The 57,671-nt window shown below is 50.7% G+C and carries 48 protein-coding genes, 1 pseudogene and 1 other annotated feature (1 of these 50 running past the window's edge); of the genes and pseudogenes, 29 read left to right on the top strand and 20 right to left on the bottom strand.

Annotated elements, in window-relative coordinates:
• Positions 1–406 precede the first annotated feature (406 nt).
• The 3 genes from LLG09_02795 to LLG09_02805 all read left to right on the top strand — a co-directional run bounded on the left by LLG09_02795 (position 407) and on the right by LLG09_02805 (position 3,276).
• Entirely contained in the window at positions 407–1,417 is a 1,011-nt protein-coding gene (locus LLG09_02795; GenBank protein MCE5196043.1) for a macro domain-containing protein, read from the top strand.
• Positions 1,418–1,786: 369 nt separating this feature from the next.
• The gene (locus LLG09_02800; GenBank protein ID MCE5196044.1) at positions 1,787–2,440 is read left to right on the top strand and encodes a hypothetical protein; all 654 of its coding nucleotides are present in this window, start codon (positions 1,787–1,789) and stop codon (positions 2,438–2,440) included.
• Complete coding sequence (locus LLG09_02805) at positions 2,440–3,276, top strand: ADP-ribosylglycohydrolase family protein (protein MCE5196045.1); 837 nt, start codon at positions 2,440–2,442, stop codon at positions 3,274–3,276. The genes LLG09_02800 and LLG09_02805 overlap by 1 nt, the downstream gene beginning before the upstream one ends.
• Positions 3,277–3,468: 192 nt before the next feature.
• On the opposite strand, the gene LLG09_02810 is transcribed toward LLG09_02805, so the two are convergent.
• Positions 3,469–3,777 (bottom strand): hypothetical protein, encoded by a 309-nt coding sequence (locus LLG09_02810; protein ID MCE5196046.1) that lies wholly within the window; start codon positions 3,775–3,777, stop codon positions 3,469–3,471.
• A 661-nt stretch (positions 3,778–4,438) separates the two neighbouring features.
• Here LLG09_02810 and LLG09_02815 point away from each other — a divergent pair.
• Together LLG09_02815 and abc-f are read left to right on the top strand one after the other, a co-directional pair.
• Positions 4,439–4,660 carry a hypothetical protein gene (locus LLG09_02815; GenBank protein MCE5196047.1) on the top strand — a complete coding sequence of 74 codons (222 nt, stop codon included), beginning with the start codon at positions 4,439–4,441 and terminating at the stop codon, positions 4,658–4,660.
• An 89-nt stretch (positions 4,661–4,749) separates the two neighbouring features.
• Positions 4,750–6,645 (top strand): ABC-F type ribosomal protection protein, encoded by a 1,896-nt coding sequence (gene abc-f, locus LLG09_02820; GenBank protein MCE5196048.1) that lies wholly within the window; start codon positions 4,750–4,752, stop codon positions 6,643–6,645.
• Between the two features lie 390 nt (positions 6,646–7,035).
• Here the strand turns inward: abc-f and LLG09_02825 are convergent, their stop codons facing one another.
• On the bottom strand, positions 7,036–7,545 hold the full coding sequence (locus LLG09_02825) for an L-2-amino-thiazoline-4-carboxylic acid hydrolase (GenBank protein ID MCE5196049.1): 510 nt from the start codon (positions 7,543–7,545) through the stop codon (positions 7,036–7,038).
• Between the two features lie 312 nt (positions 7,546–7,857).
• Here LLG09_02825 and LLG09_02830 point away from each other — a divergent pair, with 312 nt between their 5' ends.
• The 5 genes and pseudogenes from LLG09_02830 to LLG09_02850 all read left to right on the top strand — a co-directional run bounded on the left by LLG09_02830 (position 7,858) and on the right by LLG09_02850 (position 14,821).
• Positions 7,858–9,129 carry an amidohydrolase gene (locus tag LLG09_02830; protein MCE5196050.1) on the top strand — a complete coding sequence of 424 codons (1,272 nt, stop codon included), beginning with the start codon at positions 7,858–7,860 and terminating at the stop codon, positions 9,127–9,129.
• A gap of 67 nt (positions 9,130–9,196) precedes the next feature.
• Positions 9,197–10,297 (top strand): DUF362 domain-containing protein, encoded by a 1,101-nt coding sequence (locus LLG09_02835; protein ID MCE5196051.1) that lies wholly within the window; start codon positions 9,197–9,199, stop codon positions 10,295–10,297.
• Positions 10,298–10,355: 58 nt separating this feature from the next.
• Positions 10,356–11,573, top strand: coding sequence for an MFS transporter (locus LLG09_02840; GenBank protein ID MCE5196052.1), 1,218 nt, complete (start codon positions 10,356–10,358; stop codon positions 11,571–11,573).
• Positions 11,574–11,896: 323 nt separating this feature from the next.
• On the top strand, positions 11,897–14,233 hold the full coding sequence (locus LLG09_02845) for an EAL domain-containing protein (protein MCE5196053.1): 2,337 nt from the start codon (positions 11,897–11,899) through the stop codon (positions 14,231–14,233).
• Between the two features lie 103 nt (positions 14,234–14,336).
• Positions 14,337–14,821: pseudogene (locus tag LLG09_02850) on the top strand (8-oxo-dGTP diphosphatase).
• A 107-nt stretch (positions 14,822–14,928) separates the two neighbouring features.
• On the opposite strand, the gene LLG09_02855 reads toward LLG09_02850, so the two are convergent.
• Positions 14,929–17,715 (bottom strand): UPF0182 family protein, encoded by a 2,787-nt coding sequence (locus LLG09_02855; protein ID MCE5196054.1) that lies wholly within the window; start codon positions 17,713–17,715, stop codon positions 14,929–14,931.
• Positions 17,716–17,858: 143 nt separating this feature from the next.
• Between LLG09_02855 and LLG09_02860 the strand changes: the two genes are divergently transcribed.
• Entirely contained in the window at positions 17,859–19,016 is a 1,158-nt protein-coding gene (locus LLG09_02860) for an amidohydrolase (GenBank protein ID MCE5196055.1), read from the top strand.
• 72 nt (positions 19,017–19,088) lie between these two features.
• Here LLG09_02860 and LLG09_02865 read toward each other — a convergent pair whose 3' ends face one another.
• From LLG09_02865 to LLG09_02885, 5 genes are all read right to left on the bottom strand, one after another.
• Positions 19,089–19,280 carry a hypothetical protein gene (locus LLG09_02865; protein ID MCE5196056.1) on the bottom strand — a complete coding sequence of 64 codons (192 nt, stop codon included), beginning with the start codon at positions 19,278–19,280 and terminating at the stop codon, positions 19,089–19,091.
• 11 nt (positions 19,281–19,291) lie between these two features.
• Positions 19,292–21,430 (bottom strand): carbohydrate-binding domain-containing protein, encoded by a 2,139-nt coding sequence (locus LLG09_02870; GenBank protein ID MCE5196057.1) that lies wholly within the window; start codon positions 21,428–21,430, stop codon positions 19,292–19,294.
• Positions 21,431–21,670: 240 nt separating this feature from the next.
• Entirely contained in the window at positions 21,671–22,690 is a 1,020-nt protein-coding gene (locus tag LLG09_02875) for a PTS sugar transporter subunit IIC (protein MCE5196058.1), read from the bottom strand.
• A gap of 107 nt (positions 22,691–22,797) precedes the next feature.
• The gene (locus LLG09_02880) at positions 22,798–23,628 is read right to left on the bottom strand and encodes an AAA family ATPase (protein ID MCE5196059.1); all 831 of its coding nucleotides are present in this window, start codon (positions 23,626–23,628) and stop codon (positions 22,798–22,800) included.
• A 6-nt stretch (positions 23,629–23,634) separates the two neighbouring features.
• Positions 23,635–25,017 (bottom strand): MATE family efflux transporter, encoded by a 1,383-nt coding sequence (locus LLG09_02885; protein MCE5196060.1) that lies wholly within the window; start codon positions 25,015–25,017, stop codon positions 23,635–23,637.
• A 135-nt stretch (positions 25,018–25,152) separates the two neighbouring features.
• Between LLG09_02885 and LLG09_02890 the strand changes: the two genes are divergently transcribed.
• The 3 genes from LLG09_02890 to LLG09_02900 all read left to right on the top strand — a co-directional run bounded on the left by LLG09_02890 (position 25,153) and on the right by LLG09_02900 (position 29,889).
• Positions 25,153–26,592 carry an MATE family efflux transporter gene (locus LLG09_02890; GenBank protein MCE5196061.1) on the top strand — a complete coding sequence of 480 codons (1,440 nt, stop codon included), beginning with the start codon at positions 25,153–25,155 and terminating at the stop codon, positions 26,590–26,592.
• Between the two features lie 296 nt (positions 26,593–26,888).
• Positions 26,889–28,262, top strand: a complete 1,374-nt coding sequence (locus LLG09_02895; GenBank protein ID MCE5196062.1) for an MATE family efflux transporter — start codon at positions 26,889–26,891, stop codon at positions 28,260–28,262.
• A gap of 208 nt (positions 28,263–28,470) precedes the next feature.
• Positions 28,471–29,889, top strand: a complete 1,419-nt coding sequence (locus LLG09_02900; GenBank protein ID MCE5196063.1) for an MATE family efflux transporter — start codon at positions 28,471–28,473, stop codon at positions 29,887–29,889.
• 255 nt (positions 29,890–30,144) lie between these two features.
• On the opposite strand, the gene LLG09_02905 is transcribed toward LLG09_02900, so the two are convergent.
• A complete protein-coding gene (locus LLG09_02905; protein MCE5196064.1) occupies positions 30,145–31,596 on the bottom strand; it encodes a helix-turn-helix transcriptional regulator in 1,452 nt (483 codons plus the stop codon).
• Positions 31,597–31,608: 12 nt separating this feature from the next.
• On the opposite strand from LLG09_02905, the gene LLG09_02910 reads away from it, so the two are divergent.
• The 6 genes from LLG09_02910 to LLG09_02935 all read left to right on the top strand — a co-directional run bounded on the left by LLG09_02910 (position 31,609) and on the right by LLG09_02935 (position 36,667).
• Positions 31,609–31,770 (top strand): hypothetical protein, encoded by a 162-nt coding sequence (locus LLG09_02910; GenBank protein MCE5196065.1) that lies wholly within the window; start codon positions 31,609–31,611, stop codon positions 31,768–31,770.
• On the top strand, positions 31,767–32,645 hold the full coding sequence (locus LLG09_02915; protein ID MCE5196066.1) for a hypothetical protein: 879 nt from the start codon (positions 31,767–31,769) through the stop codon (positions 32,643–32,645). Before LLG09_02910 ends, LLG09_02915 begins: the two co-directional genes overlap by 4 nt.
• A 26-nt stretch (positions 32,646–32,671) precedes the next feature.
• Complete coding sequence (locus LLG09_02920) at positions 32,672–33,316, top strand: hypothetical protein (protein ID MCE5196067.1); 645 nt, start codon at positions 32,672–32,674, stop codon at positions 33,314–33,316.
• A 12-nt stretch (positions 33,317–33,328) separates the two neighbouring features.
• Positions 33,329–34,135, top strand: a complete 807-nt coding sequence (locus LLG09_02925; protein MCE5196068.1) for a hypothetical protein — start codon at positions 33,329–33,331, stop codon at positions 34,133–34,135.
• 18 nt (positions 34,136–34,153) lie between these two features.
• The gene (locus LLG09_02930; protein MCE5196069.1) at positions 34,154–34,780 is read left to right on the top strand and encodes a hypothetical protein; all 627 of its coding nucleotides are present in this window, start codon (positions 34,154–34,156) and stop codon (positions 34,778–34,780) included.
• Positions 34,781–35,206: 426 nt separating this feature from the next.
• Positions 35,207–36,667: an amidase gene (locus tag LLG09_02935; GenBank protein MCE5196070.1), complete on the top strand. Its 1,461-nt coding sequence runs from the start codon at positions 35,207–35,209 to the stop codon at positions 36,665–36,667.
• A 372-nt stretch (positions 36,668–37,039) separates the two neighbouring features.
• Here LLG09_02935 and LLG09_02940 read toward each other — a convergent pair whose 3' ends face one another.
• The 3 genes from LLG09_02940 to LLG09_02950 form a co-directional block, all read right to left on the bottom strand.
• Positions 37,040–37,555 carry a DUF4352 domain-containing protein gene (locus LLG09_02940; protein ID MCE5196071.1) on the bottom strand — a complete coding sequence of 172 codons (516 nt, stop codon included), beginning with the start codon at positions 37,553–37,555 and terminating at the stop codon, positions 37,040–37,042.
• 29 nt (positions 37,556–37,584) lie between these two features.
• Positions 37,585–38,520 carry a hypothetical protein gene (locus LLG09_02945; protein MCE5196072.1) on the bottom strand — a complete coding sequence of 312 codons (936 nt, stop codon included), beginning with the start codon at positions 38,518–38,520 and terminating at the stop codon, positions 37,585–37,587.
• A 209-nt stretch (positions 38,521–38,729) separates the two neighbouring features.
• The gene (locus LLG09_02950; protein MCE5196073.1) at positions 38,730–39,707 is read right to left on the bottom strand and encodes a hypothetical protein; all 978 of its coding nucleotides are present in this window, start codon (positions 39,705–39,707) and stop codon (positions 38,730–38,732) included.
• A gap of 81 nt (positions 39,708–39,788) precedes the next feature.
• On the opposite strand from LLG09_02950, the gene LLG09_02955 reads away from it, so the two are divergent.
• Entirely contained in the window at positions 39,789–39,947 is a 159-nt protein-coding gene (locus LLG09_02955; protein MCE5196074.1) for a hypothetical protein, read from the top strand.
• A gap of 193 nt (positions 39,948–40,140) precedes the next feature.
• Here LLG09_02955 and LLG09_02960 read toward each other — a convergent pair whose 3' ends face one another.
• The 7 genes from LLG09_02960 to LLG09_02990 form a co-directional block, all read right to left on the bottom strand.
• On the bottom strand, positions 40,141–41,532 hold the full coding sequence (locus LLG09_02960) for an MATE family efflux transporter (protein MCE5196075.1): 1,392 nt from the start codon (positions 41,530–41,532) through the stop codon (positions 40,141–40,143).
• 242 nt (positions 41,533–41,774) lie between these two features.
• On the bottom strand, positions 41,775–42,038 hold the full coding sequence (locus LLG09_02965) for a metal-sensing transcriptional repressor (GenBank protein MCE5196076.1): 264 nt from the start codon (positions 42,036–42,038) through the stop codon (positions 41,775–41,777).
• Between the two features lie 18 nt (positions 42,039–42,056).
• Complete coding sequence (locus tag LLG09_02970; GenBank protein ID MCE5196077.1) at positions 42,057–44,651, bottom strand: heavy metal translocating P-type ATPase; 2,595 nt, start codon at positions 44,649–44,651, stop codon at positions 42,057–42,059.
• 224 nt (positions 44,652–44,875) lie between these two features.
• Positions 44,876–45,895 (bottom strand): Na+-transporting methylmalonyl-CoA/oxaloacetate decarboxylase subunit beta, encoded by a 1,020-nt coding sequence (locus LLG09_02975; protein MCE5196078.1) that lies wholly within the window; start codon positions 45,893–45,895, stop codon positions 44,876–44,878.
• Between the two features lie 160 nt (positions 45,896–46,055).
• A complete protein-coding gene (locus LLG09_02980; protein MCE5196079.1) occupies positions 46,056–47,831 on the bottom strand; it encodes a DUF4127 family protein in 1,776 nt (591 codons plus the stop codon).
• Positions 47,832–48,013: 182 nt separating this feature from the next.
• Positions 48,014–48,907, bottom strand: a complete 894-nt coding sequence (locus LLG09_02985; protein MCE5196080.1) for a DUF4392 domain-containing protein — start codon at positions 48,905–48,907, stop codon at positions 48,014–48,016.
• A gap of 27 nt (positions 48,908–48,934) precedes the next feature.
• Complete coding sequence (locus tag LLG09_02990) at positions 48,935–49,726, bottom strand: putative hydro-lyase (GenBank protein ID MCE5196081.1); 792 nt, start codon at positions 49,724–49,726, stop codon at positions 48,935–48,937.
• Positions 49,727–49,923: 197 nt separating this feature from the next.
• Positions 49,924–50,188: a binding site (T-box leader), on the top strand.
• A gap of 98 nt (positions 50,189–50,286) precedes the next feature.
• Here LLG09_02990 and LLG09_02995 point away from each other — a divergent pair.
• The 7 genes from LLG09_02995 (at position 50,287) to LLG09_03025 (ending at position 56,553) form a co-directional block, all read left to right on the top strand.
• Positions 50,287–52,701, top strand: a complete 2,415-nt coding sequence (locus LLG09_02995; GenBank protein MCE5196082.1) for a valine--tRNA ligase — start codon at positions 50,287–50,289, stop codon at positions 52,699–52,701.
• A 171-nt stretch (positions 52,702–52,872) separates the two neighbouring features.
• Complete coding sequence (locus tag LLG09_03000; GenBank protein ID MCE5196083.1) at positions 52,873–53,193, top strand: hypothetical protein; 321 nt, start codon at positions 52,873–52,875, stop codon at positions 53,191–53,193.
• A gap of 16 nt (positions 53,194–53,209) precedes the next feature.
• The gene (locus tag LLG09_03005; protein ID MCE5196084.1) at positions 53,210–53,530 is read left to right on the top strand and encodes a (2Fe-2S)-binding protein; all 321 of its coding nucleotides are present in this window, start codon (positions 53,210–53,212) and stop codon (positions 53,528–53,530) included.
• A complete protein-coding gene (locus LLG09_03010; GenBank protein ID MCE5196085.1) occupies positions 53,512–54,591 on the top strand; it encodes an NAD(P)/FAD-dependent oxidoreductase in 1,080 nt (359 codons plus the stop codon). The genes LLG09_03005 and LLG09_03010 overlap by 19 nt, the downstream gene beginning before the upstream one ends.
• 15 nt (positions 54,592–54,606) lie before the next feature.
• The gene (locus LLG09_03015; protein ID MCE5196086.1) at positions 54,607–55,104 is read left to right on the top strand and encodes a 4Fe-4S binding protein; all 498 of its coding nucleotides are present in this window, start codon (positions 54,607–54,609) and stop codon (positions 55,102–55,104) included.
• A complete protein-coding gene (locus LLG09_03020) occupies positions 55,101–55,409 on the top strand; it encodes a (2Fe-2S)-binding protein (GenBank protein MCE5196087.1) in 309 nt (102 codons plus the stop codon). The genes LLG09_03015 and LLG09_03020 overlap by 4 nt, the downstream gene beginning before the upstream one ends.
• Positions 55,399–56,553 (top strand): FAD-binding oxidoreductase, encoded by a 1,155-nt coding sequence (locus tag LLG09_03025; protein MCE5196088.1) that lies wholly within the window; start codon positions 55,399–55,401, stop codon positions 56,551–56,553. Before LLG09_03020 ends, LLG09_03025 begins: the two co-directional genes overlap by 11 nt.
• Before the next feature lie 79 nt (positions 56,554–56,632).
• On the opposite strand, the gene LLG09_03030 is transcribed toward LLG09_03025, so the two are convergent.
• Positions 56,633–57,286 (bottom strand): hypothetical protein, encoded by a 654-nt coding sequence (locus tag LLG09_03030; GenBank protein MCE5196089.1) that lies wholly within the window; start codon positions 57,284–57,286, stop codon positions 56,633–56,635.
• Positions 57,287–57,487: 201 nt separating this feature from the next.
• On the opposite strand from LLG09_03030, the gene LLG09_03035 reads away from it, so the two are divergent.
• Positions 57,488–57,671, top strand: partial view of a Xaa-Pro peptidase family protein gene (locus tag LLG09_03035; GenBank protein ID MCE5196090.1) — the 5' portion only. The gene runs 914 nt beyond the window's last position; the window shows 184 of its 1,098 coding nt (coding positions 1–184); its start codon is at positions 57,488–57,490; its stop codon lies beyond the right edge, outside the window.

Genomic DNA, 57,671 nt, shown 5'->3' on the forward strand with positions numbered 1-57,671 from the left:
TATTTCTTCTGCTAATTTCAGGGCTTCCTGCCGCACTTCTTTACTGTATGTTTGATTCATCTTCTATCGCTCTCCTTATACTTATACTTTTAGTATAGCATATCCTCGCGATTCAGACTCTACTTTTATCGTAGCACTCCACCGTAAGATTTCGCGGTAATTGGTCATTCCTTTGACCTCCTTCATGTTTTCACACTGATTGTGTGTAACATGATTTTACCACGATTTATTGACTGCACTGGGTTCCGTTTTGACTGCACTCGTTTTCCGTCGCTGCTGCACTAACTTTCCGATCTAACTGCACGGTTTCAACCGACGTAATCATTTTGAATGCCTGTTACCACAGAATAAAAGAGTTGTTTGGCTGAGATCATAGCGTAATCTTTCACTCTCGAGGAGGTGCAATATGCCCTTTAGCATAGTCCGGCAGGACATCACAAAAATGAAGGTTGATGCAATCGTCAACGCCGCAAACACCGAGCTTCGGATGGGCGGCGGCGTTTGTGCAGCGATATTCAATACGGCGGGCGTGTCCGAATTACAGGCAGTCTGCAACAAACGCGCACCTATTCAGACGGGCGATGCGGTCATAACGCCGGGGTTCAAGCTTCCCGCCAAGTTTATTATCCAGACAGCGGGACCGGTTTACCGTGGCGGCAAGCGCGGCGAAGAAGAACAGCTCCGCTCCTGCTATCTCAACAGCCTGAAACGAGCGGTGGAGAATAAGTGCGGGAGCATTGCGTTTCCACTGATTTCAAGCGGCAGCTATGGCTATCCGAAAGACAAAGCTCTGCGCGTTGCAGCCGGAGCAATTCGGGACTTCCTCGGCGAACACGACTTGCAAGTCTACCTCGTCGTATTCGACAAGGCGGCGTTTGCTGTCAGCAAAGAGTTGCTTGGTGAAGTTGAAAGCTATATTGACGAGCATTATGTCACAGAACACCAAACCCAGCGTCGGGAGTTGCTTGAGACTGAGCTTCAAGTCCTGAAACAAGCCGACCTGTTCCGCTATGAAGCGCCGGCGCCTGTGCGGACCAGGACGGTTCAGGCAGGCCTTGACGATTTGATAGGTAACCTCGACGAGTCGTTCTCGGCGGCGCTCCTGCGGCTGATTGACGCCAAAGGCAAGACGGATGTGGAAGTATATAAACGTGCCAACCTTGACCGAAAGTTGTTCTCCAAAATCAGAAGCGGCAAGGGCTACATGCCAGGCAAGCGCACCGCCGTTGCCCTCGCCGTTGCCCTGGAGTTGTCGCTTGCACAAACAGAAGACCTTTTGGAGCGAGCCGGCTATGCACTGTCACACAGCCAAAAGTTTGATGTGATTGTCGAATACTTTATCGTCAACAAAAAATACGATATTTTCGAGATTAATGAGGTGCTGTTTCAATACGATCAGCCACTGTTGGGAGGGTGAGAAGGCGGAACGGATAGGACGGAAGCGTCGGGGGATTTTGAAAATTATTTTTACTTAGGCAATTCAGAAGTTCACAGCTTGACAATGGTGTAAACCGGTATCCGGCTCCCGCTGCGAGCCATCATGCAGACGGTAAACATATCGGGCAGCAAACAGACACAGGATCAGATGGGTGGGATGACTCGCTGAGAAATAGCCGGTCCACGCGGCAAGGATCAAGGGAAGCCTGGCTCATCGGTTGCAAAGTTCCCGGGGAGAGCGCTTCGCAAAACCCGATTTATGCCGTTGATTTGTCGCTTGCCAAGCGACCGGCTGCCCTGCCGAAATTGTTATCCTTAAGTCATCATAAAACTTGAGGAGGGCATGGCAATGAAAAAAGGATTGACGGAACTAGTATTCATACTCGACAAGAGCGGCTCGATGAGCGGACTGGAAACCGATACGATAGGCGGCTACAATGCTATGCTTAAAAAGCAGCAGACAGTCGCCGGCGAATGCCATATCACAACGGTGCTTTTTGATAACAACTATGAGCTGCTCCACGACCGTATAGACATCAAGGCGGTCAGCCCGATCACCGAAAAGGAGTACCAAGCCGGCGGATCGACTGCGCTTCTGGATGCCATAGGCAGGACGATACATAAAATCGGCAGCGCCCGGCAGCACACCGCCGACGATTACCGTGCCGAAAAGGTCTTGTTCGTCATCGTCACCGACGGCGAGGAGAACAGCAGCCGCACGTATAGCGCGGACAAAGTCAAGGCGCAGATCGAGCGGCAGAAGGCAAAATACGGTTGGGAATTTCTCTTTCTCGGCGCGAATATCGACGCTGTGCAGACAGCTTCGCGCTTCGGCATCGCACCCGACCGCGCTCAGAATTATCACGCTGACAGCGAGGGTGTGGAGCTCAGCTTCTGCGTGATGAGCGAAGCTGTTGCCAAATTCCGGGAAAGCGCCGCCATGCCGGAGGACTGGAAGGAAGAGATACAGAAAGATTTTAAATGCAGAGGGGGTCGAAAATAATGCTGGGTGCTATAATCGGCGATATCGCAGGTTCCATCTACGAGTGGCATAATATCAAGACGAAAGATTTTCCTTTGTTCAGCGACGACTGCTTTTTTACGGACGATACCGTTATGACCGTTGCCACTGCCGACGCGCTGATGAACGGCGGTAAAAAGGACGATTTTATTGATGCTTATAAGAAATGGGGACGCCTGTATCCCAACGCCGGTTACGGCGGCAGATTTGGCAGTTGGTTGAACTCGGAGGATCGCGAGCCGTATCACAGCTGGGGCAACGGCTCGGCGATGCGCGTATCACCCTGTGCATGGGTCATGAACTGCGGATTCTACGGCAGAACCGGCTGCCGACCGTCAAACGGTTGGGCTACGGTTACTTGCTCCGCCGAGGTAACACACAACCATCCCGAAGGAATTAAAGGGGCGCAAGCCACGGCAGCAGCAATATTCTTGTGCCGGTTCTATGCCGAAGCTCACGCTTTTGCCAGCCTTGACGAATTGAAAGACGAAATAAAAAAACGGATAGAGAGTAATTTTGGCTATGACCTGTCCCGGACACTGGACGAAATACGTCCGACCTATCGCTTTTACGAAAGCTGTCAAGACACCGTACCGCAGGCAATCAGAGCTTTTCTCGAAAGCAGCGATTTTGAGGATGCCATTCGGAACGCCGTCTCGTTGGGCGGCGATAGCGACACGCTCGCGGCGATAACCGGCAGCATTGCCGAAGCCGCCTACGGTATTCCGCAGTGGATCAAGCAGAAGGCATGGACTTACCTCGACGAGCCGCTCCGCGATGTTTGCTGCCGCTGGCACCAGTTTAGGCACGAAACCTAACGCCGGCGATGCGGTGCAGACCCGCTAACGATTTATACTTGCGCTAACGGAACTGCAACCCGCGCCTGCGGTTTGTCCGGCTAACATACCCTGTCTCAAAAAAAGCAAGGCGTTTCAGCACTTAATCGTTTCTTTTCCGATCTCCGCACATGCTGTCTGCAGTAGCTGATATCTCCAAAGCAGCGCCTTTACCTATACTCGCGCCGGCGCTGGGCAGAAAGGGTGTTCATCGTCGCTAACGATATGCTGCAGCTCCTCGTATTCACGCCGCGGTGCTTCTACTTTTGTTATGCCGTGTTTTTCGCGCAACCCTGCCACGAAGCGTCTTACCGTTCGGTCGGCGGCGTCAATCTTATATTTCTCACACAGCAAATCCCCGACCTGAGCTGCCGACATACCAGGGTAGCTTTCAAGCCAGTGTAAAACCGGCGGTTCATAGGCTGCCAGCGCGGACAGCTTATTCACAGAGGCTAGTGTTTGCGCGTATTCATCCGGAGACATGTCCCAATATTTCCTTGCGGTTTTCGGCTCACCCGCAGCATATGTGCTACCTGCCGCATGCTGAAGCCCTTTTCTTTTTGTGCCTGAATTTCACTATACATTTGCCATCCCTTCATTTCTGCTCATACCTCCCGCATCTGTTTTAACAAGCGTTCGGTTCTGGCTGCTTTCCTCGGGGTGGCTCAATTTGTGGCCAAAACTGGTTCACTTCGTTTGACCATTTTTGGATGTAAGTGGTAACATAAAGTATACCATTTTCGGACACGAGAAATAGGCCAAATCTCGCCACAAAGTATACCAGTCCTCGCCAGAAAATAGGCCATCTTTGGTCTGTAATGGGTTACACCTTTTGAAGTAAAGCAAATTCAGAAAGGAACTTAACAGATGAAGGAGTTAGAAATGTATAGCAGAATCAACGAACTACTGCACAAAGGTTTTTCCGAGCGCAGGACCGCAAAGATTCTGGGAGTCAACCGCGGAACCGTGAAGAAGTATAAGGAAAAGCATTGAATGCGAAAATGTCATCCCCGAACGGTTCGTTGTGCGCCTGCTCTCATAAAGGTGACGCGCTGAAGTCGTTCCTTATGGTTTTAATTCTTGACTCGTACACAAAAAGAGGGTATACTATTACTCAATAGGGAACAGAAGGGTGGTGATCAGCATGAAGCAATCTAGATTTTTACGTGCGAAGGAGCTTTTTCCAGGCAGTGACATCGTGCGTAGATATTCATTCAAAACAATCGGCAGATGGGATCACTATGCCCTTTTAGCAAGAGCAAACCATCGTCTTGCAATGGGTTTTGCCATTACAGGGGACCAGTCTGTTCTTTTTGAAGGTAAAGATTGTTTTGAATGCCTGTCACCACATAGTAAAGCGGCATAAATTCGCTTCTTTATGTTTGGTCGGCCCTGTGCAGTCAAAGCGATCTGCTCAGGGTATTTTTATGTCCAACGATAAAGGAGTTTTTAATCATGATTGAGATTGCAATGAATGAGTTGAATCAGTATTACGGTGCAAATCAGGTGCTGAAGGGCATTTCGTTTGAAATTTACAGCGGTGAGAAAGTCGGACTGTTGGGTAAAAACGGTTCGGGTAAAACGACGCTGTTTAAAACAATCACCGGTGAAGAACCCTTTGAGAGCGGAAGCATCGCCAAAGCAACGGGTAAAAAGATCGAAATGCTGGCACAAATTCCTGTCTTTGGCGCAAACGAGACAGCGGAGGATATTTTACGCTCGTCGTTTGCGGAAATCACAGAGGTTTTTCAAGCGATGAAAGCAATCGAGGGAGATGCCACCCCGGCCATCCTCGCACGCTATGGGCGGCTGATGGAGCGCTATGAACAGCTTGGCGGCTATGAAACCGAGGTCAGGATCGATAAAATCTGTGCCGGCATGCAGATCGACGCTAAGGTGCGCCAGAGCCTTTTCGAGCAATTAAGCGGCGGTGAGAAGTCAAGAGTGAACTTGGCGCGTATCCTGCTGCGCGAGTGCGACATTCTCCTGCTGGATGAACCGACCAATCATCTCGATTTGGCTTCTCTGCAATGGCTGGAAGACTTTCTGCATAACTTCCCCGGCACGGTGGTTGTCGTATCGCACGACCGGGTCTTTCTCGACCATGTGGTGACGCGAATCATCGAAATTGAGGATGGCAAGGCAAACTTCTATGCGGGGAACTATTCGTATTATCTGGAAGAGCGTCAGCAACGTTACCTGACCCAGGCGGAACAGTATAAACAACAACAACATAAAATCAGCCAGCTGGAAGAAGCGGTAAAAAGGCAGCGCATTTGGGCAGATATCAATAAGAATAACTCCAGTCTGGCGAAACGCGCCCTGGCCATGGAAAAACGGATTGAACAAATGGACAAGGTCGCAAAACCTGTCACGGCAAGAAAGCTGGCGGCAGGGTTTGACAGCGGCGGCTATGCGTCAAAAGAAATCGTGTCGTTTGCTTTGGTATGCAAGCGTTACGGCGAGAAAGTTCTGCTGCATAATCTGAATTTGAAAATCCTCCGCAACGAGCGGATCGCCTTTGTAGGAGCCAATGGCTGCGGTAAGTCCACGCTCCTAAAAATGCTGATGGGGGAAGAAGCGCTTGACAGCGGTGAAATCAGTATCAGCAGCAATGTTAAAATCGGTTATCTGCCGCAAATCATCCGCTTTGAGGATGACAATGCCACAATTTTGGAGCTCTTTCGCGCTGAGACCAACCGGTCTGAGGAAAATTCCCGTAGCATACTGGCAAAGTTTCATTTTTCCGCGGCCGATGTCGTTAAAAAAGTCCGTGTTCTTTCCGGCGGAGAAAAAAGCAGATTAAAACTTTGTTTGATGATGCAGAAAAATATCAATTTTCTGCTGCTGGATGAGCCAACCAATCATCTGGATATCGCTTCCAGGGAATGGATCGAAACTGCGCTCGCCGATTTTGAGGGGACGATGCTTCTTGTTTCCCACGACAGATACTTTCTCAATAAATTCACGGAGAAAGTCTGGAATATGGAAAATGGCACGATCACCCCGTACGATTGCGGCTTTGAGGCCTATCTTGCAGCCGTTCGTCAAGCCAAGGCTGCGGAAATTGTGCCAAAGAAATATAGCCCTCAGCCCACACAAAAAAGCAAAGAGAAAGCAGTTTCCCCAAAAGCAGAAGAGACGAGCATCGAGCAGCAAATCCTTGAGGCGGAAGCGGAGCTTGGCAAAATTGACGCGGCTATCGAAGCAGATTTAGCGAGGGAGGATTTCTCAAAAATGCATGAATTGCTGGCAAAAAAGCAGCAGCTGGCGCAGCATATCGATGCGTTGTATACCGAATGGCCAGAAAGCGGCGATCACACCAGAAAAGATACTGTAAAACCAAAATAACGTTGCGCGCTCAGAACCAAGGTATACCAAAGAACGCGGTGTAGATGGCTTCTCAGATCAATGGGAAAACGTCAGGTGGCAGCTGAACTGACAGATCGCCACCCGACGGAGACATCCTCGTGGTGGTCAATCAATGATACCGCAAGGCGGGAAGCGACTGGAACACATCATAAAATTTAAAACAAACGCGGCTGATTTTCAAAATAGCCGCGTTTGTTTTAAAATCTCTTGAACTCGACCTTGTTTTTAGTTGCATATCGAGTAGCAACAAACATTTGAGATGGTTTCCCATACCAATCAAATCAAATTAGTTGGAGCTTTATCTGTCAATAGATTTCCAATAATAGTAGATATAATTTATACTTCTTTCGTTTCAGAGGGAATGTTTCACTATTTCACTTTCTCCGCCACTTCAATCACGCAGCAGCCGTCGCCGTCCATCACGTGTTTTGAGTGCTTCATGGTATGCGTGGGGTCGTAAGCCTCATACTTGGCAGGGTCCACCAGGCAGTAGGAGCGGGCCAGGGGTGTGTTGTACTGCGAGAATACATCGGCAATGGGGCAGTAAGCAACGCAAGGCTGCGTTTTGCCGTCCGCTGCCGTAGTCATGCCATTTTCCCAGCCTTTGCTTGGCAGGTCGGGGATAGAGCGAAAATTCTCGTAGCTTAAGGCTTTGCCCTGGGTGAGCACGGCATCGCGGGTAGCTTCACCGCAGAGGGTGCCGTAGTCCCAAACGATTTTTTCGGTCAGACGTTTGGCTTCCGCTTCGCCGAATTCGGTAATCAGGCTGGTGGTCATGGCATGGTAAAAAAGCGATAAGCGCCGCACTGCCAGGCGGACATCCTGCGTCCAGGCTTGTTCAATTTCAGGGCTGATCGCTAATTGCTTCTGATCCGGCATGAAAATTCACTCCTCTTTTTTTGATCTGCGCTCCAATTTGTTGTTTATTTCGGCATTCCAGCGGAAAAAACCTGCCTGCCGCTCCATTCTGTCCTCTAAAAAATCAGAATCTGCTGCCACGAGCGGCAGGAAATCGAGGGGTGAAAAGCAAAGTAAGAAAGAGAATTTGAGAGTGGAGGGATTAGCATGCAGAAAGCATTACAGGCAATTGAAAACAACCGCAGTGAACTCATCCAATTGAGTGATACGATCTAGGGTTTTGCCGAGACTTCGTTAAAAGAATACCGTTCTGCCGGGGCGAGCAGAGATTATTTGGCTGCCAGGGGATTTCGGATTGAAGAGAATGTGGCAGGCGTGCCGACTGCCTTTACTGCTACCTGGGGCAGCGGCAAACCGGTGATCGGATTTTTAGCCGAATACGACGCCTTGCCCGGCTTGAGCAACCTGCCGGCCTCCAGTAAAAAAGTACCGCTGAAAGAAGGGGCACCCGGTCATGGCTGCGGTCATAATCTGCTGGGTGTCGCCTGCGCCGGCGCCGTGCTGGGTCTGAAAGCGGAGATGGAAGCCGGCAATCTGCCCGGAACCATCGTTTATTTTGGCTGTCCGGCCGAAGAAAACTACAGCGCCAAGGCCATGATGGCCAAATACGGCTGCTTTAAAGAGGTTGATATTGCCATCGCATATCATCCCGGCAACAAAAATGGCGTGCAGCTGAACAGCTCCAACGCCAATAATTCTTTAAAATTCACCTTCCATGGCCGCACCGCCCATGCCGGCGGCGATCCGCATAACGGCCGCAGCGCCTTGGACGCGGTGGAACTGATGGATATCGGCAGCAACTATCTCAGAGAACATATCATCAGCCAGGCCAGAATTCACTATGTCATCACCGAAGGCGGTATGGCTCCCAATATAGTGCCGGACCGGGCCCAGGTTTGGTATTTTGTGCGGGCACCGCAAGTGCAGGTTTTGCGCGAGATCGTCGAGCGGGTCAAGAAAATCGCGCACGGCGCCGCCTTGATGACGGAAACCGAAGTGGATATTTTATTGGAGAGCGGCGTTTACAACACGCTGCCCAATGAAGTGGTCAGCCAAGTCATGCACGAAGCTTTAGTTGCAGTTGGTCCCGAGCCTTGGGACGCGGCCGATCTGCAGTTTGCCGCGGACTTAGCAGACAACGTCGATCCGGAAGAGCGCAAGACCAAAGCCGCCATGATGAAGATAGACGCCAGCGTTCCTTTGCTCAGCGGAGTTGGGGAACCTGCCGGCAAAGGTACTGCCATGGCCGGTTCCACCGATGTGGCCGATGTCAGTTGGAACTGTCCGACTTGCATGTTCGGCACCGTCACCATTCCCTGGGCGATTCCCGGCCATTCCTGGATGGTCGCTTCTTCTTCCGCCAGCTCCATCGGGCACAAAGGCATGATCTATGCCGCCAAAGCCATGGCGGCGGCCGGTTTGCGTTTCCTGCAGGACGAAACCCTGGTCCAGGCAGCCAAAGCGGAATTCCACAAAGCCATCGAGGGTGTGGTTTACGAATCGTTCCTGCAGCAGCCCTACCCGGTTTTTCCCAGAGAGGAATAATCGTCGTTCCGGCGGGCTTTTTTAGTAATCCTATAGGAATTTAACTTAACTAGGAGGTCAAGCAGTTTTGAGTAAAGTTTATTTTAGCAATTTGCGCACCGAACCGGGCTGGAATCTGCAGCAAAAGCTGACCAAACTGATGCAGCAGGCGGGTATCGGGCAGATCGATTTTGCCGGTAAGTTTACCGCCATTAAAATTCACTTCGGAGAGCCGGGCAACCTGGCTTATCTGCGGCCCAATTATGCCAAAACGGTGGCCGATTTGGTCAAGTCGCTGGGCGGCAAACCTTTTTTGACCGATGCCAACACGCTCTATGTCGGCCGCCGCAAGGATGCCCTGGAGCATATTGAAGCCGCCTACGAAAATGGCTTCAGTCCCTTTTCCACCGGCTGCCATATTCTGATTGCCGATGGCCTCAAGGGCAATGACGAAGTTCTGGTCCCCATTGAGGGCGATTATGTCAAAGCAGCCAAAATCGGCCGCGCCGTCATGGATGCCGACGTTTTTATGTCTCTCACCCATTTCAAAGGTCACGAGAGCACCGGTTTTGGCGGTACTCTGAAAAACATCGGCATGGGCTGCGGCTCCCGCGCCGGCAAGATGGAAATGCATAACAGCGGCAAGCCGTTTGTGCGGCAGGAACTCTGCATCGGCTGCGGCAAGTGCACAACGGTTTGCGCCCAGCAGGCGGTGACGGTCACGAACCGGAAGGCCCTGCTGAACGAAGATCAATGCGTTGGCTGCGGCCGCTGCATCTCCGTTTGCCCCCAAGATGCCATCGCCGTCAAATGGGACGAAGCGAACGATATTCTCAATCGGAAAATCGCCGAGTATGCCTGGGCGGTCGTTAAAGATCGTCCGCAGTTCCATATCAGTCTGGTCGTGGATGTTTCTCCTTTCTGCGATTGCCACTCCGAAAATGATGCGGCCGTCATCCCCGATGTCGGCATGTTCGCTTCCTTTGACCCTGTCGCTTTGGACGTGGCCTGCGCCGATGCCTGCAACCGTCAGGCCGCTTTGCTGGGCAGCTACCTTGAGCCGCGGGCAGAGCCTGGTCACGATCATTTTCATGCCATGTTCCCGGATACAAATTGGCAGACTTGTGTTGAGCAAGCCGCAAAACTCGGTATGGGCAGCCTGCAATACGAATTGATCGAAGTAGAATAGACCGCTGAGCAGACCGCGTGATTTTTTGCTCCGGTTACACTGGGAGGTGAGTCTCGTCGTGCAGAAAAAGAGTTCTTTGCGCAAGGTGTTATTCTATGTCACAGCCGTTCTGTTCAATCTGGCAGCCAGTTTTGCTCATCCGGTAACGCCAACGATTTTTACGAATTTGCATTTGGGCAGTTATATGTTCGGCGTGGCTTTGGGCTCCATGATGATTGTCAATTTTATGTTTTCTCCCTTCTGGGGCAAAATCATCACTTATATTTCCAGCCGGAAATGTCTTTTGCTCAATTGCGCCGGTTATGCGCTCGGGCAGGTCTTTTTTGGCCTGGCGCGGACCGAGAGCGGTTTTATTGCCGCCCGCATGTTTACCGGCTTGTTCGTCAGCGGTTCGTTTGTGGGTTTGCTGACTTATGTGGTCAATACCGCCAAGGATGAGCGGCAGCGCGGCCGCGATCTGACGGTGATCGCCACCATTCAGTCGGTCGGCGGCGCCTTTGGGTATATGATCGGCGGACTCTTGGGTGAAATTTCCACTTATTATGCCATCTGGGCGCAGGCTGCCTTGCTGTTCAGCTGCGGTATCTTCTTCTACTTGGTCTGCGAAGACGATACGCAGGTGTCATTCCGCAGCCTGAAGCTATCAAAACTTGTCAAAGAGGTCAATCCTTTTTCTGCATTCCTGGCCAGCCGCCAGTTTATGACCCTCACCTTTGCGCTGTTGTTTGGCATCTGCGCTCTGCAGAATCTGGGCGGCACCGCTTTTGACCAGTCGTTCAATTATTACATTAAGGATCAGTTCCAGTTTACTTCCGGCTACAACGGCGTCCTTAAGGGGATCATGGGTCTGATTACGCTGATCGCCAATGCCACTATCGGTCTCTGGATGATCAACCGCACCGATGTCCGGCGTTCCATTATCGGCGTGCTGGCGGTTTGTACCGTCACCATGCTGGGCATTGTACTGACCGGCAGTGTGCTGCCGTTTATTCTGATCAACATCGTATTCTATGCCTGCAGCGCGGTCAGCATTCCGGTGCTGCAGTCGATGGTAGCCAAGAAAGCGCACGGCGGCGAAAGCAATCTGATCATGGGCTTTTATAATTCCATGAAATCGCTGGGCGGCATCATCGGCGCCTTTGCTTCCGGCGCGCTGTATACCTTTGCGCCCAAAGCACCTTTTGTGCTGTGTCTGGCAGTCTTTGCTCTGGCTGCGGTCTGCGCTGTTATCTATCAGCGGCGCAGCCAAAAAGAAGAGGAGACGACGGCTGCTTAAGGGCAAGTTGATTGAGGTCGGGAAGCCGTTTTCCCGGCAGGTTTTCTCTCAACAGCGGGGCTCGGCAGCGGGACGGCGGCAATCCGGTCCCGCTGTTTGTTCCGTTGCGCCGGGTGAGCGCAGATTCGAAAAACCGGACTGCATCAGAAGCATTTAGCAAAGACATAAAGACCTGGAGAAAGAAAACTTCAGATCCGGATAGGAAGCATCCGATTGCTATCAATCGGTGTATGTGCTATATTGATCAATAGATCGCTGAACAGACCCGCCTGGCGCAGTGAGGGTTGGTTGGTGGATTTCACAGCAAAGGAGATAGGTTTGCCTTGCCTGCAAAAACGCGCTCACTCCTGGTTATCGTCAGCCTTTATTTCAGCCTTTACGCGCTCTCCATCTGGGCGGAACAGCAGCTGCTCACCGCGCTTTTGGCTCCCATCGGCGGCTTGCTTTGCTTTGTGATCCTGCTCGGCGCTTTTTTTCGCTCGCCAAAACAAGGAAGGATACGTTACGCCTGGCTGCTGCTGAGTTTTGCCGGTCTCTGCTGGCTGCTGGGCGATCTGCTTTGGCTGCTGGATGAACAGGTATTGCAGCAGAATGCGGCCGGCAATACTTTTATCGCCCTGCTCTACCTGGGGACCAATGTGTTTCTCTTGGCTGCTTTAGCGGTTTACGGCATGGACAATTTTGGTAAATGGAGCAAGATCCAGCTGATTTTGGATGCCGCCATCGTGACAATTACCACCTTGCTCTTAACCTGGCATATTTTTTTCAAAGAAAGTTACGAATTGTTTGACCAATTCGGCGGCAGCGGCCTGGTCACGATTCTGACCATTTTTCTTGACTTCGTTTTAAGCATAGGGGCTGCCGTCTGGTTTGTCTCTTACCGGGACAACAAACCGGCCTTACCAATCCGGATCACGGCATTTGGTGTTATGCTGTATCTGATTACGGATATCTGCTGGATCTATCTGGATCTGAACCGGCTCTATATGCCGGATGGCCTGGTAGATGCTGCGTATATGGCTGCTTTGTTGATCATCGCCTTCAGCGCGGCGGTTCATCTGCAGGATCCGGAAGAATTGCAGTACGGCGAAGCGTATTCCGCCAAACGTAACTTTTGGAGTAAAATCGTTTATATTTGCATTGCCCCTCTGATGACGCTGTTTTTCCGCGGTTTTGATCTGTTTGTCCTGATCAATTTTCTTTTGCTCGGCCTGTTTTATATCAGCGCTTCCGCTTATATTCAAGTCTCGATTAAAAATGAAAAGATTTTGCGTGATCAGAATCGGGAGTTGGCGCTGCGCATCCGAGAGCGTACGCAGGAATTGGAGGAAAAGAACCGGCAGCTGGATTACTTGTCCAATCATGATACGGTGACAAATCTCTTCAACCGGCGCTATTTCTTGAGAACCCTGGAAGAAATACTGCAAAGTATCGCGCCAAATGAGACGCTGGCCTTGCTGTTTATCGATCTGGACCGCTTTAAAACCATCAACGATACCTATGGCCATTCCATCGGCGACCGGGTCCTGGTGGAATTGTCCAAACGCCTGCAGGCTCTGATCGGCGAGAAGCAAACGCTGGCGCGTTTTGGCGGCGACGAGTTTATTCTGGCGGTGCATTCCGGTTCTGCTTACGCAGAAATCGAGTCGATTGCCGGGAAGATCATCAGGGAATGCAGCCGGGCGATCCGGATTGATCAATATACTTTTTATCTGACCGTCAGCATCGGCATTTCTATTTTCCCTCTGGATGCCAAGAACGTCGATACGCTGCTGAAGAATGCCGATATGGCCATGTATCAGGCAAAAAAACAAGGCTGCAACGAATATGTTACCTTCAGCCGGCAATTGCAGGATCTTGTGCAGCGCAAAAATGAAATTGAAATGCTGCTCAAGCATGCCGATTATGAGCACGAAATGACGCTTTATTTCCAACCGCAATTTACTCTGAGGGAAAAGAAGTTAATCGGCATGGAAGCTCTGCTGCGCTGGAACAGTCCGCAAAAAGGCTGCCTCGAACCGGCGGAGTTTATTCCCATTGCGGAAGAGACGAACGACATCATCCCGCTCGGCGGTTGGGTATTGAAAAAAGCGATGCAGCGCATCGCGGTTTGGAATGAGACCTTTGCTCTGGATTTGAAAATGTCGGTCAATGTCTCTCCCAAACAACTGAATCAAATTGATTTTATCGAGCGGCTGCAGGCATTGCTGACCGATTGTGCCATCCGGCCCGCCTGGCTGGATCTGGAGATCACAGAAAATGTTGCCTGGGAGGGAAGGTTCCCTTTCAGTAAAACAGCCGGTCAGCTCAAACAGCTGGGAGTCAATATTTCAATTGATGATTTTGGCACCGGTTATTCTTCTCTCAGTTCGCTCAAGTTGTTTCCCATTGATAAAATCAAGATCGCCAAGCCGCTGATCGATGCTGTCAGCCGGGAGAATCTCGGCCAGAGCATCGCGAAATATACAATTCAGCTGGCTAACGCAATGGGAATCAAAACGATTGCCGAAGGGGTGGAGACGAAAGAACAAATGGAGTTGCTGCTGGAACTGGGCTGCGAGCAGGTACAGGGCTATTATCTGGGTAAGCCGCTGCCAGCGGAGCAATTTGAGCAAGCTTTTTTAATAGCCGGTCTCCGGCAAAACAACACGGATCCCTGAGAGGCGAGTCTTGCTGAATCAGGCTGCGGTCGGACAGAACAATCCGTCCAATCAGCACGGCAGTTCGGCTTGATGGCCGGCCGGGGGGGGAGTAAAATAGAAGATGAAGCTGACAACACTGTGTTATCTTGAACAAAATGACTGCTACTTGATGCTGCACCGGATCATCAAAGTGAACGATGCCAACCAAGACAAATGGATTGGCGTCGGCGGACGTTTTGAAGCGGGTGAAAGTCCGGAAGAATGTTTGCTGCGCGAAGTGAAAGAAGAAACCGGGCTGACGCTGCTGTCCTATCAATTCAGAGGGCTGATCACCTTTGTCTCCGATCAATGGTCAACAGACAATGGTCAACAGAATATATGTGCCTTTTTACGGCGGATCGTTTTAGCGGCGAGCAGATCGACTGTGATGAAGGCGAGCTGCAATGGGTGGAGAAAAAACAGCTGCAGCATTTCAATTTATGGGCCGGGGATCGCATTTTTCTGCGGTTGCTGGCAGAGCAGTCGCCCTTTTTTTCCTTAAAATTGAGCTATGAGGGTGAAACTCTCAAAAGCGCCTGTCTGGACGGGAAAAACTTGCCGCTATAAAAATAGAAAAGCTTATACGACAGCAAAACAGCACGGCAGCCACCGGATCAAACGGTGAGCGCTGTGCTGTTTTGATAAAACGGCGGTGAGCCGTTTGCTGCGATAGGTTAGGGTGTTACGGTTGGCAGTGAAATGATCTGGGCAGCCAAATCCTCATTGCCCAATTCGGCGAGCATGGCCTCCAAAGCATCCAGAGCGGCGCCATACTCGGTCCAATTGCCAGCTTTGCGCTGCTCGGTCACAATGGCATATTGCGCCAGAATGTCCTGAATCAGGGTGGTCAAGCTGCGGTCATCACCGCTGGTGCCGGAAGGCACTTCTGCGCCGCCTTCGCCGTCACGGCTGCCGAAGATGGCGGCCAAAGCCTGTTCTAAGTTATCTTTCATCACAACATTGCTGCCATAGGTGACGATGACTTTTTTTAATTCCGGCAAGGAGCTGGAGTCGGAAGTGATGTAGAGCGGGATGATGTAGATCAGGGAATCTTTCAGCGGTACGGTAATCGTATGTCCTTTGGTTACCGTAGAGCCGCCCTGATCCCAGAGGGAAAGGTCTTTGGAAATTTCCGCCTGCTGATTGATTCTGGCTTCAATCTGCGCCGGGCCGTAAACCAGTTTGTCTTTCGGGAAGATATAGACAGAAAGTTTACCGGTTCCGTCTTCACCCACAGCGCCGGCCAGGAAAGCCACCATGTTGTCTTTCTGCGCCGGTGTCAGAGGATAGAGATTCATAAATTCAGCGGTATCGGAGCCGGGGAATTCCAGGATATCATAATAGGGCTGCACGGTCACATCATTGGTGGTCGCCACCGCCCAGGCGTCTTCCCGGTTATAGAACACCTTGGCATCGGTCATATGATAGTTGAGGAACATAGAGGTTTGCACGGTGAAAAAGTCTTCCGGGTAACGTATATGATCTTTCAATCCCTGCGGCATTGCGGCATAAGGGATAAAGAGGTTGGGGAAAATCTTGGCATAAGTTTGGATAATCGGGTCTGTTTCATTGTAGAGATAAAATATCGTCGTACCGTCATAGGCATCGACGGTGACTTTGACGCTGTTGCGCAGGTAGTTGGCGCCTTTGCTCTGTCCGTCCAACTGCCAGGATTGTGCGTAGGGGAATTGGCTGCTGACGGTGTAAGCGTCAATGATCCACAGTAAGCGGCCTTCATTGATGACCAGATAAGGATCTTTATCATAGGAGAGGAAAGGAGCCAGCGTCTGGACGCGCTCCGTGATTTCGCGGTGCAGCAGGATCTTGGAATCGGGCGTAATTTCATTGGTCAGCAGCGGATTGACGGTATTCAAACGGATACTGAACAGAATACGGGCGAAGAAAGAATTGATGGGAAGACCGTCTTTGCCTTGATAGCTGGTTTCGGCATTGGCGTCGCCTTGCGGATAGTCGAATTCCTGCGATTTGGTGCCGACAATTACATAATCTTGGGTCAATTCGCCAAAATAAATTTCCGGGCGGCTAACAGCCAGTTCCGCTACCTCAGTGCGCGGCGGGATATCCTTAACAATCAATTTTGGCTGTCCGTCACTGGTGATCTCGTTGCTGGGCGCTACCACAGCGCCGTAACCATGGGTATATTTCAAATGCCGGTTAACCCAGGTATCCGCTTCGGTTTGCAGCGCGTCAACCGGCAGTTCGCGGGCGCTGATCATCACAGGTACCAGTTTGCCGCCGATCTGATAGCGGTCAACATCCACATCATTGAAACGGTAATACAGTCGCATTCCCTGCAATTGGCTGAAGGCTTCATGCGTTTGCTGGTAGTTGAGCAAAGGCGCCGTATCCAGGCTGGTTGAGTATTCCTCCAGTTCGGTCCAGTTGGCCGTGCTGTTGTTCGCAATCGGGAAATTGATCTCATTGGTGTTGTCTAAGTCATAGGCCATGCGGGTATAGGCAATATTATAATTGAGATACTCTTCTTCCATGGTGAATTCGTTGGGATTGACCTGCAGGTTTTGGATCAGCGCCGGGACGATACTTTCGCCTAGCACAGCAACCAGAGCCACCATCGCCAGAGGCACCCAGGCGGTTTTTAAACGCGGCTTGACAATTTGTGACAGCATCAAGAGAGCGCTGAAAACGCTGAGACCCATGCAGACATAGAGAGCCGGTAGGGTGACATGCACATCGGTATAACTGGCGCCAAAAGCAACCCCTTTGGGTGAGTAAACCAGGTTGTACATACTCATCAGGAAGTTGCCGCCTTGCAGCAGAAAAGCGATGGCGCCCAGAATGCCCAGATGTGTGTAGGGGCGGCGGTCCAGCGGCGCTCGCCGGAAACCGCCGTTGCTGAAATAGAAGAAAGCGCAGATGGCAAATAAGAAAAGCACCAAGCCAAACAGCACTTGCAGAACCAATTCATAAATCGGCAGGGAAAACAGATAGAAGCTGATATCTTTGTTGAAAATAGGATCTGTCACACCATAGGCGGTTTGTTTGAAATAAGACTGGATCGCCAGCCAATGAGCGGCAAAAGCCAGACCGTTGCTGATGCCGACCACTGCGGAGAAGAGGAAAATAATCCAGCTCAAAAGAGGGCTGCGGGCAATGACCCGTCCCCACTCGGAAAAGTTATTCTGCACTCTCTGGCGTTGACCGCTGAAATCCACTTGGATGACTTCCGGTTCATTATTATCTTCCGGCACAGCTCTGGCCAACCATTTTTGCAGCCACTTCAGGTTGAGAAATACAAACAGAAAGGTGAGAACCGCCGCCGCAACACCGATGCTGATTTTAGAGAAAAGAATAGTGGTAAACACTTGCTGGTAGTCCAGAGACCGGAACCACTGCCATTCGGTAAAATAATAGGCGAGGGTTCCGGTACTACCCACGAGAAGGAATAAAACCGCTAACAGCCATAGCAATTTTTTCTTCATATCCGGCGCCTCCTTTACATTGAGCGTAATTCATTATAGCAAATCCACTGTGAAAAAGAAACATAAATTTTATTTCTGCGGCAGGAAAAATCTTTAGCTTGGCGAAATGATAGGCAAGCAATATTCTAAAGGAGGCGTTTTCTTTGGCTAAGTATGCGATTCAGGGCGGCTCTGTGTGGACCATTACCCATGGCAAAATTGAAAACGGTGTGGTCTTGGTAGAAGATACGAAGATTGTTCAGGTCGGCGACGCCGGAACGAAGATCCCTGCCGATTATACCGTGATTGATGCAACCGGTAAAATCGTGCTGCCCGGCTTCATTGATGCCCATACGCATCTTTCCTTATTTGGAGATCCTTCGGTTTGGGCGGCCGGCGACGGCAATGAAAAGAGCGGCGCCATTCAGGCGCGTTTGCGCGGGATCGATTCTCTCAATCCGCAGGATCCTGCCATTCCGGTCGTACGGGAAGGCGGCTTTACCGCTGTTTATACCGGTCCGGGCAGTTCCAATTTAATTGGCGGCACCGGCTTTGTCATGAAATTACGCGGCCGCAGTGTGGAAGAAATGGTTATCCCCGGTACGGAAGGGATGAAAATGGCTTTGGGTGAGAATCCCAAACGCAATTATGAAGGTAAATCCAATGGCACCCGCATGGGTAATGCGGCCGTTCTGCGCGATGCTTTGATGAAAGCCACCGATTATATGCGAAAAGTGGAAACCGCCAAAGCGGAAGGAAAACCGGCTCCCGACCACGATCTCAATTCCGAAGCGCTGATCCCGGTCTTGAAACGTCAGATGAAAGCCCGTATCCATGCGCATCGCGCCGATGATATTCTGACGGCTATTCGCATTGCCGAAGAGTTCAATCTCGATTATATTATCGAACACTGCACCGAAGGTTATAAAATTGCCGATATCCTGGCGGCAAAACATGTCCGCGCAACGGTCGGTCCGCTCAACATGGGCCATAGCAAACAGGAATTGTGGGAAGTATCCTGGACCAATCCGGCTGTTTTAGCCGAAGCCGGTGTGATGGTTGCTTTACAGAATGATACTGCCGCCAATACGCGTTACCTGCCCATCATGGCCGGTATCGCCGTCCGGGAAGGCATGAAATATGACGACGCTCTTCGCGGCATGACCATCATCCCCGCCGAAATGCTGGGCGTGGGCGAGCGTATGGGCTCTCTGGAAGTCGGCAAAGACGCCGATATTGTCATCTTCACGGGAGATCCGCTGAGCAATCTGAGCAAGTGCTGTTTTACGATGATCGACGGCGAGATTTACCACCAAATCTAGTTTTTAGCGTACAAGAGCTGCCGCAGTGACCGGATGGTCTGAACTGCGGCAGCTCTTTTTCCGTCGGAAGTTTCAGCGCGGGATGTAGTCGAGGTGAATGCTCAGTTGGCTTAAACTGGAGAAACTGTCCGGACCGCTGGCGACGATCACGTCCTCTGCGGAAAAATAAGTGATTTCCGCAACCGGCGGCAAAAACGGTTTGCGCTTTGACGGCGGGTTCATTGTTTTTGGATTTTTTTCTTGTACAAAACTCAGGTTTGTCATAGTCGTCTCCTTTATTCCAGGCCGTGAGCCGGAGAACAGACCATTGCGCTGAAAACGGTCTGCTCTGTGCCGGCTGAATCCAGGCAGATTAAATAAGAACGGGCGTAGAGCGTTTCGGTTGGCATGGCGGAAGTGCTGACAATGTAGGTGCCGCCGGCTGTGTTGGGCGTATGGCTGCGCTGAAATTGAACCGCTGCCGAACCGGGAAACAAATCGGCCGGATTTGGTTCCGCGGCGCTGAATGTCAGCAGAACGCCGCATTCCAGCGGAGTGAAACCGGCGGGAATCTCATATTCCGTAATCAGATGCAGCGGTTCGGCAGCGGCTGCCGAATCACCTGTATCTCTTTGTAAAAAGGGCAGACTAACCAGCGGCAGCGGTGAAGGCGCCGCCACCGCATAGAGCGGCGTCAGAAGGACGGCATGGCTGACGATAAAACGATAGGGATTTTGATACGAAACGATTTGACCGTTCGCCTGCCAGCCGGCGAAGACCTGCCCGGCAACGGCGGCAGCGGCGGTTGCGCTGACGCCGGCGGCGTAGGGATACAGGGTTGGTCCGCCGGCTGTTGTGATTTCACCGTTATTGGTGACTGCAACGGCAAAGGGACCGGCGACGCGGCTGTACTGCGCTTCCAGCAGCGTGTGATCGCTGATCTGCCGCAAATCCTGCGACCAGGCGGCAAAACGATATCCATAGTAATGGGGAATTTGCGCCGGTGCGTCCACACTGCCCGCGACAGCTGTTTTTGTGGCGATGATTTGTCCGTCCAAAGCAAGGAAAACAACGCGGAACGGCTCACCGCTTGGCTTTTCAACGGCTTGCAAAAAAGTATCGCGGTAAAGCGTCGCCCGGTAGGTAGGCTGCAGAGAAACCACGCGCCGATTCAAACTGTCATACCAATACCAAAAGCGCTCTCCTTCGGCGGTAAGGCAGAATTCGGTGTTGCACGGGTGCGTTTGCGTATAGACGGCGGCAGCCTCAGGCGCAGCCGCCAGACTGTTGCGGAATAAATCGGTTGCCGAAGCGCTGACGTGCAGCAGCGGCTCCGCTACGGCTGTCATAGCATGAGAAGTGGAAAGTTCGGAACGGAAGGCGGTGTTCAGCCGGTAGGTTTGGCCGCCTGCCCGCAGGATGATTTCACTTTGCCCCAGCGGCAGCCATAAATAGAGATAACCGCTGGCTTCTGTGGCGCTGGTGCGGGTAAAAGCGTAATGGTAAGGGTAGACAGAACCGGCAGAGCAGACGGCTAAAAAATCGACGCTGCTTGCTTTGGGTAAGCCCGTGAGTACGCGCCGGTAGAGCGCCATGGTTTCGTTCGGCGCCGCAGCGGTGGCCAGGCAGTTGGTCGAGGCACGTAAGCTGCCGCCGCTGATCCGAAAGCGCTGATAATTGCTGATGCCGGTAGAGATATTCGCCGCGGCAGTCACGCTGCCGTCGCTCATCGTAAAATCAGAGCCGCCGCCGCTGCCGTTGCCTTGGAAGCCGTTGGCTTTGTTGCCGTCGCCGATCAGATCAATCCGGCCGCCTTCGATACTCAGGTGCTGCCTATCGTTGCTGCCCTTGCTGGTCACCACTGCGCTGCCGGCGCTGCACTGCAGCGTCAGACCGCCTTCGCCTTGAATCGTCAGGGCAGCGTCGCAAGCGGACAGCAAACCGCGGCCAAACTGCACCGCAGCAGCAGCAGCTGAGAAAGTATTCAGACTATCTTTGGCCAGAATCAGCGTCAGTGAGGCATCCCCCGTAATTTGCAGGGCGGCGCTGTCGGCGGCCGTCAGGGAGATCAGACAACCCTGCAGTTCCAGGCGATGCCGGCCGCCGGTTACCGTAATGCCGCTGGTCAGCAAGTCGGAGTTTAAGCTGCCTGTGAGGCGATAACCAAACTGATTGAGGGCGGTGACTTCGTTTCCGGCGGCATCCCAACCGCGGATCCCGTCGGCACTCAGCGTGATGGCGCCCTGCGATAGATCCAGTTCGGTCAGACTTTCCTCCGCCGCCTGAGCGCTAAGCGGAAGCTGGAGCAGAATGAGAAACAGACAGCCGGCCAGGCAGAGCCTGAGCCGAGGCGTGAAGGCGAAGTCAGGCAGGCGCGCGAAGCGTCCGCCGGCTCGCCGGGCAGGTAAAATACAGCTTTGCCGTTGAGCGGTCATGCCGGTTCCCCCTCCGTGCTGGATTCACATAAATTACCATATCGATTATATATTTAAAACAGAATTAATTCAATAAAAAATTATGGGCAATATTGGAAACATCCGGTCGTATTCTGTCGAATGAACCGTTAACCTGTGCAAAACCGGTCGTTGCCGAAAGCAGCCTGACAAAAAAGGCATACGGCGGGACCTTTTACGATCCCGCCGTATGCCCTCTTGGCTGACCCAAATAACCAGCGCCTAGTCGAGGGTATTCAGTTTCATGTCACCCGGTCTGACCCAACCCAGTTTGAGAAAAATGCGATGAAAGAACAGCGTAAAGAGGGCCGGCAGAATAAAGCAGATCAATAAGACTTTCAGCAGAACATCCCAGGAATAGCCCATGCTTTCAAAGGTTCCCAGCTGGCCAACCAGACCGCTGGTGCCCATGCCGGCGCCGTAGGAGGTGTTGCTCATCGCAAATACCTTGGTCGCCAAGGGTCCGGTAATAGCGGAAGCCAGGGTGGGAGCCAGCCAGATCTGCGGCCGCCGCATGATATTCGGCATTTGCAGCATGGAAGTGCCCAGGCCTTGCGCCAGTAAACCATTGATGCCGTTATCCTGAAAACTCGCCACGGCAAAGCCGATCATTTGCGCGCAGCAGCCCGCCGTGGCAGCGCCCGCCGCCAGACCGGATAAGCCCAGCATGATGCTCAGGGCAGCCGAACTGATGGGCAGAGTCAGCACGATGCCCATGATTACAGAGACCAGGATCCCCATCGGAACCGGAGCTAAGGCAGTCGCTTCATTGACAATGCTGCCGATATAGGTCGTTGCCTGCTGCACCGTGGGACCGCACCAGACACCCGCCAAACCGCCGCTGACGATCGTGGCGAAGGGAACCATGATGATATCAGCCGGCGTATGTCCAATCACCAAACCGCCGATTTCCGTGCCGATCACCGCCGCAACATAAGCGCCGACCGGACCGCCGGCGAGATAACCAACCGCCCCGACGGCGGCATTGGAGAAGAGAACCAGGGATTTGGCTTTTAAACTCCAGGCTATGGCCACGCCAATGGCACAGCCGGTCACCGGGGAAGCCGCTGAGAGAGCGGCGCCAATCGGCTGCAACAGGCTCAGGCCGGGTAATCTGGCCAGCTGAGAGATGATCAAGCCAATAATCAGTGAAGAAAACAGACCCAATGCCATGGCGCCCATAGCATCAATGAAGTAACGCTTTCCTGCTTTTTTCAGAAGCGCTTGCGGTGAGGAATGCATGACTCAAAACAACCTTTCCTTCTAATTTCATATCTCAACTGCGTCTGCTCAGGCGAAGCGGGAACAAAACTACGCAATTGGCAGGGGGAGTGTTCGGCGGGCATCTTTCATTCCGGCAGTTCATCGGTCATATGATGCAAAAAAGCCTGGGGATTCTGTAAAAAGTCTTTGGTAAAGCGGACATGTTCCAAATCCTGATAGGCAGTTTCTGTTAATCTGCCGCTGTCAAATTGAAAAATCTGTGCCCCGGGATAGGAGAGGATAATGGGGGAGTGAGTGGCAATGATAAACTGGCTGCCTTTTTGCACTCCCTGCAGCAGCAGATCCAGAAAAGCCAGCTGCCGCATCGGTGAGAGCGCGGCTTCCGGTTCATCCAGCAGATAGATGCCGTTCGGGCTGAGGCGGGAGCGGAATAAGTGCAAAAAGCTTTCACCGTGGGACATACCGTCGGGATTTTCACCGTAGCTTTTCGTGACGGCGTTGAGGTTGCCGCGCATGGAACCGGTGGCCAGCCCGATGCCGTAGGCGGAGGAACCGAGCTCGCTCATTTGCCGCCTGATGTCCTCTTCTTCCGCTGCCAATTCCTGACGCATACGGTCCATCCCCTGAATGAAACCGAAAAAATCTTCCGCCCGTAAGAAAAAACCGCGGTGGACCACTTTGCTCTGCCAGACAGGACGCAGATACTGCGCCAGATTGCGTGCCGCCGCCAGGCTGGGATCCGTGCTGACCGGCCTGGCGCCGACCGTCGGCAGGTTCAATTTAGCGGCTAAGCCCTCCAACAGGGTGGATTTACCGCTGCCGTTTTCCCCCACCCAAAAACAAACCGGCGCGCGAAAGGTCAGCGCCTGCAAGTTGCGAATCACGGCAACGCTGAACGGATATTCCGCCGGCTGCGTCGCTGTATTCTGTTTTTGCAGTCCGATCAGCTGCAACATCTCAAATCACCTCACAGTATCGTTAATTTCTCTGGTTAGATTGCGTATCCATTTTGTGCCGTTGCTGCGCCGGTAAATCAGCAGCAGTTTGACCGGTTCGTCAATCTTGAGCAGCACATAGACCCAAACGACGGGAAGATGCCAGACTTGCGCGGCGAGGATGCCCAGGGGCAGTCCGAGCACCCACATGAAGGAGACGTCGGTCAGCAAGACAAAGCGCGTATCGCCGCCCGCCCGCAACGCCCCCAAGCTGATCGGCGAATAAATACATTGCAGTAAGGCAACGATCGCCACGATGAGCATGAATTGATTGGTCAGCAGCTTGGTGGAAGCGTCAATTTGATAAAACGCGATGATCGGATTCTTAAAGAGTAAGATCGAGCCGGCAGCCAGCAGTCCGAGCAGCAGAGAGAGCAGCTTCATCGTGTTCAGATAAGGTTGGATCTTTTCGGTTTGGTTGGCGCCCAGGGCTTTGCCGAAGATCACACTGGAGGCGCTGACCATGCCATACATGAATACCATGGCCATTTGCTGGACTGCGGAGGCAATGCTGTAGGCGGTAACGCCTTCTTTGCCCAGATGACCTAAGATCATGTTCTGCGCGGCAGAGCCGAGACCCCAGAGAAATTCGTTCAGGATGACCGGGCTGCAGTGCCGTAAAAAATCAGCGGTCAGCAGTGCGTCCTGCAGAAAGATATCTTTGATGCGGAAAGAGATTTGTTTCTCCCGGACCAGCAGGTAATAAAGCACCAATAAAAAAGCCAGGACACGGGCTGAAACATTGGCCCAGGCTGCGCCGACAACTCCCAACGGCGGAAAACCCAGCTTGCCGAAGATCAGCAGCCAATTCAAGGCAATGGTGGTAATAAAGGTAACGATGGTGACCCAGAAGCTCATCCAAACCTTTTCCACACTGCGCAGAATATAAAGGATGGTATTGGTCAGTCCAAAGAAGGGATAAGAAAAAGCGCTGATGCGCAGGTAGCGCACTCCTTCGGCAATCACATCCTGCTCTGAGGAGAACAGCCGCATGACCGGTTCCGGGAAAACTCCCACGAGGAAAGCAAAAACCAGAGAGGCAAAAAAAGCGAAGCGCAGCACGATTGCCACCACATGGCGGATGGCGGTCATCTCATTTTTGCCCCAATATTGTGCCGTCAGGACGGTTGCGCCGCTGGCTAAGCCGGTGGTGAGCAGCATAAAAATAAAATTCGGTTGGTTGCCCAAAGACACCGCGGCAATCTGCGTGCTGCCCAACTGGCCCAGCATCAGACTGTTGATCAGACCGACTCCATTGGAGATGATGTTCTGCAGCGCAATGGGGAAGGTGATTGCCAGCAGAAGGCGGTAAAAATCGGAATTTCGTTCGAGCTTAACCAATTGATTCACCAACCGTTTCTTTTTCAATCTGATGACTATAGTATAGCATGAATCAATAGGGCTGGTAAATGAAAATAGTGCGGTTTTGCAAATTCAGCTGAATTCAGATATTTTCTGCAACTCTCTTGCGCAGGGGAAAAGTGCATGTTATGCTATCAGCATGAAGAAATGCGCGGAGAGGGCGTTGATGAAATGCGGAATCCTGTAAAAATCAGCCCGGAAAATAAAAAACTGTTTTCCCTGTTTTGGCCGATTCTGATTGAACAAGCCCTCACCATTCTGGTGGGTATGGTTTCCACCATTTTGGTTTCCAATGTTGGTGATTATGCCGTAGCCGGCGTGAATTTGGTCGATACAATCAATCAACTCATCATTATTTTGTTTAATTCTTTGGCGGTCGGCGCGTCTGTGATGACAGCGCAGCATATCGGAGCCGGCCGCAATCAGCAGGCCGGTCAAACGGCTGCGCAGTCGATTGTCCTGGTCGTGGGAGCCTCGGTTTTATTGGGCGTCGCCGCCTTTTGTTTTGCGGAACCGCTGCTCCATCTGCTTTACGGTTCGGCAGCGGGTAATGTTTTGCAAGTGGGTGTCATTTACTTGCGCTTTTCCGCCGTCAGTTACATTTTTCTGGCCCTGTTCAGCGTTTCGGCCGGAGTTACGCGCGCTTCCGGCAATTCGCGTAAGCCGATGATGGCTGCGCTGCTGTCCAACCTGGTCAATATCAGCATTGCGGTTGTTTTGATTTATATTTTCCATCTGGAAGTTTATGCGGTATCGATTGCCGTACTGGCTGCCCGCATGGTGAGCGGTTTATTTATGTATTTCTCCGTCAAAAAAGAAAAACACGGACCCTTGCTGCTGCCGGCTTTACGACTCAAGCTTGATTTTAACTTACTGCGCCCGGTGTTGAATATTGGCGTTCCCTCCGGCGTGGATAATTTGATTTTTCAGGGAGCCAAGGTTTTGATTTCGGTTTTCATTGCCGGCATGGGTACCGCCGCGCTGCAGGCCAACGCGATCTGCAATTCAGCGGGCGGCTATCTTTGGCTGACCGGCAATGCGATGCAGGTGGCTGCGGTCACCATGGTAGGACAAGCATACGGCGCTAGATTATATCATACCGCTAAGCTTTGGATGCGCAGATTGAACCTCTATACAGCGGCAATCCAATTGCTGCTGCTGCCGCCTTATCTTCTGATTCTGAAAGGGCTCATCTCTTTTTACGGGGCATCTGCCGAAAGTGCGGCGCTGGCTTATCGGATTCTGATGATTTGCGCCATTGTGCAGCCGTTTATTTATGCCTGGGCCTTTGTTTTACCGCAATGTCTGCGTGCGACCGGGGATGCCCGCTATACGATGGTGGTTTCGATCATCAGCTTATTCGGTATGCGGCTGCTGGTGGGTTGGTTCCTGGGGATTTATCTGGGTTGGGGTGTGTTTGGGATTTGGATGGGTATGCTGGCCGACTGGCTGGGACGCGCCATCGGCTTCACCTGGCGCTTTGAGAAGAATAAATGGCATGGCGGCAGACTGCCGCTTGACGAAGGACTTCCGCAAGGACAACCGGACAGCCTGCCGCGCTAGATTTTATCGGCCGCAAAGAAGGAACGGGAGCTGTTGTCAGAGAGGCCCTTTCTAGCGGATTTGCTTTCAGGCAGTGTTTTTTAAGCCGCAATCGGCAAAACAGATAGAAATCAGATAGAATTTGACAGAAAGCGAACAATTTCCCTGAACAAATTGGATTGCAGGAAAGAGGGGAACATGGTATTCTTAAAGTTATCTTTACGCTCTTCATTTTTTCCGGCAAAGCAAAGTCTGGCAAAGATTAGTTGCCGATCCCGGCCGGTCTGAAGGGCGGGAGCGGCTACGGAGGCACTGAAATGCAGATAAAGCAAAAGCTTGCGCCGGAAAACAGAAAATTCCTGCAGCTGTTTTGGCCTGTCTTGATCGAGCAGGGACTCACTATTTTGGTAGGTATTTTTTCTACGATTTTAGTCTCCAATGTGGGTGATTATGCGGTTGCCGGTGTGAACCTCGTAGATTCCATCAATAATATGATCATTATTTTTTTCAATGCCCTGGCATCCGGCGCTACGGTTGTGGTGGCGCAGCGCATCGGCGCCCGGCGCAATCAGGAAGCCGGCGAAACGGCGGCACAGGCTATCGTATTGGTGGTTGGCATCGCTGCGGTCGTGGGGCTGGCGGCCGGCTGCTTCGCCGGACCGATTTTACAGGGCTTGTATGGCAAATCGGCTGCCAATGTGCTGCAAATGGGTCGGATTTATTTGTATTTTTCCGGCGCCAGCTATCTGTTTCTCGGTTTGTCCAGTGTTTGCGCCGGTGTGACGCGGGCAGCCGGCAATTCAAAAACACCGATGATCGCCGCTTTGCTGGCGAATCTCATCAACATCTCTGTGGCAGTCATTCTGATTTATGGCTTCCATATGGGCATCTATGCGGTAGCCGTTGCCATGTTGGCTGCCCGAATCAGCGCGGCGGCGTTTATGTTGTGGGCGGTTCGGAGCAGAACAGAAGGATCTTTGGTTTTACCCAAGATTCGTCTGAAGTTGGATATGGCTTTGATCCGGCCGATCCTGGATATCGGCATCCCTTCCGGCCTGGATTCTTTGATTTTTCAGGGAGCCAAAGTAGTCGTGGCGGTTTTGCTTTCCGGGATGGGTACGGCGGCGATGCAGACCAATGCCATTGTCGGCTCGTTATCCAACTTTTTCTCTTTACCCGGCAACGCCTTTTCCATTGTTGGCGTGACGGTAGTCGGTCAGTCTTATGGCGCCGGTCTGTATCGGCAGACGAAAAAACTGATGGCGAAGCTGTGCCTCTATTCTTCCGCGGTGATGACCGCGCTGATTCCGCCTTTTTTACTCCTGTTGGATCGCATGATCGCTTCCTATGGCCCTTCTCTGGAGAGCGCCGCTCAGGCAAAGCTGATTCTGACGATTTGTCTGCTTGTGAATCCACTGCTCTATCCCACCGCTTTTGTGCTGCCGCAGTCGCTGCGGGCTGTTGGGGATGCGAAGAAGACAATGGTCATTTCGATCGTCAGCTTATTCGGTCTGCGGTTGTTTGGTTCCTGGTTTTTGGGTGTCAGACTGGGCTACGGTGTGCTCGGTCTCTGGCTTTCCATGTTTGCCGATTGGGGCGGCCGGACAATCGGCTTTGTCTATCGCTGGAAGCGCAACCGATGGCATCATGGCGAAGAACCGCTGGACGAAGGGGCTTTGCCTCCTTTTTAAGCGCTGCCAAGCTTCGCGAGGACCGGTTTTTTTCTGCGGGCGGCTTTTCTCTTAGGCCTGCGGCATCTTGCGGAAAAAGACGGTTCATCTTATGCTGACCGAAAAGATGCAAGTTTCCCTCGAATCCAGTTCATCTTTGCAGTTGCCGACAAGTTATTCATACGAAGGTATTTTTGTCAGCAAGCGATCATCCGGGAGGGGCCGTGGCATGCGAAAGCAGAGAATTTTAGGAACCGAGAATAAACGATTTTTACAGTTGTTTTGGCCGATCCTGATCGAACAGGGTTTAACTATTTTGGTCGGTGTCATTTCCACCCTATTGGTTTCCAACGTCGGCGATTATGCGGTTGCCGGCGTCAACTTGGTCGACACCATCAATAACATGATCATTATTTTTTTCAACGCTTTGGCTTCCGGTGCGACGGTTGTGGTTGCGCAGCATATCGGAGCCCGCCGGAATAAGGAAGCGGGAGAGACGGCAGCGCAGGCGATCGTCCTGGTCGTGGGCATAGCTGTGCTGGTAGGCGCTTTGACAACTTGCTTTGCCGGTCAAATCCTGCGCGGCCTTTATGGCCAATCGGCTGCCAATGTCTTGACAACCGGTGAAATCTATATGCGCTTTTCCGGTGTCAGCTATGCTTTCTTAGGGGTTTTCAGTGTTTGTGCCGGGGTGACCAGAGCCGCCGGCAATTCGAAAACGCCGATGATGGGAGCTTTGGTTTCCAATCTGATTAATGTGACGGTGGCAGCTGTCTTAATTTATGTCTTCCGTTTGGGTGTTTATGCCGTTGCGATTGCCATGCTGGCGGCACGGATCGGCGCGGCGGCCTTTATGTTTTCGATGGTGCGGCGCAAAACGGCCGACACGAGCTTGCAGCTGCCGAAGCTGCGCTTGAAACTGGATCGGGAGCTGCTGCGTCCGATCTTAAAAATCGGTATTCCTTCCGGCGTGGATTCTTTGATTTTTCAGGGAGCCAAGGTATTGCTGGCTGTCTTTATGTCCGGCATGGGTACCGCGGCGCTGCAGGCCAATGCCATCGTTACTTCTCTCAGCAGCTTTATCAATTTGCCGGGTAACGCCTTTTCCATTGTCAGTGTGACGGTGGTTGGTCAGTCTTACGGAGCGAAACTCTATCGTCAGGCAAAATCCCTGATGCGCAGGATGTGTCTTTATACGTCGGTAATGCAGGCTGCCATCGGTCTGCCGATGCTCTTATTTCTGGAACCGATGATCGCCGGCTATGGCCCTTCCGCTGAAAGCGCCGCGACAGCAAAACTCATACTCACCATCAGCGTGCTGATTCATCCCTTCCTCTATGCGACAGCGTTTGTGCTGCCGCAGTCGCTGCGCGCGGTAGGCGATGCCCGCCAGCCGATGATCATTTCGATTATCAGTCTGCTGACCTTGCGAATTTTTGGTTCCTGGCTGTTGGGCGTCAGGCTGGGTTACGGAGTCTTAGGGATCTGGTTATCGATGTTTGCCGATTGGGTTGGGCGTTCGGCCGGCTTCGTTTATCGCATGGAAAGGAATCTGTGGCATCAGGGCAGGGAACCTGTCGATGAAGGAGAACTCGATACCCTGACCGGTAAACGCCTGACGGAAAATGGAATCATACCCCCAGATTAAAAATCCCGCATCTGTCCTGGATTTGAGAGGCTCCCCATCGGGCAGACACTCGAAATGAAATAATTCGAGACTGCGCGATGGGGAGCTATCAGACTGTACAAAACGAAAGTGGGTAAAGGTGTATCCTGATCAGAAAAAATTACGCGCTTGCGGCGGTAAAGAGAGCGAACTTTATCTGACTGTGTTTGGTCAGGAAGAAATCCCGGAACAGATTTGGACTATTTTGTCAAACCCCCTGCGCTTTTGAAGTAATTTTTATTGCTTCCTCATTGTTAAGTTATCTCTTGAAGTTCTGAGAATTTTAATACTTTCCTCTTCGGATAATATAAGATCGGTTCCCTCCAGCCAGAGCAGATAATCTTGGAAGGCGGCTGTTAAATTTGCCTCAGTAATATAGGACGCTCTCATTTCCTCATCGGGCAAATTATAGGCGGCAATGTTTAAGCCATCTCTGCCAAAGCTGGTTATCGAAATAGATTCAGAGATATCCGACATTGACGGAGTTAATAATCTGGCACATATAGTACGCTTTTCAGCTTCTTCAATAAAATGGTTCAACAGGTATAAACGATCCTCTATCGAATAAGGAAGATCGTATTTGGGGATTGTATTGACGACCACACCTGTTTGACAGAATTTGTTTAAACCATCCAGGGTAAAGTAGGTATGGAACTTTTCACGCCGGTTACGTATGAGATTGAATCGGACGGCAACATTTTCAACGACCTGGTCGCGATTGATCATGTCTTCCCGTATCCTTCGGCGGACAAAGGCTTCATCCATGACACAGGAAAAATTCGGGCTGTGTTCATAAAAGCAAATTGAACCGTTGCTGCTTTGTAAAATATCGATGAAGTATTGGACGATGGAAATTGCGTTATCTTTCCGAGTGCTCAAGGGTAATGTGTTTTTTTGGATGCGGAAAAATTCATCGGTGTAATATTCTATTATTTTGGAGTTTTTGGTCAATAAAGCGGATTTAAAATCGTAGTTTAACTGTAAAAGGTACTCGGAAGTAATGATGAAAAAAGGCAAGGTTTGCATTTCATCTTCTTTGTGTTCTTTTGTTTCATAGAAGTAGTAAGGCTGATAATGTAAGTTATCCAGAAAACAATAGGGTAAAATGCTTTTTAATAATTCGAGGTTTTCGTTTTGATTGATAAGACTGTTTTCGGAGTCGAAGCCAACTATGTGAAGCCAATCTACTTTTTCAGGCCCGTCGGCACAAGTGGTTGCTATGACCGGAATATCAATTAGTTCACAGGGGGGGACTTTCATTAATATTTTTGGATTCGAATGCGTGTATGCTTCTCTCTCAACCATTTCCTTAATGGCTAAACGAATCGATTGGGTTCCCCGCAAAATTTGCAATCTATCCTCGGAATGATGGAAAGAGAAGCTGACGGTGTTATGGCTTAAACTTAATTGCATTAAGTCCGAAATAATTGCTTTTACTTTTTTGCGCCTTTCATAGATGTCCGGCCCATCGCAGCAAATTTGGTGTTTTTCCAGAAGCAGTTTTTTTTCTATAGGAGTAACGGGTAAATAACGCAAAAGCTTTTCTAAGAATGCTCTATTTGGGATGCGACTTCCTGAAGCAACTTTATGAATGGTTGAACGGTCAACATCCGCCTGAAGAGCCAGGTTATAAATATTAATTTTCTTTGAAGTCAGGATTGCTTTAAAGTAATCGCTAAACTCAGACATGAGTCGCCCTCCTTGATTGATGTGGCAGCAAGAATTGTTTACACAAAAAACTATAGCATTAGTTTGCCACAAAAGCAAGAACATATTGATATTAATTATAATAGCAGTAAGATTCAATCAGGCTTTGTAACAATTCTATCTAACGGTGCCGATTTTGAAAGGGGGGTAATTTGAGCAGTGCCAATGAGCAAAACTTCCATCGTTCTAAATCAAATCCCAATGTTATTGACAATTCTAGATCAAATCAGATTGGAGGGATTCTAGTGACTTTTTCCTTTTCAGCTCAAGGAATCAATACCCTTTTTATTGTACTATTAATTGGATATTTGGGCGTCTTTTTTTACAATAAAGCGCGAAAAGGCGAATTACCAAAAATGAGGAGAATTGTTGGGCTCGACGTAATTGCAGAAGCCACAGGACGCGCCACAGAATTAGGCCGCCCCGTCCATTTTTCTCCGGGAATCGGAGGTATCACCAACGATGTTGCTCCTCAAACTATGGCTGCTCTGGCGTTGATGAGTTATGTGGCGAATTTAACGGCGAAATATGATACGGGTTTAGTCGTAACAATCCGTCAAGGTGTTGTTTTCCCACTTGCTGAAGAAACGGTACGTGTGAGTTATGTGAATGCCGGTAAGGCGGATGCATATAATCAAAATATGGTTCGATTCATATCCGATCAACAATTTGCTTATGCTGCCGGCGTCATGGGTATATTTGCCCGGGAAAAGATAGCGGCCAATATTATGATGGGTGCTTTCTGGGCAGAGTCACTGCTGCTTGCGGAAGCCGGCTCGCAAGTCGGGGCAATTCAGGTTGCCGGAACGGCTAACATGACAGAAATCCCCAATTTTGTTGTTGGCTGCGATTACACACTCATCGGAGAAGAATTATATGCCGGAGGAGCTTACTTATCTCAGGATCCAAATCGTTTGGGAAGTATCAGAGCCCAGGATATTATCAAATTGGCTGTGGTCATTTTGATTCCCATTGGTGTAATTTTGGCGACAGCTAATATAACCTTCCTTAAAACATTATTAACTTATTAAGCTTAAGTCGGGAATGGAGGGATACTGTGAAACGTCAAGTGCCTTTACTCATAACTTTGTTGGTGGGTGTGATCGTATTCTTATCCGGCGTGATGACCTTGAAGATTGGTTTCTTTGATTTAAAAACCGTTTCATCAACCATGACCGGTTGGGGGACGCTTGTTTCCGCCTTTGCGGCATTTATCGCGGCAATGAGTTTGGTTTTAGTTCATGTGAAAAGAATTCAGGCCGTGAAAAAGAATCCTATGGCAGTAATCAATAGTTTGGCTTTGCTCATCAGCATGGGTCTGATGGCAGTATTGGGAATTGCCGGGCAGCTCACTCAAGGAAGACCTCTGCCCTTATTTGTTTTGATTTTCAATAACGTGATTAATCCAGCCGGCGCCGCTATTTTTGCAATGTTGGGCTTCTTTATCACGTCGGCTTCCTATCGGGCATTTCGCGCAAGAAGTTTGGAAGCTACAATATTATTGGTGTCTGCGCTTTTGATCATGTTAGGGCGCATTCCTGTTGGCGAACAATTATGGTCCCAATTCCCGGCACTGGCCGATTGGTTATCAAACGTACCCAATGCAGCGGCTCAACGCGGAATCTTGATTGGGGCCGCCGTCGGAGCAATTGCAACCAGCGTTCGAACCATTCTTGGTTTCGAACGTGGTCACTTAAATTAGGAGGGTGAGCGGATGGAAAAACTGTTAAAAATTGACAAGAAAATCATCTATAGCTTGTTAATATTTTTCTTGATCTTACCCATGTTCCTGCCGCTGAATATTCCTCTTTCTATCAGTTCGAACACAAAGGCCGTTTATGACTATATCGAGGCTTTACCTGCCGGAAGTAAAGTTTTGCTGGCACTCGATTTGGCGGTAACGAGTCGTGCCGAACTTTCCGGACAAATTTTCGCTATTGCCGAACACTGTGTTATGAAGAACCATAAAATATATATGGTCGCTCTTTGGGATGCAGGGCCGATGTTTGGCGAACAAGTCGTAGATGCCTTCCCACAACTAACCTATGGTGAAGATATTGTAAATCTGGGGTACACAGCCGGTGGTGAAACCGGCGTTGCCTTTATCGCCTCAAACATCCTCAATGCTTATCCTGTGGATTATCGCGGCAATCAAACTAAGGACCTTCCGATGATGAAAGAGATTGGCGATATCAATACGATGGATTTTATCTATTGCTTTGGCGCCGGATCCCCAGGACCGCGGGAATGGATACGTCAGGTTGTGACCAATTATCAAACACCCTTTGCTGCCGGGGTCTTAACGACCAGCGCTGCCGAATATGCTCCTTATGTGCAAGCGGGACAAATGGTCGGTGTATTGGGTGGATTACGTGGCGGCGCCGAGTATGAACTTCTTATCGGAAAGCCGGGTGCTTCTTTAGCCAAAATGGATTCGGAATCTATTGGTCATCTGTACATCATCGCATTGATTGTGATTGGCAACATTGGATATTTTGCCACTAAAAAAAATAAAAAGTAACTAATGGGGGTGATATAAATGGCAGTATTTTGGTCTTGGGTTGCAGGTCTGATTACGCTGGCAATTCTTTCTTTTGTGTTTAAGGAAAATCCGGTGTATCGTCTGGTTGAGCATCTTTATGTCGGAGCCAGTGCCGGCTATTCAATATCTGTGAACTTTGGTTATATTAGAAATTTAGGCTTTTCTAAACTTGGCAACGGGGTTTATATTACGATTATCCCGATCGCCCTGGGATTACTTCTCTTTACGCGCTATTCAAAAAAATTGAACTATTTATCCAGATGGACGACAGCTTTTTTGGTAGCACTTGGTTCAGGGTTAGCTCTTTATGGTATTGCAAAATCACAATTAATCACACAAGTATCGGCAACCTTTTTACCAGTTGTTGTTATGAAGGACGGATCATTTAATTTCCTGAGTTCCATGAACAACTGGATAATGATCTTAGGGGTGCTCAGTGTGTTAATTTACTTCTTCTTTACGACCAATATACGCAATCCGGTTTTTTCGACTGCCAGTAAATTTGGCCGCTATCTCATGATGGTCTCCTTTGGTGTGGCCTTCGGTAATTCTATTATGATGAATATATCTTTACTGTTAGGAACATTCGATACCGTCCTGAAGGATATGCTGCATATCTTCTAGACAGTCAGGTCCAAAAAATTGTGTTTTTTGCCCGGCACAAATGCAGAGCACCGGCGCAGCGTTTATGCCGCGAAAGGTGGTTTCTCTTGCGAAGGGATACGTCCGGTCAAGCGGCCGGGCGGATCCTTTCGCTGCCGGCTCAGGCATCAGGCGCTCTATGACCGTTCCGGCGCCGAGCAGAGCAGCCGCTTCCTGTCCTTCGCGAATGTTCTCTTTTCGCTGAGCTTGCGCTGCTTTCGTTGTATGGTCCGGCAGATTTCCGGAGATACGAGTTGGGCAATGCCGCGGGGAAATTGAGCCATGAAATTCAGCTTCTCCGGTTTCTGTATTTGACATTACAATTACCTGATAACCGGGCTTGAGTTTTTAATTTTTCCAATTTACACCATGATACGGACTCTATCCAAAGTGAGAAGGGAATTAATTATGGAAATATTAAAATTAACACTGAAGGAATTACGCAGCGCACTGGATGAAGGAAAAATTACTACATCAGAGCTGGTTCATTTTTACTTGGACCGGGTTGCCAAATTGAATCATGAGGGTGCCAATATCAACGCTATTTTGGAATTAAATCCTGAGCTTGAACTTTTGGCTCAGGCAAAGGATCACGAAAGAAAAATTGGCAAAGCAAAAGGTGCCTTGCACGGGATTCCGGTTTTAGTTAAAGATAACATTGATACTTTCGATATGATGCACACCTCGGCAGGTTCACTGGCACTGAAGAATCATTATGCTTCTAAGGATGCTTTCGTTGCGCATAAGTTAAAGGAAGCGGGCGCTATCATATTTGGCAAAGCGAACATGACCGAGTGGGCAAATTTTATGACCCGGAATATGCGAAATGGATATAGTTCACGTGGCGGACAGGTTTTGAACCCTTATGGTCCCAATGTTTTCGACGTCAGCGGTTCCAGTGCAGGTTCAGCGGCAGGAGTCGCTTCTCGAATGGTTCCGGTTGCAGTCGGAACTGAAACAAGCGGATCGGTGCTCAGTCCTGCGAATATGAACAGTTTGGTTGGCATTAAACCAACCGTCGGTTTGGTTAGTCGTACAGGGATTATTCCGATTATGTTTAGTCAGGATACGGCAGGTCCGTTAGCCATTTGTGTTGAAGACGCCGCTTATTTGCTGAATTCAATGATTGGCATCGATGAGAATGATTCAGCTACCTTGAGTGCGGAAGGTCATTTTGAGAGTGATTATACGAAATTTATTAATCCGACCGGTTTACAGGGTAAACGCTTAGGGTTTGTTACTCAAATGAATGAGCGGCTCACTCCGGAGAAACTGGAAGTCATGGAACGTGTCAGAAAAGAAATGAGCGAAAACGGCGCTGAGGTAATTATGATCTCGGATATTCCGGGGCTTCTGGAACTCAATAAGAAGCCGTGGTATGCCAGCAGTACAATGAGCTTTGAATTTAAACCGGCTTTGAATAAGTATTTGTCAACTGTGGAACCTCATTTACCCGTGCATCATCTGACTGATGTGATCTGTTTTAATCAGCAGAATGCTGAGCAGTGCTTAAAATATGGACAAATTCATTTTATTGAATCACAGTCCCGAAGCGGTTCTTTGTCGGAGAGCGAATACATCGAAGACCGGAAAGCGGATCTCAAATACAGTCGGGAAATGGGAATCGATTGGGCTTTGGGGAAATACAAAGTAGATGCGCTTGTTTTCCCGGCTTCCAGTGTAGCTTCTATTGCTGCCAAAGCGGGCTACCCATCCATAGCAATACCAGCCGGATACTTAGAGGGCGGTGAACCTTTTGGCATCTCAATGACAGCCGGAGCATGGCAGGAAGGTCTGTTAATTGAAATTGCCTCGGGATATGAATCTGCAACACATCATCGTAACGATCCCGAGTGTGCGAAGTTTTGATTATTGATAGAAAACAGTGCCGAGTTAAAAGCGCAGGGATTATTCCATAATAAGGATTAGATTTGCTAAAAAAAGGCTGCGGCAACACAGCCTAAAAAGCAGAGCCGGGCGGCTGCCCTAAGCAGACACAAGGCTCTGCTTTTTTTTTAGCAGGTCCGGATTACATCGTGAAAACTCCAATACAGCATGCACAAGGATCCCTGCGCATTAAAAAAAGGAGCCGCCGCAATTTCCCGTTTTGCTGCAGCTCCTTGCCACAGCGCCTGGCGCTGTGGTTCCGAAGAATTTTTTGGCTATTTTTTCTGTCTGCTTGACAGGGAGCAGTTCGCCTGGTTTCCAACCTGCAAAGAGACGCGGGGATTATTGTTGTACTCAATCGGGCAGCGTAAGCAAAACCTCATAGATGTTGCCGAGATAATCGTCGGCATAGACTTCCTGATAGCGCAGGATGAAACGGTCAATTGTTTTGGGAACCTGATAAATCAGTTGGCCGCTGCGCTGCTCGGAAGCGGCTAAACGGTAGCTGTCGGGAAATTGCGTATCACAGAAGAGCTGTAATGGGTAAGCGCTGACGGTTTGATCGCCTTCCTGCCATAATAAGAGAAAATCACTGTAGTCCATCGGCACAATTTCTTCTCCTTCGTTGCGGACTGTTAGATCCAGAGAAAGCAAGAGGGCGTCCTCTGCTTGCGGCAGATAATTGTGCAGCGTGCGCGAAACCAATACCTGATCGACAGAATAAGCAAAGAAAGCAGTATGAATCGTCTCTTCGGCGGCAGCCGTGATGGTTTTGCCGCCGGGCCGTTTTTCTGTCGGCGCCACAGGTTGACAGGCGGTGAGAAACAAACAAGTAAGCAGCAAGAGCAGAGCGAATTTTCTATATGGCATCGATATCACCCGTTCCTGATTTGCCGGAATTAAAGCTGCGGTTCCGGTTTTTCAGGTTTCTGATCAGAAGCGGTTTTGCGCGAACGAAAGTAAGCGTTGGAACGTTTTTCCGGCAGGCTGGCGGCAGGAATTGGCGCCGCTTTGCTGGTTTCCGAAGCTAATTTTTTAATTTGTTCGCCCGGTAATTTGGTGACCAGCGGTCTGCTTTTGCCTGCAGGCGGCTGCGGGCGTTCGCCAGCGGGTCTGCGCTCCTCCTGACGATTTTTAGACCGATTGAGGTTTTGTGATGGATGTTCCGTAACGGCTGCGCGAGCAACGGATTCGCTGCGGTTGCCGGCGGGACGCTCGCTGCGCTCATTGTACTGAACGCGTTCATGCGGACGGCTCTGCTTCTCGGTCCGCGGCCGCTCTGCCTGACGTTCCGCTCTTTCTATTTGGTTCGTTTCGCTGTCATGTTCCGGACGGTTTTTGCGGCCGCTGTCCCGATTGTCTTTCGCACCGCGGTCGGCGGTACTGCGTTCACCGCGGTCGGCGGCGGCTAAATTGGGAACCGGTGTGGGTTTTTCAATCTGGATTTTTTCACCCAGATTCATTTCCGGCAGGTCGACTTTTTGAGCGGGGGTGAGAAACTGTACCACCGTATGGGCGCCGCAGCCTTCACATTGGTAAAGGATCCGGATCGCTTTTTGATATCGGCTGCCCTCATGGCTGACCAACAGCATACGGCGATGACAATAAGGGCAGGTTAGATTGTGATCGTAACCGATGGGGCCGACCTTAACCCCGAATTCCATATCCCATTGCACCACTTCTTCGATTTTCATCATACGGGCCGGACTTTTATTGAGACCGGAACCGGGATATACTTTGGGCAGAGTTTCTTCCGTCACTTCTTTTTCGCTCACGGCGGCCGGAGATTCCACAGGTTTTTCCTGCGGCGGGTTGGGTTGTTTTACTTCTTCCATCTATCCATAATCCTCCTTAGGTGATTGTTTTCCTTCAGAAACGCATGCCGGCTGTCGGCACGCGCAGTTGATAGCATCAGGCTGAATCATCCCGATCTATAATCATATTATATCAGATTTACGGGCGTCATGCCAGTAGCAAAGAGAAATATTTAGATTTTCCTCTAAAAAACGATCCGCATTGCCTAAAAAACAAGGCGGATGAGGTTTTAAAGTTTGTTTTGAATCATTTGCATCAATTCGGGGGCATATCTGAGAGAAGTCAGGCTGACCGGTATGCCGAGTTCCTGACAAATCCCGCTCAGGATGGTACGGGCCATTTCACTGCCGGTCTTGATTTCCGAAGGCCGGCAGCCGGCTTTTTGCAGCACACGCAACAGGCTCATGCTGATTGCGGCAAAATTTTCTGCTTTACTGGTGAGCTGGTAATCAATCAGCCGGCCGTTCCCGGCATCGATTAAGAGAAAAATCCAAGGATAGAACGGGCGTTCTCCCTCTTTGAGCCGGATCGGTTTGAGACTCAAAACCAAACTGCATTCAAAAATCAGGTCCGGTTTGCTGGGCAGGCTTTGAATCACCTCTGGGTTTTCCGGACGCAGATAACTTAACAGCTGCCGTTCTTTTGGCATTATTGCCTGATAATCGTCCTGCCAGATGCCATGCAGCAGGCGGCGGATCAGACAGCCCTTAGCAGAGTCGATCAGAGCCCGATCCTTTTCCGCCCTGACGATCACTTGCCGCACTTGCGGCAGCAAGCGGCAAAGCAGGGCTGCGTCAGTATCATTAATCAGCCAGGGCAGATACTCCGGCGTGTAATCTTTGAAGCGCGGGTAGCCTTTGGCAGTCGCCGTCATGCTGCCGGCTTTCTGCAGGAGCCGCCAATCGGCATCGGTCATCTCGCGAAACCCGGCCAATTGCATCAGATAAAGAGCCAGTTGATTCGGTTTGATTTTCTCATCGGTCTGACTCAGCCATTCCTGCAGATTCAGATAAGCTTCATACCCTTTGGCAAGAGAAAAGCCATAGTCCAGACCATTTTGACCAAAGATACTGACAAAATAGAGCAGATGTGTTTTTGGATGTTCAATCGCGAAAACATCGCTTTCCCTGAATTGATTCCAGGGTTGCAAGGCGACAATCACCGCGGTCTCATGCAGCAGTTGTTCATATGAATTTGTTTGCGGCACAGCAAATCATTCCTTCCAAAAAGTAGCTTTATTTTTAGTTCACCATAACCTTCGCCGAATCCTGTCGGGAGCCGCGGAGGAATGCAGTTGGTTTTGTTATTCCGCGGGGAAAAAAGCGACAAGCGTCAATCCTGGTCCGCTCTGCCTGCCCGCAGCGGCGCCGAAGACAAATTCGCCGTCATCCTGTTTCATTTTCAATTCCTTTTTCAATGGAACAGCTGGAGCGGATTGCCGGAATGAGCGGAGTTCACGGGTATTTCGGTATCGGTGATGTGCTCTGCGGTTGTCTGATCACCTCTTTGCTTTGAAATGAGTGCTGTTTTGATTTAAAACAATGAGTTTGTCAGGGGAGTTTTGCGATGCATGCAAAAAAAACTTGCTGCCGTGTTCTGCGGCAGCAAGGCGGATTCATTCGCTGAGGATGGTTGCCAAACTACATAATCTCAATCGCGGGTTTTTCTTCGTCTTTAATCACTCCCTGCGTTTTCCAGTGTCCGGTGCGATAGTAGCCGAAGAGCATAACAAACTGCATGATTATGGAGAAGACCATCGCCCAGAACAAACCATATTGGTTCTGCGGCCGTACGGCAATGAAATAAGCCACCGGGATCCTTAAGAGATTACCGAGGATGGAAACGGCCATCGGCGCATAGGAGGCGCCGGCGCCGCGCATGGCGCCGCTCAAATTCTGATTGAGACCCATGATGAAATAGAAGAAAGCGAGAATACGAATACCCTGCCCGGCAATGCTGAGTACATTTTGATTGTCGGTGAAAATGCGCATCACATTGCCGCCAAAAAACCAGAGGATAACACCCAGGACAAGACCAAAACCGACAATGATACGAAGAGCGGTATTGATCGCATCATGAGCCCGGTCGAGCCTGCGGGCACCCACATTCTGCCCGACAAAGGTACTCAAAGCCATACCGAAAGACATCATAGGGATGACGACAAAACCATCAACCTTCTGCACTATCGCATTGGCGGCGATATAGTTGGAACCAAATCCGTTGGCGAATGACTGGATGACAACAGATCCCAAAGACATGGCGACGTTCTGAATGGCGGAGGGGACACCAAGACGCAGGATGGTTTTAGCCAGCGGTTTGTCAATCCGCATACTTTTGGGAGAAACATGGACCGGATAAGCGCCGGAATTGATGCGGATATGCACCAAGGCGCCTGAAACAAAGTGCGAGATGAGGGTAGCGATGGCCACACCGGCCACAGCCCAATGAAAAACAACAACAAAGAGCAGATCCAGAAGAATATTCAGCACGGCGGCAACGCTGAGAAAGATCAGCGGATAACGGGAATCACCCATGCCGCGTAAGATGCCGCCGCCAACATTGTAGGCGATATTACCCAGCGTGCCGGCAAAAATAATGGCTAAATAAGTTGTGGAATCGCCTATGATATTGGCTGGCGTTCCCAATAATTCCAACATCGGTCTGGATAAAGCCAAACCGGCGACCGTGATGAGCGCACCGGCGATATAAATTAAAGTAAAGGCAGTATTGATGGTTTTATTGACGGTTTCCAAACGCTTGGCCCCATAATTTTGAGCAACAACAATACTGGCACCAATGGAAATACCGAAGAATAAGCTATTGAACAGCATCATCAGCGGAAAGCTGGCGCTGACGGCAGCGACTGCATCAGAGCTGACAAAATTGCCTACCACGATGGTATCAACTACATTGTAGAGCTGTGAGATCAGATTGCCGGCAATCATCGGCAGAGAAAAAATCAGCAATTTTTTGGTGATGCTGCCCTCGGTTAAATCGCCGCGTAAGTGCTTTGCCTGAGTGTTGTCACTCATAAACTGTAACATCTCCTTGTTATCTTATCAATTGATAGTAAGCTAACTGATAGTATCATGAAGCGTATTTCTTGTCAACGCAAAGCCCCGCAGAAGCGGAATTTTCTGCGGGGTATCAGAAATCTTTTCTTTTCGGAAAATAAGTAATTCGTTAGGTTAACGCGGAACAGCTTAGTAAAAAGAAATACTGAGTTAAAATAAGACAAAAACTCTTATCAGGGTGCCTTTGCCTGCGGTTGGACTCAGCGCGTCAATTTATCCAGCAGCGCCAGGATTTCATCGATTTTTTCCTGATCGTTGCCTTCCGCCACCGCCTGACGGACACAGCTGCCCAAATGGGCTTTGATGATCGCTTTGTTGGTTTTATTCAGGATGGAGACGGTAGCCAGGACTTGGTTAGAAATATCGATGCAGTAGCGATCTTCTTCCACCATTTTCAGGATGCCGTCGATTTGGCCGCGGGCCGTTTTAAGCAAAGTACTGACTTCAGATCGATCGGCTTTCATGCATCGGACCCTTTCTGTCTAAACCAGAGAGACAACTTCATAACCGGCTTTGCTGACGGCGGCTATTAAGACAGCATCATCAATGGGGGCGGAAAGGGTGATGACGGCGGTTTTACTGGCCAGATCCACTTGAGCGGACACACCGGCAATCGCATTCAGCGCCTTTTCTACTCTGCCGACACAATGCATGCAACTCATGCCTTCAATTATCATTTTTTTGGTCATGATGAACACTCCTTTTTCATTTTCTTTTATCTTCAGCACTCTGTCAATGTTCTGCACAAACAGAGGTTCTGACTTCGCCGGGGCTTCGCTGTTTTCTGCGGTCAGTTGCCGTGCGACCAGCTGCGGTCGGAACAACTTGAGACGAAGCGCATTGGTCACAACACTGACGGAACTGAAACTCATGGCTGCGGCAGCAAACATCGGGTTCAGTTTCCAGCCCAAAAGGCTGTAAAAGACACCGGCAGCCAGAGGAATTCCGAGAATGTTATAGAAGAAAGCCCAGAATAAATTTTGTTTGATATTGCGGATCACGGCTTTGCTTAATTCGATGGCGGTGACTGCATCCAAGAGATCGCTTTTCATCAGCACGATATCGGCCGATTCGATGGCGACATCGGTACCGGCTCCAATGGCGATACCCACATCGGCTCGCGCCAAAGCAGGGGCATCGTTGATGCCGTCGCCGATCATGGCCACCACTTTGCCTTGCGCTTGCAGTTTACGGATTTCCAGTTCTTTATCCTGCGGCAGGACTTCCGCTACGACCCGGTCGATGCCGGTTTTACGTTGGATGGCAGCGGCCGTTCTTTGATTGTCGCCGGTCAGCATGATCACGTCGATACCCAGTTTTTTCAAGGCGGCAATCGCCGCTGTGCTGGTGGGTTTGACCACATCGGCTGCGGCGATGATGCCGAGCAGCCGGTGATCTTCCGCGAAGTAGAGCGGGGTTTTGCCATCTTCCGCGAAGGCATCGGCCTGCGAGACCAGTTCCGCCGTTTCAATCGCTAAGGTCTGCATCATTTTTAAGTTGCCCGCAGAAACCGTTTTGCCGTTGACAACAGCGCTGATCCCCTGACCGGGGATGACTTGAAAATCGGCGGCATTGGGGATTGAAATTCCTTTTTCTTTGCTTAAGAGCAGAATGGCTTCAGCCAGGGGATGTTCGGATTTTGCTTCTACGGCAGCCGCTTTCTGCAACAATTCTTCGCTGCTGACAGAACCTAAGGTCAAAAAGTCGGTCACTCTCGGTTTCCCTTCCGTGACAGTGCCGGTTTTATCCAGGATGACGGTATCGATCGTATGAGCCATTTCCAGCGCTTCCGCCGATTTGATCAGGATACCGTTTTCGGCGCCCTTGCCGGTACCGACCATGATGGCGACCGGCGTGGCCAAACCCAAAGCGCAGGGACAGGAGATGACCAAAACGGCAATACCGATGGAGAGAGCAAAATCAAAGGGATAGCCCAGCAGCAGCCAAACAAGCGTTGCTAAGAGCGAGATGGCCATGACGGTCGGCACAAAAATGCCGGACACCTTATCGGCCAGTTTGGAAATCGGCGCTTTGGAGGAACTTGCTTCTTCCACCAGACGGATAATCTGGGCCAGGGTGGTATCGTCGCCCACCCGGGTGGCGCGGAACTGCAGATAACCGTTTTTATTGACCGTGGCCGCGATCAGCTTATCGCCGGTTTGCTTTTCCACCGGCATGCTTTCACCGGTCAGAGCCGCTTCGTCCACGGCGGAATTGCCTTCCGTGATGATACCGTCCACCGGCACGCTTTGTCCCGGGCGAACAATGACGATATCGCCGGGAACCACATCGGAGACGGAGATCTCTGTTTCCAACCCGTCGCGCAGCACGGTGGCTGTCTTGGGAGTCAGATCCATCAGTTTAGAAATGGCTTCGGAGGTTCTGCTCTTGGAGCGGGCTTCCAGCCATTTGCCCATGGTGATCAAGGTCAGGATGGTGGCGGCCGATTCAAAATAGAGATCCATGGCAAACTGCATGGCGGTTTCGTGATTGCCGCTGCCAAGCGCGAAACCGATTTGATAGATGGCATAGATGCCATAAAGCAGGGCGGCGGAGGAACCGACAGCGATCAGGGAATCCATGTTGGGAGAGCGATGCCATAGGGTCTTAAAACCGGTGATAAAGTAATTCCGATTGAAGTAGACAATCGGCAGGCTCAGCAAAAACTGCGTGAAGACAAACGGTAAAAGATTGGGCATCCCGCTGAAGAATGAGGGGAAGGGCAATCCCAGCATTTTTGCCATGGTGATGTAGAGCAGAGGCAGCAAGAAAATCAGAGAAGAGAAGAATTGCCGCTTTTTTTCCTGCGCTTCTTTGGCGGAAAGATTTTCCCGCGGGGCAGCGCTTTCCGGCAGGGCTTTTGCCTTTGTGGCAGGTGCGGCAGTATAACCGGCATCTTCCACCAGACGGGAAATATCCTGCTCCGATAATTTGGTTTCATCATAATCGATCTGCATATTGTTGGCGAGCAGATTGACCGCGATCTGACGCACGCCATCCGTTTTGCTTAAACTTTTTTCGATATGGGCCGAACAGGCAGAGCAGGTCATGCCCGTGATATTGAATTTTTGTTTCATCATTAAACCTCCAAGAATACCCCCACCCGGAGGGGGTGTCTGCAGATTCAGTATAGGCGCTCTTTAGAAAAATGTCAAGAGCAAAATGTAAAAATATTTTTCCTGAAAATGCGAAAAGCAAAAAGCCCTGCCGAATCTCTCAGCAAGGGGGCTCTGCCGGGTAAGAAAGACCCGCAGCGCCGTTGCGCACTGCGGGTTTTAACGAGGCTGCAGAGCCGGTAAATTCATTGGAGGCGATAAGTTTGACTGGGTGTTTTGATCGTGTTGATCCCTTCCAGTACAAAATGGGCAACGGGGTCTTTTTTCAGGCTGGGAGCAGAAAGGCAGGCATAGAGCGGCAAACCATGCGGACCGCGGGAACGCTGCCTTTCGGCTGTGAGCAGAAGGCAGCCAGGATCAGCGGCGCCGCCGATGATCCCGATTGCAGCGGCTCCTTCCGGGTTGCCTGCTTGCTGAATCGATTTCATCAATTGGCTGTCGCTGCCAAACTGCAGACTGTCGGCGGCAGGCAAAGCCGGTTCGATTTCATAGGAGCCCTGAAAGGCGTAAAAATTGCGCATGCCCTGATTGCCAAAAGGGATTTCAATCTCCTGCGGTTCCCGGTAATAGAGCGTGTGCCGGACACCGGTGGTCGGGTGGGTAAAACAAACGGTTCTGCTTTCCGGCGCGGCGGTGATATCGAATTTTAGCTCCAGCAGAGAAAACCATTGCTCCGGCAGGGTGACCAGCCGCAGCTCCTGAATTCGGTTCAGCCGCAGTCCGCGCGCCAATTTTTGCCATAAAGATTTGGTTTTTGGATAGGGCAGACAAACGCGCGTACAGGCAAAGCAGCGGTGCTGCCGCAAAATTGAGGCATAAGCTTTCCGTTGCGGCAGCAGTAGATCATCCTCCTGCTGCCAGGGAACGCAGAGACGGCTGGAGGAGGTATCATTCTGTTCTGCTTTTTGCCCGTTGAGCCAGATTTCCTGCCAATGCAGCGGTTGGTACGGATGCTCCTGTTCGGCGCAGCGGCGCAGTAAGGGAGTCAGCTTGTCATCGATATTTTCGTACTTGGCGACGAACTCGGCAAGCTTTGCTTCATCCAGAAAGGTAATCAAATCAAACACGATACCCCGAGGGAAGCGGTAGATGACCGGAATCCAATGCGTATGACCGGCATGTTCAAATTGCCAATTGATTTTCTGCGGCAATCCGCGCGTCCCTTTTTTCTTGCGCCACAGACTGGCATCATAATATACTTTCATTGCCGCACCTCATTCTAAATAATAAATCAACTTTCGCACTTGATGTCAGCTTGTCGCTTCCGGCGGCTAAAAAAAGCGGGCGGCAGAGCCGTATTTGATCTGACGCCGATTTTTCTGTATTTTGAATACCAATGCAAAATTGCTTCACCCCCAGTGCCAATCATGCCGTTTGCAGCTTGAGAGACGGTAGATTGGTAAGATCAACCTCAAATGTCATTTCGAAGCTGCGATACCAGGGAAAGCGGAAACCGGAAACGGAAATTTCAGCGAAGGATTTCACGCTGACTTCCGTATATTGATCATATAATGAAACAATGTAACTGCCCGAGTTTAAGTTCGCGATGATATTGCTGCCGGAAGCGCCGCCTGTGCCATCCATCACAGCTTTTTCCAACGCACCGTTGATTTTATGAATCCATAAATCGCTGGCGCCGGGGTAGAAATTATTGCTGTTGCCGTCCCTGTTGATCAATTCTGACATGTAGTTTCTGCCGGTGCTGCAATAAGCAAGGTCCTCGATATATTGGAAGGCGGCATATTTCAGAAAACCTTCGGACGCACTGCCTGTCGGCTTTGCTTCATTTTTCAGGTAATTATAGCGTGCCAGGCCAAACCCGACTGAAAAGCCGATCCGGTTGCCGGTAGTGTTCCAGTTGCTGTAACCAATGATTTCTGCCAGGTTGACCTTATTGACCAAGTTCAACCCGAACGCCGGATTTCCGTCGTTGGTTCCGGTCGATGCATCCAGAATGATGGTTGGAATCTGCTGTTCGGTATTGTATTTTGCTTTTTCGATTAAATCTGTGATAGATTGGCTTTCCATGTCCGGCCTGTCCGGCTGCGTCAAGACCAGAATATCGATTTCACCGCTGTGATCAGCAGCAACGCTACAGCCTGCGCTGCTAAGATGATACTCGATGTTTTCTTGCAGTGTATTGACATCAAAGAAGTCGGCGATCCCGTCTGCCCGGCCGCCGAAATAAAAGACATTTGCCGTTACTGCCGCGGCATATTTTTCGCAACTCAATTTGGCAAGCGACATAATGGCCAGTTCATCTGCGCCGGAAAAAATGGAGCCATTCTCATGGATAAGCGATTTGATGAATGCAATCTCGCTGGTCTGGACAGAGGCGCTGCTGCTGGCGTCATCGATTCCAATGTAATAATATAAATTGCCGTTGCTTGCTGCCTGAATCATCCGACAGAGCAGCCGCAGCTTACGTTCGCGCACAGCAACGATATTGTCGATCATCTCATCGGTCAGGTATCCTCCGAAGGCTGCAAGATCGTCTGCGGTGATTTTGCTGCCATCGGCTTTGTTCCGATAGTTTTTGATGATATTATCGATTGTCAGTTCAGAGCCGCTCAGGGTCGGACGAGGTATCAGATTATAGTAATACAGCGCGTAATAATCGTCGGTGGTAGCGCCCTGATATCCCGGAGTAGAATAAGCCAGACGCGTCAGGGTGCTTAAAATGATTACGCGATTTTTTTTCGCCAAGGCAGTCAGGGAGTCGATGATGGCATTTTCTTCACTGAGATCGGCATCACTCATGATGCGTGACTGAACCAATCCGCCGGACATCATCTGGTCGAAAGAGATCACATAAAAATCACAGCCTGCCTGGTCCTGCTTCCAGATCCAGTCAAGCAGTGCTTCCCGGTCGCCGTATTGCGTCCCATTGCAATTCTTGGGCTGCCCATCCAGCACGGTTGCATAGAGATCTTCTTCAGGCAGCAGAAGATCAAAACCGGTGGCTTTGGCCGCCATGATCATTCTTTCTTTGTTGCAGGGTCTGTTATCCAGCGGAACATATGCGATTTTGCCGGGGTTCGAAGCGACGGCATGCGGTATGAGTCCGCAGTTTGATAAAAACAGACTTGCACAGAGCAGGTATCCGGTCAGAACCAGAAACTTACGCAGAGGATGGTTCATTTGCTTTTTCTCCTTGTTTGCTCTGCTGCCTTCTGCCGTTTTTGCCTGACCCAAGAAGTCACTCCCCTTTCCGGATTGTCAGGTCTCTGACATTAGAGAAAAAGGTTGTGACTTTATCAAGCGTTTGGCGGCAGTCAGACAAAAAATGGCAGTGAGCGATTCAAAAAGTGCGAATAGTCCAGCTATGGTTCGATTTTCTCTTTGCATTCTTCCAGATAATTGAGAACCACAGCGCGGATTTCCTGTAGAATTGCCAAATTTTCCAGGCGGGAGAAGCCGTCGGTCGTATCGCTGATCTGTTTGAGCACCCCGTCCACCGCGCCGCTTTGCAGCATGCTATCGGTAACAGCCAGGTCGGTCTCATCCTCATAGAGCAGATTTTGCTTGCAGAGCAGACTCAGGATGCCAACCAGACCATAGCCACCCCAATTGGATACCCCGCAGGAAAGCAAATGATCGGCTGCGAAAGCGGCGCAGATGATGTCGCCTTGCGGAACTTGGTTTTGAATCTGGACCGACACTTTACCCATGCCGACTTCATTGCCGCCGTCTCCGATGCAGCTGATCGGGATTTGCATTTCTCTGGCGCGCACGAAGAGAGGGTCGGTATCGGGACAGAAATCGGTGATATCAACGGCATGCATGGAATAGGCGCGGCCGTCAAAGGCACGGCCGCAGCGTTCCAGACCGATCAGATGCTGCGGCTGAAACGCTTCCAGACAGGTCAGTAATTCTTTGATATCATCCGAGCTGCGGTGAATATACAAATCCGCTTTTAACTGCAGCAGCGTGATTAAATTCCGCAGAATGGTTTCGCTGTAGGGATCGCTGACCAGGCAGACTTGTTTGCCCAAACGTTCCAAAGCGTTCGCCAGGCAAATACTTCCCAAAGGACCGTCGGTTTCACCGATACCGCAGTCTGGAATGCAAAACCCGGTGACGATCATCACTTTTTCGGCAGCCAGCAGTTGTTCTGCGGTATCGTAAAATTCATGCCAGTCGGAAGTTCCCTGTATCCCCCGTTCGGTTGTATAACGGGAACAGATCTCCGCGATTTTTTCCACCGCGTACCGCATAGTACTTCTACCTCTTATTCTTTCGTTTCAGATTGCTAAATCGGCGTTTTTTATGTCGGTGATAAACATATGTCCGGGAGCATGGGTGATCACCAAAGGCAGCTTGGCCTGCTCGATTACCGCCTGTGGCGTGACGCCGCAGGCCCAGAAGACAGGAATTTCACCCGCGCGGATTTCTACGGCATCGCCGTAATCCGGTTTACTTAAATCTGCGATACCGATGGCGGCGGGATCGCCTAAATGCAGCGGGGCGCCATGAACTCTGGGGAAGTGACCGGTGATTTCTACCGCTCTTTCGGCATTTTCCGGTGTCATCGGCCGCATGCTGACTACGGTCGGTCCGGCAAAGCAGCCGACCGGCCGGCAGGCGATGTTTGTTTTGTACATCGGAACATTGCAACCCATACTGATATGCCGGATTTCAATCCCGGCCTGCAGCAAAGCTTCTTCAAAAGAGAAACTGCAGCCGATCAAAAAGCCTACGAAGTCGTCCTGCCAGAGTTCGCGGATATTCAATAATTCAGCCGTCTTGACACCATAGCGGTAAACAAAATAACGGGGTAAGTCCGTTCTCAAATCGGCTTTGGCTACGCTCGTCACCAGAGGACTGCCGGTGGCTGTGATTTCCAGCACAGGGCAAGGCCTGGGATTCTGTTCGGTAAATTGCTGAAAATCCTGCGCATATCGCTGCGGCAAAATGACTAAGTTTGCCTGCGCATAGCCGCCGCACAGGCCGGCAGTAGGTGAGGTGATGATTTCCCGGCGGATTTTCTGACGAACCTCAGCCGGAGTGGGCTGTGAATTTTTGTTTTGCATCATAACGCTGCCTGCCTTTCAAAGCTAAGAAGTTTGCTGTCACCCGTCTGTTTAGACGGAACATTGCTTTATTATACGGTGTGCAGTAAGAAACGTCAAGGGAATCTCTCTTTGCAGAGCAATATTGTCCGGGAACGAGCCGGAGAGGCTTGACATTATTCAGTCCGCTTGCTATACTGAGACTAATTTGATCAATGCAGAGAAGAGCCATGAGAAAGAGGAGTAAGTGCATCGCCAAAGCGCAGAGAGAAGATGGCTGCTGTAAATCTTCCTGAGGCAGGTGCTGAAGTAGCTTTTGAGCTGCTGATCTGAAAAACGGGGCAACCCGCTCGTAAGATCTGCCGGGTTTTCCGCCGTTATCAGGAAAGAGGCGTTCGCTGCTGTCGGCAGCGAGCCTTCCAAGTGCGAAGCAGGCAGCTTCGAAATTAGGTGGTACCGCGGATCGGCGTTCTATTCGTCCTAAAAGATACAAGGTGATGGTATCTTTTAGGACGTTTTTCTTTTCGGCGGGCGGGCAGAGCATCCCGTACTTAGCCCAATCAGTGAGGAGGCTTTTTGAGATGATGGATCAGAAATACGATTTTAAAGTGATCGAACCACAGATGCAGAAATTCTGGCAGGAAGAAGCAATCTATACTTACGCCAAGGCAGATCGGCAGGCGCCGCTCTATTCCATCGATACGCCGCCGCCTACCGTGAGCGGCAGCCTGCATATCGGGCATATCTTTTCTTATACCCAGGCAGAGATGATTGCCCGCTTTCAGAGAATGCAGGGCAAACGGGTCTTTTACCCCTTTGGTTTTGACGACAATGGTCTGCCCACCGAACGGCTGGTGGAAAAAGAGGAGAACATTTATGCCAAGAATGTTTCCCGCAGCGAATTTATCAAAAAATGCACGGTCACCGCGCAGAAATACGAGGCTGAATTCAAACAGCTTTGGCAAAACATGGGTTTTTCCGTGGACTGGAGCCTGCAGTATACCACGATCAGTCCCCTGGTACAGCGCATTTCCCAGCGTTCTTTCCTGGATCTGGTGAGAAAAGAGAAAGCTTACCTGAAGGAATCACCGGTGCTCTGGTGTACGGAATGCCAGACTGCCATCGCACAGTCGGAGCTGGACAGTCAGGAAATCCCCTCCACGTTTAATTATCTGAATTTCATGGTGGACGGCGAAGCGCTGGTGGTCGCCACCACCCGACCGGAGCTGTTGGCTGCCTGCGTTTGCCTCTTTGTTCATCCCGAGGATGAACGCTATCAGAAGTACATTGGCAGGCAGGCTGTCGTTCCGCTCTATGATTATGCGATCCCGATTTATGCGGACGAAAAAGTCAGTCGAGACAAAGGTACCGGGGTGGTCATGTGCGCCACCTTTGGCGATACGACCGACAGCGAATGGTATCTGCAGTATCAGCTGCCCTACCGGAAAGTGATTCTGGCGGACGGCCGGATTGCGCCGGACGTAGCCTATATCGCCGGTTTGAAAGTCAACCCGGCGCGCAAAGAAATCATCCGCCTGCTTATGGAAAAAGGGCTGCTGCTCAAATCGGAAGAGATTCTGCATACGGTTGCCACCCATGAACGCTGCGGCAAGCCGATTGAGATTATCCCTTCCAAACAGTGGTATATTGAGGTGCTCAGCCAGAAAGAGCGCTTTCTCAAGGCTGCAGACGAAATCAACTGGTATCCCGAATCGATGAAATACCGCTATACTTCCTGGGTAGAAAATCTGAAATGGGATTGGTGCATTTCGCGTCAGCGTTATTTTGGCGTGCCGTTCCCGGTTTGGTACTGCAAAGAGTGCGGTCAGCCGGTCTTTGCCGGCGAGGAGATGCTGCCGGTCAATCCGCTCGAGACGCCCTATCAGGGTCAATGTGCCTGCGGCTGCCGGGAATTTGTGCCGGAAACCGCGGTATTCGACACCTGGCATACCTCTTCCACCACGCCGATGATCAATGCCCACTTTGGCGAAGCGGACAGTATCGCGGATGAACTGCTGCCGATGTCGATGCGGACACAGGCGCACGAAATTATCCGGACCTGGGCTTTCTACACCATTGTCAAGAGCCTGTATCATCTCGATCAGCTGCCCTGGAAAGATATTATGATCAGCGGTTTTGTGTTGGCCAAGAAAGGGGAGAAAATCAGTAAATCCAAAGGCAATGCGACCATGTCGCCGCCGGTGCTGATCGAGACTTATTCAGCCGATATTCTGCGCTATTGGACCGCCAATTCCCGTCTCGGTATGGATACCTTCTTCTCGACGGATGAATTGACCATTGCCCGCCGTTTTATCACCAAATTATGGAACGCAGCCAAATTTGCCATATCGCACCTCGGTGATATCGACCCCGGCTGCCAACCGGACTTGCTGCCGATTGACCGCTGGATGGTGGAACGGACCAACCAGACCATCCGGAACGTCACCGATTTGCTGAATCAATACGAAATCGGCTCGGCCAGGCACGAGATCGATGATCTCTTTTGGAAAGATTTTTGTGATTATTATCTGGAGATCGTCAAAGAACGGCTTTACCAGCCGGAAGTACATGGCGAAGAGCAGCGCAAATCGGCTCAATACGCGCTTTACTATGCGCTGCTCAATTTGCTGAAGCTTTATGCGCCTTATGTGCCGCATATTACAGAGTATATCTATCAGGAATTCTTCCGGCAGCATGAAAAAACGCTTTCTCTGCACAATACGCTCTGGCTGAAGCCGGAGCAGATCGATCAGAAAGTAATCACTTTCGGTGAAATGGTCAAGGATGAGGTTGCTCTGGTACGCAAAGGCAAATCGGAGAATCATCTGTCCTTGAAGACCGAAGTGGAATTGGTGCGGATCGAAACCACGCCTGAATTCTTTGACTGGTACGAACAGACCCTGAAGGATCTGCAGGCCTGCTGTAACGCCAAGGAGGTAAAGCTGATTGTGGTGGATCACCTGCAGGCGAAGACCCCGGCGGAGAATCCGCAGCAATAGACCGGCGCTGCGGCGCGCGCTCAGAACCTCTCAAGGAATATTATAGCAAAATAGCCTCAAAATGCAGAAATTCCTGTGTTTTAAGGCTGTTTTGCGCTTTGATCGTCAATTCTTGCCGGGTGTGCAGCGGCTGTGTCTGACGTGGGGGTTTCTTGCCGGGTGTGCGGCGGCATGCAAGTCGGATCAAGCGGCCGCATAGCCGGTGATGCGGCGCCCAGGAGCAAGGTTCGTGCTGCTGCTGCCCGCGCAGCCGCAAAACATTGCTTCGATTGGGCAGAATCGGAATTATATGCATATGAAGACTTAAATATACCTGAACACCTAAAAAAAATCGAAATGGTATTCTTTTATCTCGATTTACATCGTGGTATGCTGCCCGTTATTGAGGAGGATTCAGCGAAGGAAAGCACGAATTTCATGTCAGTTAGTGAATCTTTTCACCGGGTGAAGCGATTGCCGTCTGTCCTTTTGCAAAATCGCTTTTCCCGCTAGTAGGAGGAGGGAGTCTATGCGTCTTGAGGAACATCCGATACTGAATTTCTGCCGCGGCCCGGAAGTGACCATTACGTTCAACGGTCAGTCGCTGTTGGCGTATGAAGGAGAAACGGTTGCCGCCGCTCTGCATGCGGCAGGCGTCTATCATCTGAGCGACAGTCACAATCTGCACCGCCCGCGCGGCTTATTCTGTGCAATCGGGCAATGCTCGTCCTGCATGATGGTGGTTGACGGCAGACCCAATGTGAAGATCTGTATAACCAAGGTGCGTGACGGTATGACGGTGGCGAATCAGAAAGGGAAAGGAGACCTGGGATGGTACGAAAAGAAATAGTCATCGTAGGCGGTGGGCCGGCCGGTCTCTGTGCCGCGCTGCAGGCAGGCCGCCTGGGTGCCCAAGTGACTCTGCTCGAAGGAGACGATTTGTTGGGCGGCCAATTGGTCAAGCAGACCCATATGTTTTTCGGCTCACAAAAACAACATGCCGGAATCCGCGGCATTGATATCGCGGCGATGTTGCAGGAAGAGCTGCGCCGGCTGCCCAATGTAGAAATCAAAACCAATGCCATGGTCCTGGGGCGTTATGAAGACGGTTCGGTTACCATAGACGACAGGGATCAATTTAAAGTGATCCATCCCCAAAAAATGGTCATCGCTACCGGAGCCAGCGAAAAAATGCTTGCTTTTCCCAACAATGATCTGCCCGGTGTTTATGGCGCCGGAGCGCTGCAGACCCTGATGAATGTATATGGCGTCAAACCCGCGCGGCGGGTGCTGATGGTCGGAGCCGGTAATATCGGCTTAATTGTCAGCTATCAGTTACTGCAGGCCGGTGTGGAAGTCGCCGCTGTTTTGGATGCCAGCCCGCGTATCGGCGGCTATCTGGTGCACGCCGCAAAAATTCGGCGTACCGGTGTTCCTATTCTTGTGCGTCACTCCGTCCGGACAGCGTTGGGGAAAGAAAGCGTAACCGGTGCGGTGATTCAACAATTGGACGAGAAATGGCAGCCGATTGCCGGTACGGAACAAACCATTGACTGTGACGCCATTTGTTTGGCGGTTGGCCTGACTCCGTTTGCCGATCTGCTCTGGCAGTGCGGCTGCGAGATGAAATTCATCCCGGAGTTGGGCGGTCATACGGCGGTGCGCGGCAGGGATCTGCAGACCAGTGTGGAAGGCATCTATCTGGCCGGCGATGTGGCCGGTATCGAGGAGGCTTCTTCTGCTATGGTGGAAGGTTCTTTGGCCGGCCTGAACGCTGCCATCTCTCTGGGCTACGGCGATGAAACGGCGGAAAAACTGAGATATGAATTTGAAGTTCAACTCAATGATTTGCGTTCCGGTCCCGTGGCTGAAAAAATCCGCTCCGGCTTGAGCAAAGTATCGGCGAACTAGAAAGGAGGCAGACAAATGTTACAAGAGAACGGGATCCCGACCGCAGAGGATTTAGCGAAGGTTATGCCGCCGGCGGAACGTTTGGCGAAAGGTCCCTGCGCGATATTGGAATGTTTCCAAAAAATCCCCTGCAATCCTTGTGCGACCAGCTGCCCCCTTGGCGCGATCGAACGTGGCAATGATATCAACGAATTACCGGTCATTCATTGGGAAAAATGCAGCGGCTGCGCTGTCTGTGTGGCAAATTGCCCGGGATTGGCTATTTTTGTGATTGACCTCAGCCAGCCGGACCGGGCTGTGGTTAAATTGCCTTACGAATTTCTGCCTTTGCCGGCGGTGGATGAAGTAGTCACAGCGCTCGGACGCGACGGTGCAGCGCTCGGAGAAGCGAAGGTATTGCGTGTGCAGGACAGCAAAGCGCAGGACCGCACCCGTTTGGTCTGGCTGGAGGTTGAAAAACAACTGGCCATGCAAGTGCGCAATTTTCGCCGGAAGGAGGCGGTCAAATCATGAAAAATGTTCAACCCGATGATACCATTATCTGCCGCTGCGAAGATATTAGCCGTGCGGAAATCGATGCCTGGATCGAAAAAGGCATTACAACCATCGACGAGATCAAGCGTTTAAGCCGGGCAACCATGGGTCCCTGCCAGGGCAGAACCTGCCGTCAGCTGATCATGCAGGAGATCGCTGCCAAAACCGGTCAACCGGTCAGTGAAATGAAAATGCCTACATTCCGTCAGCCATTAAGGGGAATCACGCTTGGTGCCATAGCGGATATGCAGCTTGACGAGGAGGGACAGCCCCGTGAAGAATAAAGCGGAAGTGGTCATTATCGGCGGCGGAGTCAACGGCTGCGCCATTGCTTATCATCTGGCCAAAAATGGCTGTAAAGATGTTGTCGTCCTGGAAAGAAGTTATCTGGCTTCCGGCTCGACCGGCCGCTGCGGCGCCGGTGTGCGTCAGCAATGGGGTACCGAGATGAACTGCCGTCTATCCACCGGTTCCTGCCGCGATCTGGAAAATATGAATGAAGAACTGGAATATGACGGAGATATCGAATTTCATCAGGGCGGCTATCTGCTGGTTGCTTACACGGAGCATCAGGTAGAGCAGTTCCGGCAAAATGTCAAGCTGCAAAACAGTCTGGGTATCGCCTCTCAGTTTCTTACTCCCCGGGAAGCCAAACAGATTGTACCCCATCTGAACATTGAACCGCTGATGGCGGCGACCTTCTATCAAAAAGACGGTCATTGCAATCCTTTTCATGTCACGCAGGCCTTCGCGGATGCCGCCCGCCGTTTGGGTGTGGAAATCAATACTTTTACCACCGTAACCGGCATAAAAACGGAAAACGGAGCGGTCAAAGGTGTTACTACCGATCAGGGTGAAATTTCTACCAATATCGTGGTGGACGCCGCCGGCGGTTATGCCGACGAGATTGCGGAAATGGCCGGAGTGAAGATCCCCAGCTATTCCGAACGGCATCAAATTTTGGTTACGGAGCCGGTGGAAGCTTTCCAGAGCTGTATGGTGATGAGTTTCCATCATAACACTTATTGCCAGCAGTCTCCGCAGGGGTCTTTCATCATGGGTTTGGGTGATTTTAACGAGCCGCACAGTCACGATATCATGAGCAGCTGGGAATTTTTGAAAAACATGTCCGATAAGATCACCGCCATGCTGCCGCCGCTGCGCTACCTGCGGGTGGTGCGGCAATGGGCCGGACTCTATCATCTGACTCCCGATCGTACGCCGATCTTAGGCAGCACCAGTCAATTAAAGGGTTTTGAAATGGCGCTCGGGTTTTCCGGCCACGGCTTTATGATCGCCCCGATGACCGGCCGTCTGATGGCGGCTCATATTCTGGGACTTGACCATCCGGACCTGGATATTTTAAATACGCTGAATATTGATCGTTTTGCCAAAGGGAATTTATTCGTGGAACCTTCTGTGGTATAAAACAAAAAAATAGCAGTTTCACCGTTTGGAGTGAGACTGCTATTTTGATTTGCGGCTGCCGAACCGGCAATTCCGATCCTTAAGCTGCCGCATGTTTGTTCAGGAATTTTTTCGCTTTGGCGGCGACTTTTTTGCGGCTGTTTTCCTGATTGGCTTGGACAAACAGCAGAATTTCCTTTTGCATGGCAGAGTTTTGATAAATGGTCTCAAAACAATCCAGGATTTGTTCTTTGGCCAGATTGGTACATTCCGGCGAAGGCTCTCCCTTGAAGAGAAAGAGATGTTCGTCGACCTGCAGCAGTTTTGTGACCAGCTTTTTTTCGTACTCGGGGTAGCCGGCCAAAATCCGCGGAATCCCCGCAACCGCGCTGATATAGGTCACGACTGCGGAGGAGTCCAGCAAAGAGCAATAGCGGGCGCTGACGGCCGGCCATTTATGTTCCTGATCAATCCGAATCAGACCGGGCAAACTTTGAATGAATCCCCATTTAATAAAGGAATTCTCACTGTAAAGCAATTTCGCCATGCGGTCAAAATAAGGATAGAGCAAAAGCGGATCGCTGCCGCTGAGGGAGCGGATGACTTTTTCGCAAACGAATTTCAGACTCGTTTTGTCCGTATCAATCAGATCGAATAGTAATGGAAGCAAGGCGGGATCTTCTTTGACTTGAGCAACATAATAGTTGATTTCTTTCTTTCGCTTTAATTCGCTGATGTATGCTTCTTTGTCCATGCTGCAGCCCTCCTACTTTTAATTGATAAACCAATTATAGCATAGATTCCTTTCGGTAAACAGCGAATTGACAAATTTTCCTGCGCGATCAGTCGGAATAAGACTTATCAGGCAGGCCGAATTGTGCTAGAATAGCAATGTTAAGGTTTTGCGCGGCGAAATGCCGGAGCAAAATCAAATGAGCAAAGGAGTGATTTTTCGATGAGAAAGCAATATGTGGACAAACTGGTCGGGATGCTGAAAACAAGCGGCCTGGATGCCGTTCTGATTTGCCCTTCGGAAGAGCTGAAATTTCTGACCGGTTTTACACCCATGATGTGCGAACGGTTCCAGGCAATGTTTCTCAAAAAAGACGGCACGCTGTTTTATCTTTGCAATCTGCTTT

The sequence above is a fragment of the Negativicutes bacterium genome (genome assembly GCA_021372785.1).
GTDB lineage: Bacteria > Bacillota > JAAYKD01 > JAAYKD01 > JAAYKD01 > JAJFTT01.

Bases quoted from the DNA above. Each gene is read 5' to 3' on its own strand.
- LLG09_02795 (MCE5196043.1), top strand. From the start codon at position 407: ATGCCCTTTAGCATAGTCCGGCAGGACATCACAAAAATGAAGGTTGAT.
- LLG09_02800 (MCE5196044.1), top strand. From the start codon at position 1,787: ATGAAAAAAGGATTGACGGAACTAGTATTCATACTCGACAAGAGCGGC.
- LLG09_02805 (MCE5196045.1), top strand. From the start codon at position 2,440: ATGCTGGGTGCTATAATCGGCGATATCGCAGGTTCCATCTACGAGTGG.
- LLG09_02810 (MCE5196046.1), bottom strand. From the start codon at position 3,777: ATGTCTCCGGATGAATACGCGCAAACACTAGCCTCTGTGAATAAGCTG.
- LLG09_02815 (MCE5196047.1), top strand. From the start codon at position 4,439: ATGAAGCAATCTAGATTTTTACGTGCGAAGGAGCTTTTTCCAGGCAGT.
- abc-f (MCE5196048.1), top strand. From the start codon at position 4,750: ATGATTGAGATTGCAATGAATGAGTTGAATCAGTATTACGGTGCAAAT.
- LLG09_02825 (MCE5196049.1), bottom strand. From the start codon at position 7,545: ATGCCGGATCAGAAGCAATTAGCGATCAGCCCTGAAATTGAACAAGCC.
- LLG09_02855 (MCE5196054.1), bottom strand. From the start codon at position 17,715: ATGAAGAAAAAATTGCTATGGCTGTTAGCGGTTTTATTCCTTCTCGTG.
- LLG09_02865 (MCE5196056.1), bottom strand. From the start codon at position 19,280: ATGACAAACCTGAGTTTTGTACAAGAAAAAAATCCAAAAACAATGAAC.
- LLG09_02870 (MCE5196057.1), bottom strand. From the start codon at position 21,430: ATGACCGCTCAACGGCAAAGCTGTATTTTACCTGCCCGGCGAGCCGGC.
- LLG09_02875 (MCE5196058.1), bottom strand. From the start codon at position 22,690: ATGCATTCCTCACCGCAAGCGCTTCTGAAAAAAGCAGGAAAGCGTTAC.
- LLG09_02880 (MCE5196059.1), bottom strand. From the start codon at position 23,628: ATGTTGCAGCTGATCGGACTGCAAAAACAGAATACAGCGACGCAGCCG.
- LLG09_02890 (MCE5196061.1), top strand. From the start codon at position 25,153: ATGTTATGCTATCAGCATGAAGAAATGCGCGGAGAGGGCGTTGATGAA.
- LLG09_02895 (MCE5196062.1), top strand. From the start codon at position 26,889: ATGCAGATAAAGCAAAAGCTTGCGCCGGAAAACAGAAAATTCCTGCAG.
- LLG09_02900 (MCE5196063.1), top strand. From the start codon at position 28,471: ATGCGAAAGCAGAGAATTTTAGGAACCGAGAATAAACGATTTTTACAG.
- LLG09_02905 (MCE5196064.1), bottom strand. From the start codon at position 31,596: ATGTCTGAGTTTAGCGATTACTTTAAAGCAATCCTGACTTCAAAGAAA.
- LLG09_02925 (MCE5196068.1), top strand. From the start codon at position 33,329: ATGGAAAAACTGTTAAAAATTGACAAGAAAATCATCTATAGCTTGTTA.
- LLG09_02930 (MCE5196069.1), top strand. From the start codon at position 34,154: ATGGCAGTATTTTGGTCTTGGGTTGCAGGTCTGATTACGCTGGCAATT.
- LLG09_02935 (MCE5196070.1), top strand. From the start codon at position 35,207: ATGGAAATATTAAAATTAACACTGAAGGAATTACGCAGCGCACTGGAT.
- LLG09_02940 (MCE5196071.1), bottom strand. From the start codon at position 37,555: ATGCCATATAGAAAATTCGCTCTGCTCTTGCTGCTTACTTGTTTGTTT.
- LLG09_02945 (MCE5196072.1), bottom strand. From the start codon at position 38,520: ATGGAAGAAGTAAAACAACCCAACCCGCCGCAGGAAAAACCTGTGGAA.
- LLG09_02955 (MCE5196074.1), top strand. From the start codon at position 39,789: ATGCAGTTGGTTTTGTTATTCCGCGGGGAAAAAAGCGACAAGCGTCAA.
- LLG09_02960 (MCE5196075.1), bottom strand. From the start codon at position 41,532: ATGAGTGACAACACTCAGGCAAAGCACTTACGCGGCGATTTAACCGAG.
- LLG09_02965 (MCE5196076.1), bottom strand. From the start codon at position 42,038: ATGAAAGCCGATCGATCTGAAGTCAGTACTTTGCTTAAAACGGCCCGC.
- LLG09_02970 (MCE5196077.1), bottom strand. From the start codon at position 44,651: ATGAAACAAAAATTCAATATCACGGGCATGACCTGCTCTGCCTGTTCG.
- LLG09_02975 (MCE5196078.1), bottom strand. From the start codon at position 45,895: ATGAAAGTATATTATGATGCCAGTCTGTGGCGCAAGAAAAAAGGGACG.
- LLG09_02980 (MCE5196079.1), bottom strand. From the start codon at position 47,831: ATGAACCATCCTCTGCGTAAGTTTCTGGTTCTGACCGGATACCTGCTC.
- LLG09_02985 (MCE5196080.1), bottom strand. From the start codon at position 48,907: ATGCGGTACGCGGTGGAAAAAATCGCGGAGATCTGTTCCCGTTATACA.
- LLG09_02990 (MCE5196081.1), bottom strand. From the start codon at position 49,726: ATGATGCAAAACAAAAATTCACAGCCCACTCCGGCTGAGGTTCGTCAG.
- LLG09_02995 (MCE5196082.1), top strand. From the start codon at position 50,287: ATGGATCAGAAATACGATTTTAAAGTGATCGAACCACAGATGCAGAAA.
- LLG09_03000 (MCE5196083.1), top strand. From the start codon at position 52,873: ATGCAAGTCGGATCAAGCGGCCGCATAGCCGGTGATGCGGCGCCCAGG.
- LLG09_03005 (MCE5196084.1), top strand. From the start codon at position 53,210: ATGCGTCTTGAGGAACATCCGATACTGAATTTCTGCCGCGGCCCGGAA.
- LLG09_03010 (MCE5196085.1), top strand. From the start codon at position 53,512: ATGGTACGAAAAGAAATAGTCATCGTAGGCGGTGGGCCGGCCGGTCTC.
- LLG09_03015 (MCE5196086.1), top strand. From the start codon at position 54,607: ATGTTACAAGAGAACGGGATCCCGACCGCAGAGGATTTAGCGAAGGTT.
- LLG09_03020 (MCE5196087.1), top strand. From the start codon at position 55,101: ATGAAAAATGTTCAACCCGATGATACCATTATCTGCCGCTGCGAAGAT.
- LLG09_03030 (MCE5196089.1), bottom strand. From the start codon at position 57,286: ATGGACAAAGAAGCATACATCAGCGAATTAAAGCGAAAGAAAGAAATC.